Annotated in this window: 54 protein-coding genes, 1 tRNA gene and 1 rRNA gene (2 of these 56 cut by a window edge); 30 read left to right on the forward strand and 26 right to left on the reverse strand. The window is 40.3% G+C overall.

Annotation, left to right across the window (positions count from 1 at the left end; translation table 11 throughout):
* The 3 genes from HMPREF1528_RS11355 to HMPREF1528_RS11365 form a co-directional block, all read right to left on the reverse strand.
* Positions 1 to 225, reverse strand: a 16S ribosomal RNA gene (locus HMPREF1528_RS11355) (it extends 1,293 nt beyond the left edge of the window).
* Positions 226 to 534: 309 nt separating this feature from the next.
* Complete coding sequence (locus tag HMPREF1528_RS11360; protein ID WP_016479862.1) at positions 535 to 1,281, reverse strand: hypothetical protein; 747 nt, start codon at positions 1,279 to 1,281, stop codon at positions 535 to 537.
* 11 nt (positions 1,282 to 1,292) lie between these two features.
* Positions 1,293 to 2,015, reverse strand: a complete 723-nt coding sequence (locus HMPREF1528_RS11365) for a metallophosphoesterase (protein WP_016479863.1) — start codon at positions 2,013 to 2,015, stop codon at positions 1,293 to 1,295.
* Positions 2,016 to 2,597: 582 nt separating this feature from the next.
* Between HMPREF1528_RS11365 and HMPREF1528_RS11370 the strand changes: the two genes are divergently transcribed.
* The 4 genes from HMPREF1528_RS11370 to dusB all read left to right on the forward strand — a co-directional run bounded on the left by HMPREF1528_RS11370 (position 2,598) and on the right by dusB (position 6,010).
* On the forward strand, positions 2,598 to 3,002 hold the full coding sequence (locus tag HMPREF1528_RS11370) for a DoxX family protein (protein ID WP_009410544.1): 405 nt from the start codon (positions 2,598 to 2,600) through the stop codon (positions 3,000 to 3,002).
* 3 nt (positions 3,003 to 3,005) lie between these two features.
* Positions 3,006 to 4,211 carry a GTPase HflX gene (gene hflX, locus HMPREF1528_RS11375; RefSeq protein ID WP_016479864.1) on the forward strand — a complete coding sequence of 402 codons (1,206 nt, stop codon included), beginning with the start codon at positions 3,006 to 3,008 and terminating at the stop codon, positions 4,209 to 4,211.
* On the forward strand, positions 4,204 to 4,899 hold the full coding sequence (locus HMPREF1528_RS11380) for a transporter (RefSeq protein WP_016479865.1): 696 nt from the start codon (positions 4,204 to 4,206) through the stop codon (positions 4,897 to 4,899). The genes hflX and HMPREF1528_RS11380 overlap by 8 nt, the downstream gene beginning before the upstream one ends.
* 127 nt (positions 4,900 to 5,026) lie before the next feature.
* Positions 5,027 to 6,010 carry a tRNA dihydrouridine synthase DusB gene (dusB, locus tag HMPREF1528_RS11385; protein WP_016479866.1) on the forward strand — a complete coding sequence of 328 codons (984 nt, stop codon included), beginning with the start codon at positions 5,027 to 5,029 and terminating at the stop codon, positions 6,008 to 6,010.
* Between the two features lie 4 nt (positions 6,011 to 6,014).
* On the opposite strand, the gene HMPREF1528_RS11390 is transcribed toward dusB, so the two are convergent.
* The 6 genes from HMPREF1528_RS11390 to HMPREF1528_RS11415 form a co-directional block, all read right to left on the reverse strand.
* The gene (locus HMPREF1528_RS11390; RefSeq protein WP_016479867.1) at positions 6,015 to 7,148 is read right to left on the reverse strand and encodes a DUF2062 domain-containing protein; all 1,134 of its coding nucleotides are present in this window, start codon (positions 7,146 to 7,148) and stop codon (positions 6,015 to 6,017) included.
* The gene (locus HMPREF1528_RS11395) at positions 7,145 to 7,627 is read right to left on the reverse strand and encodes a hypothetical protein (protein WP_016479868.1); all 483 of its coding nucleotides are present in this window, start codon (positions 7,625 to 7,627) and stop codon (positions 7,145 to 7,147) included. Before HMPREF1528_RS11395 ends, HMPREF1528_RS11390 begins: the two co-directional genes overlap by 4 nt.
* A 71-nt stretch (positions 7,628 to 7,698) precedes the next feature.
* On the reverse strand, positions 7,699 to 9,027 hold the full coding sequence (rseP, locus tag HMPREF1528_RS11400; RefSeq protein WP_016479869.1) for an RIP metalloprotease RseP: 1,329 nt from the start codon (positions 9,025 to 9,027) through the stop codon (positions 7,699 to 7,701).
* Between the two features lie 60 nt (positions 9,028 to 9,087).
* The gene (gene rlmN, locus HMPREF1528_RS11405; protein WP_016479870.1) at positions 9,088 to 10,140 is read right to left on the reverse strand and encodes a 23S rRNA (adenine(2503)-C(2))-methyltransferase RlmN; all 1,053 of its coding nucleotides are present in this window, start codon (positions 10,138 to 10,140) and stop codon (positions 9,088 to 9,090) included.
* Between the two features lie 122 nt (positions 10,141 to 10,262).
* On the reverse strand, positions 10,263 to 10,865 hold the full coding sequence (locus tag HMPREF1528_RS11410; protein WP_016479871.1) for a nitroreductase family protein: 603 nt from the start codon (positions 10,863 to 10,865) through the stop codon (positions 10,263 to 10,265).
* Positions 10,866 to 11,118: 253 nt separating this feature from the next.
* The gene (locus tag HMPREF1528_RS11415; RefSeq protein WP_002673787.1) at positions 11,119 to 12,576 is read right to left on the reverse strand and encodes an MFS transporter; all 1,458 of its coding nucleotides are present in this window, start codon (positions 12,574 to 12,576) and stop codon (positions 11,119 to 11,121) included.
* A gap of 1,107 nt (positions 12,577 to 13,683) precedes the next feature.
* Here HMPREF1528_RS11415 and HMPREF1528_RS11425 point away from each other — a divergent pair.
* From HMPREF1528_RS11425 to HMPREF1528_RS11435, 3 genes are all read left to right on the forward strand, one after another.
* Positions 13,684 to 14,115, forward strand: a complete 432-nt coding sequence (locus tag HMPREF1528_RS11425) for a 2TM domain-containing protein (protein ID WP_016479873.1) — start codon at positions 13,684 to 13,686, stop codon at positions 14,113 to 14,115.
* A 27-nt stretch (positions 14,116 to 14,142) separates the two neighbouring features.
* Positions 14,143 to 14,637 (forward strand): dihydrofolate reductase, encoded by a 495-nt coding sequence (locus HMPREF1528_RS11430; RefSeq protein ID WP_016479874.1) that lies wholly within the window; start codon positions 14,143 to 14,145, stop codon positions 14,635 to 14,637.
* 130 nt (positions 14,638 to 14,767) lie between these two features.
* Positions 14,768 to 15,334 carry a 1-acyl-sn-glycerol-3-phosphate acyltransferase gene (locus HMPREF1528_RS11435; protein WP_016479875.1) on the forward strand — a complete coding sequence of 189 codons (567 nt, stop codon included), beginning with the start codon at positions 14,768 to 14,770 and terminating at the stop codon, positions 15,332 to 15,334.
* Positions 15,335 to 15,401: 67 nt separating this feature from the next.
* On the opposite strand, the gene obgE is transcribed toward HMPREF1528_RS11435, so the two are convergent.
* The 6 genes from obgE to HMPREF1528_RS11470 all read right to left on the reverse strand — a co-directional run bounded on the left by obgE (position 15,402) and on the right by HMPREF1528_RS11470 (position 22,654).
* A complete protein-coding gene (gene obgE / locus HMPREF1528_RS11440) occupies positions 15,402 to 16,400 on the reverse strand; it encodes a GTPase ObgE (RefSeq protein WP_016479876.1) in 999 nt (332 codons plus the stop codon).
* A gap of 6 nt (positions 16,401 to 16,406) precedes the next feature.
* Positions 16,407 to 17,531 (reverse strand): adenylate kinase, encoded by a 1,125-nt coding sequence (locus HMPREF1528_RS12520; RefSeq protein WP_016479877.1) that lies wholly within the window; start codon positions 17,529 to 17,531, stop codon positions 16,407 to 16,409.
* A gap of 244 nt (positions 17,532 to 17,775) precedes the next feature.
* Positions 17,776 to 18,630, reverse strand: a complete 855-nt coding sequence (locus HMPREF1528_RS11450; protein ID WP_016479878.1) for a ChaN family lipoprotein — start codon at positions 18,628 to 18,630, stop codon at positions 17,776 to 17,778.
* Positions 18,631 to 18,633: 3 nt separating this feature from the next.
* Positions 18,634 to 19,317 (reverse strand): metal-dependent hydrolase, encoded by a 684-nt coding sequence (locus HMPREF1528_RS11455; RefSeq protein ID WP_002673809.1) that lies wholly within the window; start codon positions 19,315 to 19,317, stop codon positions 18,634 to 18,636.
* Positions 19,318 to 19,392: 75 nt separating this feature from the next.
* A complete protein-coding gene (gene menA / locus HMPREF1528_RS11460) occupies positions 19,393 to 20,307 on the reverse strand; it encodes a 1,4-dihydroxy-2-naphthoate octaprenyltransferase (protein WP_016479879.1) in 915 nt (304 codons plus the stop codon).
* A gap of 550 nt (positions 20,308 to 20,857) precedes the next feature.
* On the reverse strand, positions 20,858 to 22,654 hold the full coding sequence (locus HMPREF1528_RS11470; RefSeq protein ID WP_016479880.1) for a chloride channel protein: 1,797 nt from the start codon (positions 22,652 to 22,654) through the stop codon (positions 20,858 to 20,860).
* A gap of 400 nt (positions 22,655 to 23,054) precedes the next feature.
* Here HMPREF1528_RS11470 and accD point away from each other — a divergent pair, with 400 nt between their 5' ends.
* The 9 genes from accD to cls all read left to right on the forward strand — a co-directional run bounded on the left by accD (position 23,055) and on the right by cls (position 30,662).
* Positions 23,055 to 23,912: an acetyl-CoA carboxylase, carboxyltransferase subunit beta gene (gene accD / locus HMPREF1528_RS11475; RefSeq protein WP_009410329.1), complete on the forward strand. Its 858-nt coding sequence runs from the start codon at positions 23,055 to 23,057 to the stop codon at positions 23,910 to 23,912.
* Between the two features lie 52 nt (positions 23,913 to 23,964).
* On the forward strand, positions 23,965 to 24,204 hold the full coding sequence (locus HMPREF1528_RS11480) for a hypothetical protein (RefSeq protein ID WP_009417173.1): 240 nt from the start codon (positions 23,965 to 23,967) through the stop codon (positions 24,202 to 24,204).
* Positions 24,205 to 24,444: 240 nt separating this feature from the next.
* Positions 24,445 to 25,473 carry a diphosphomevalonate/mevalonate 3,5-bisphosphate decarboxylase family protein gene (locus tag HMPREF1528_RS11485; RefSeq protein ID WP_016479882.1) on the forward strand — a complete coding sequence of 343 codons (1,029 nt, stop codon included), beginning with the start codon at positions 24,445 to 24,447 and terminating at the stop codon, positions 25,471 to 25,473.
* A gap of 99 nt (positions 25,474 to 25,572) precedes the next feature.
* Positions 25,573 to 26,373 (forward strand): SDR family oxidoreductase, encoded by an 801-nt coding sequence (locus tag HMPREF1528_RS11490; RefSeq protein ID WP_002673828.1) that lies wholly within the window; start codon positions 25,573 to 25,575, stop codon positions 26,371 to 26,373.
* Between the two features lie 10 nt (positions 26,374 to 26,383).
* Positions 26,384 to 27,037 carry a fructose-6-phosphate aldolase gene (gene fsa / locus HMPREF1528_RS11495; RefSeq protein WP_002673830.1) on the forward strand — a complete coding sequence of 218 codons (654 nt, stop codon included), beginning with the start codon at positions 26,384 to 26,386 and terminating at the stop codon, positions 27,035 to 27,037.
* 31 nt (positions 27,038 to 27,068) lie between these two features.
* Positions 27,069 to 27,899: a 1,4-dihydroxy-2-naphthoyl-CoA synthase gene (locus HMPREF1528_RS11500; RefSeq protein WP_016479883.1), complete on the forward strand. Its 831-nt coding sequence runs from the start codon at positions 27,069 to 27,071 to the stop codon at positions 27,897 to 27,899.
* 20 nt (positions 27,900 to 27,919) lie between these two features.
* The gene (locus HMPREF1528_RS11505; protein WP_016479884.1) at positions 27,920 to 28,339 is read left to right on the forward strand and encodes a hypothetical protein; all 420 of its coding nucleotides are present in this window, start codon (positions 27,920 to 27,922) and stop codon (positions 28,337 to 28,339) included.
* Positions 28,340 to 28,440: 101 nt separating this feature from the next.
* The gene (locus HMPREF1528_RS11510) at positions 28,441 to 29,214 is read left to right on the forward strand and encodes a (Fe-S)-binding protein (RefSeq protein ID WP_034568082.1); all 774 of its coding nucleotides are present in this window, start codon (positions 28,441 to 28,443) and stop codon (positions 29,212 to 29,214) included.
* On the forward strand, positions 29,211 to 30,662 hold the full coding sequence (gene cls, locus HMPREF1528_RS11515) for a cardiolipin synthase (protein ID WP_016479886.1): 1,452 nt from the start codon (positions 29,211 to 29,213) through the stop codon (positions 30,660 to 30,662). The genes HMPREF1528_RS11510 and cls overlap by 4 nt, the downstream gene beginning before the upstream one ends.
* Before the next feature lie 33 nt (positions 30,663 to 30,695).
* Here cls and HMPREF1528_RS11520 read toward each other — a convergent pair.
* From HMPREF1528_RS11520 to HMPREF1528_RS12790, 8 genes are all read right to left on the reverse strand, one after another.
* A tRNA-Gln gene (locus HMPREF1528_RS11520) sits at positions 30,696 to 30,766 on the reverse strand.
* Between the two features lie 270 nt (positions 30,767 to 31,036).
* Entirely contained in the window at positions 31,037 to 31,558 is a 522-nt protein-coding gene (locus HMPREF1528_RS11525) for a coiled-coil domain-containing protein (protein ID WP_016479887.1), read from the reverse strand.
* A 57-nt stretch (positions 31,559 to 31,615) separates the two neighbouring features.
* The gene (locus tag HMPREF1528_RS11530; RefSeq protein WP_016479888.1) at positions 31,616 to 33,259 is read right to left on the reverse strand and encodes an Ig-like domain-containing protein; all 1,644 of its coding nucleotides are present in this window, start codon (positions 33,257 to 33,259) and stop codon (positions 31,616 to 31,618) included.
* 403 nt (positions 33,260 to 33,662) lie between these two features.
* Positions 33,663 to 34,091, reverse strand: a complete 429-nt coding sequence (locus HMPREF1528_RS11535; protein ID WP_016479889.1) for a hypothetical protein — start codon at positions 34,089 to 34,091, stop codon at positions 33,663 to 33,665.
* 4 nt (positions 34,092 to 34,095) lie between these two features.
* Entirely contained in the window at positions 34,096 to 35,235 is a 1,140-nt protein-coding gene (locus tag HMPREF1528_RS11540) for a carboxypeptidase-like regulatory domain-containing protein (protein WP_034568083.1), read from the reverse strand.
* A gap of 385 nt (positions 35,236 to 35,620) precedes the next feature.
* Positions 35,621 to 36,535 carry a hypothetical protein gene (locus HMPREF1528_RS11545; RefSeq protein ID WP_016479891.1) on the reverse strand — a complete coding sequence of 305 codons (915 nt, stop codon included), beginning with the start codon at positions 36,533 to 36,535 and terminating at the stop codon, positions 35,621 to 35,623.
* A 391-nt stretch (positions 36,536 to 36,926) separates the two neighbouring features.
* On the reverse strand, positions 36,927 to 37,922 hold the full coding sequence (gene ribD / locus HMPREF1528_RS11550; protein WP_016479892.1) for a bifunctional diaminohydroxyphosphoribosylaminopyrimidine deaminase/5-amino-6-(5-phosphoribosylamino)uracil reductase RibD: 996 nt from the start codon (positions 37,920 to 37,922) through the stop codon (positions 36,927 to 36,929).
* A gap of 168 nt (positions 37,923 to 38,090) precedes the next feature.
* Positions 38,091 to 38,267: a hypothetical protein gene (locus HMPREF1528_RS12790; protein ID WP_198010008.1), complete on the reverse strand. Its 177-nt coding sequence runs from the start codon at positions 38,265 to 38,267 to the stop codon at positions 38,091 to 38,093.
* Between the two features lie 70 nt (positions 38,268 to 38,337).
* Here HMPREF1528_RS12790 and HMPREF1528_RS11560 point away from each other — a divergent pair, with 70 nt between their 5' ends.
* The 5 genes from HMPREF1528_RS11560 (at position 38,338) to HMPREF1528_RS11580 (ending at position 42,763) form a co-directional block, all read left to right on the forward strand.
* On the forward strand, positions 38,338 to 39,492 hold the full coding sequence (locus tag HMPREF1528_RS11560) for a 5-(carboxyamino)imidazole ribonucleotide synthase (protein WP_016479894.1): 1,155 nt from the start codon (positions 38,338 to 38,340) through the stop codon (positions 39,490 to 39,492).
* Between the two features lie 22 nt (positions 39,493 to 39,514).
* Entirely contained in the window at positions 39,515 to 40,201 is a 687-nt protein-coding gene (gene trmB, locus HMPREF1528_RS11565; RefSeq protein WP_016479895.1) for a tRNA (guanosine(46)-N7)-methyltransferase TrmB, read from the forward strand.
* Between the two features lie 339 nt (positions 40,202 to 40,540).
* Positions 40,541 to 41,641 (forward strand): glycoside hydrolase family 6 protein, encoded by a 1,101-nt coding sequence (locus HMPREF1528_RS11570; protein ID WP_016479896.1) that lies wholly within the window; start codon positions 40,541 to 40,543, stop codon positions 41,639 to 41,641.
* A 19-nt stretch (positions 41,642 to 41,660) separates the two neighbouring features.
* Positions 41,661 to 42,431 carry an alpha/beta fold hydrolase gene (locus tag HMPREF1528_RS11575; RefSeq protein ID WP_016479897.1) on the forward strand — a complete coding sequence of 257 codons (771 nt, stop codon included), beginning with the start codon at positions 41,661 to 41,663 and terminating at the stop codon, positions 42,429 to 42,431.
* Complete coding sequence (locus HMPREF1528_RS11580) at positions 42,416 to 42,763, forward strand: phage holin family protein (RefSeq protein ID WP_009420813.1); 348 nt, start codon at positions 42,416 to 42,418, stop codon at positions 42,761 to 42,763. Before HMPREF1528_RS11575 ends, HMPREF1528_RS11580 begins: the two co-directional genes overlap by 16 nt.
* A gap of 55 nt (positions 42,764 to 42,818) precedes the next feature.
* Here HMPREF1528_RS11580 and HMPREF1528_RS11585 read toward each other — a convergent pair whose 3' ends face one another.
* Positions 42,819 to 44,240 (reverse strand): ATP-dependent RecD-like DNA helicase, encoded by a 1,422-nt coding sequence (locus tag HMPREF1528_RS11585; RefSeq protein WP_016479898.1) that lies wholly within the window; start codon positions 44,238 to 44,240, stop codon positions 42,819 to 42,821.
* 126 nt (positions 44,241 to 44,366) lie between these two features.
* Between HMPREF1528_RS11585 and HMPREF1528_RS11590 the strand changes: the two genes are divergently transcribed.
* The 5 genes from HMPREF1528_RS11590 (at position 44,367) to HMPREF1528_RS11610 (ending at position 49,063) form a co-directional block, all read left to right on the forward strand.
* On the forward strand, positions 44,367 to 45,029 hold the full coding sequence (locus tag HMPREF1528_RS11590) for a hypothetical protein (RefSeq protein WP_002673865.1): 663 nt from the start codon (positions 44,367 to 44,369) through the stop codon (positions 45,027 to 45,029).
* Positions 45,004 to 45,846, forward strand: a complete 843-nt coding sequence (locus HMPREF1528_RS11595) for a DUF3822 family protein (protein WP_009410305.1) — start codon at positions 45,004 to 45,006, stop codon at positions 45,844 to 45,846. Before HMPREF1528_RS11590 ends, HMPREF1528_RS11595 begins: the two co-directional genes overlap by 26 nt.
* A 9-nt stretch (positions 45,847 to 45,855) precedes the next feature.
* A complete protein-coding gene (locus HMPREF1528_RS11600; RefSeq protein ID WP_016479899.1) occupies positions 45,856 to 46,563 on the forward strand; it encodes a hypothetical protein in 708 nt (235 codons plus the stop codon).
* A gap of 82 nt (positions 46,564 to 46,645) precedes the next feature.
* Positions 46,646 to 47,359, forward strand: a complete 714-nt coding sequence (locus HMPREF1528_RS11605) for a DUF4197 domain-containing protein (RefSeq protein ID WP_016479900.1) — start codon at positions 46,646 to 46,648, stop codon at positions 47,357 to 47,359.
* A 387-nt stretch (positions 47,360 to 47,746) separates the two neighbouring features.
* Positions 47,747 to 49,063, forward strand: a complete 1,317-nt coding sequence (locus tag HMPREF1528_RS11610; protein WP_016479901.1) for a DUF389 domain-containing protein — start codon at positions 47,747 to 47,749, stop codon at positions 49,061 to 49,063.
* 533 nt (positions 49,064 to 49,596) lie between these two features.
* On the opposite strand, the gene HMPREF1528_RS11615 is transcribed toward HMPREF1528_RS11610, so the two are convergent.
* Both HMPREF1528_RS11615 and HMPREF1528_RS11620 read right to left on the reverse strand, forming a co-directional pair.
* A complete protein-coding gene (locus HMPREF1528_RS11615; RefSeq protein ID WP_002673872.1) occupies positions 49,597 to 51,051 on the reverse strand; it encodes a RagB/SusD family nutrient uptake outer membrane protein in 1,455 nt (484 codons plus the stop codon).
* 13 nt (positions 51,052 to 51,064) lie between these two features.
* Positions 51,065 to 54,346 (reverse strand): SusC/RagA family TonB-linked outer membrane protein, encoded by a 3,282-nt coding sequence (locus tag HMPREF1528_RS11620; protein ID WP_016479902.1) that lies wholly within the window; start codon positions 54,344 to 54,346, stop codon positions 51,065 to 51,067.
* Positions 54,347 to 55,361: 1,015 nt separating this feature from the next.
* On the opposite strand from HMPREF1528_RS11620, the gene HMPREF1528_RS11625 reads away from it, so the two are divergent.
* The 4 genes from HMPREF1528_RS11625 to HMPREF1528_RS11640 all read left to right on the forward strand — a co-directional run.
* The gene (locus HMPREF1528_RS11625; RefSeq protein ID WP_009419675.1) at positions 55,362 to 55,610 is read left to right on the forward strand and encodes a phosphopantetheine-binding protein; all 249 of its coding nucleotides are present in this window, start codon (positions 55,362 to 55,364) and stop codon (positions 55,608 to 55,610) included.
* A complete protein-coding gene (locus HMPREF1528_RS11630; RefSeq protein WP_016479903.1) occupies positions 55,600 to 56,499 on the forward strand; it encodes a hypothetical protein in 900 nt (299 codons plus the stop codon). The genes HMPREF1528_RS11625 and HMPREF1528_RS11630 overlap by 11 nt, the downstream gene beginning before the upstream one ends.
* Positions 56,496 to 57,386: a hypothetical protein gene (locus HMPREF1528_RS11635; protein ID WP_016479904.1), complete on the forward strand. Its 891-nt coding sequence runs from the start codon at positions 56,496 to 56,498 to the stop codon at positions 57,384 to 57,386. Before HMPREF1528_RS11630 ends, HMPREF1528_RS11635 begins: the two co-directional genes overlap by 4 nt.
* A gap of 169 nt (positions 57,387 to 57,555) precedes the next feature.
* A protein-coding gene (locus HMPREF1528_RS11640) for a beta-ketoacyl-ACP synthase III (RefSeq protein ID WP_016479905.1) crosses the window boundary here: on the forward strand, positions 57,556 to 57,671 show its 5' end (the start). Its footprint extends 1,012 nt past the window's final position; the window shows 116 of its 1,128 coding nt (coding positions 1-116); it begins with the start codon at positions 57,556 to 57,558; its stop codon lies beyond the right edge, outside the window.

Genomic DNA, 57,671 nt, shown 5'->3' on the forward strand with positions numbered 1-57,671 from the left:
CATCTTTCACCACCGTAGCTTTAATATAAAAACGATGCCGTCCCTATATACTATGGGGTATTAATCCAAATTTCTTCGGGCTATCCCCCAGTGAAAGGCAGATTGTATACGCGTTACGCACCCGTACGCCGGTCTCAGTTACCCGAAAGTAACTTCCCCCTCGACTTGCATGTGTTAGGCCTGCCGCTAGCGTTCATCCTGAGCCAGGATCAAACTCTTCATCGTTAAATTCTTTTATATCTTCTAACCGATCTTCAAGTTATTGACTTCAGGTTTCACTCAATCCTTTAAATCTTCTTTGTGCTGTACAACATTATGTCAAGGTACGTGTTGTTTCTTCTACTCCAGAGGCACTACTCTCCTCTTTTGCGGGTGCAAAGGTACACCTTTTATCTTTACCTCCAAAATTTTTATACATTTTTTTTGAAGAAAATTTTTAATAATTTGATAAGTGATTGATTACTAACTTTATAAATTTTCAATATTTCTTTATTTGCCCTATAAAATTCACCGTTTTTTTCATCGTTATAGCAATTATTGTGGTTGATATTTTCCTTTTTTGTATTGCATCTGTATTACTTCTTCTTTACTATCAACCACCCTTTCAGCGCAAAATCCTTCCGCATCACGCTCTATTTTTATATGCTTAGTAACACGTGCCTCCTCTATGGTATAGAAACCTCGCACCTTATGCTCTGAAATATGCAATTTGCTACTCACCTCTTTTTTTTCTCCCTCACAAGGAGTTTTTGCAGTTCCTCCCCCCGAAATATCAGCCGTATAAGAAAATATATCAGTGCTTAAAACTTTTTGCAACTTCTTCCCTTTACTAATAAAATAGGTGAGCACCTCCGAGCCCATAGGCTTATTTCTATCAGCATTCGAGAAAAACACCCTCACCTGATAGGCAATCGCTTTCTTCCCCAACAGCGGCGTCTGAGAAGCCACTTCCAAACCCTGTAAGCGCCCTCTATCACTGTCTTCCCATTCACCTTCACCTACGTAGTAGTTATCTATCATCTGTTTCTGAAGATTGTACAAAACAACATAAGCATCATAAAGCATCTTGTCCTTACTTCTTTTCTTTAAAGGAAAAACCACGAGCTTATGTATCGTATCTTCTTTTAGCCCTCGCTCCGTATAAAGTGCCCAATACACCTGACGTCTGTCTAGCTTAAATTTCGCCTCAATAGCTTTAAAAATAGCACTTTCATTTTGCAATTGTTCTTGTGCTACACCACACATCGGCAGTAATAACAGTAGGTATATAAACTTCTTCATTTTTTAATATTTTATTGATTGCGTCCTTGTTCTTCTGGATACAGTTTATAAACAGGCTCACTCTGCCAATATTCCTTCGTTTCAATATCCATAACCGTAAGGCGTCCTTTGAAGCCCGCCCCTGTATCTACATTTGCTACTCCGTTTATAATAAGAGGTTTATCAGTTCCCAAGCGTGTGGTAGGTGTATGTCCTATATAAATTTCATTATAGAGTTTCAAACGGTTAGGATAGTACTTATCCGTTTTAGGAAGACTAACGCTACAAGCAAGTTCCCAAAGCGTTCTATCCCAATAGTACATCTGTTCGAAATGCTCGTGAGCAATCCCCCGCAAATTAGTAAATCCCGCGTGAAGAAAAAGCCTATTTTTGCTATCCAAGTAGTAATTTTCAAGCGAGTTTATAAAATCAATATGAGCCTTTTTGCGCTCTGCCGAAACATTCCGATAAGCCTTTTCAGTAGCTTTTCCTCCGTGCAAACGCCAAAGAGTATCCATCTCTTTTCCTAAAAGAAACTCACGGCAAAGCGCATCGTGATTCCCTCTGAGGAACAAACAACACTGTTTCTTTTGGTATCCGATGAGAAAATCCATCACCTCGGGAGTCTCACTCCAACCATCAGCGTAATCACCAAGGAAAATAAGGTAGTCATCAGCTTGTATATCAGCCCTTTCAAGCACCTGCACCAAAGCGCGTAAAGCACCGTGTATATCGCCTATAACAAGAGTTCGCATAGTGTTTAATTTTGCTATTATTCGTCTGTGAAAAGTTCGGCAAAAGTAGTAATTTTTTTTCAATTATCAGACAATCTCTAATTTTCCACCTGCCCATCGCGCTATAACCTCACATCACCTCCGTCATTCGTCACCACATTCCCCCTCATTGAGGTAGCCAGCGACAGCTGGGTATGTGAGAAGGGGGAGGTTATCCCCTAGTGCCTATGGCCTAAGGCCTATCACCTCTTCCTCTTTCTTTCGCCTCGAAACCCCGTTTTTACCACTTTTTATGTCGCTGTATTATACTATGAGTCAACCACTTATATACCTTTCCTATACCAATCGTCCAAGATTCGTATAAGCTTCCTATAAGCTCTCTATAAGCTACCACCACCCTCCTTACAGCCTTTTCTCACCAAAATTCCTCTCAACTATCTTCTGAAATCTTCCGTTTCCTTCCGAACCTCTCAATCTTCCTCTATTTTCTAATTCTCTCATTTTCTAATTTGATAATTTTCTCTGCCTGTCGTACTACGAACTTGCTAATTTGCTAATTATTCCCTATCTTTGCCCCCGTAAACTTAAAAACCCTTTTATAAAATGAAAAACAAAGATTTTGGACTCCTAGTCCTCCGCCTCACCATAGGCTTGCTTATGCTTCCTCACGGCATCAACAAATTATTACACGCCGATGCCTTTGGATATGTTCAAAGTACCTTAGTAGCCAAAGGTCTTCCCACCTTCATTGCCTATGGGGTATATCTTAGCGAAATCATCGCTCCTATAATGATTGTATTAGGCTTCCGAACCCGTTTAGCCGCTCTTATAATGGTACTCGGCGGAATTAGTACGCTCTTTTTGGCGTATGGAGGTCAAATTACCGCAGTTACGGCTCACGGTGGTTGGGCTCCTGAACTCCCTGGACTATTCCTTTTCGGTGCTTTAGCTTTGTTCTTTACCGGAAGTGGCAAACACGCTATTTCCTCTCGCCACAAATGGGATTAACGAATGTTAGAACAAGTCAATCTTACCTACGAGAAAGTAGTACTTGTAGGAATTATCAATCAAACACAAACCGAAGAAAAATCTAAGGAATATTTAGACGAACTCGAATTTCTTACTTACACAGCTGGGGGTGAAGTGCTCAAACGCTTCACCCAAAAGCTTGATGTGCCTAACCCTAAGACCTTCATCGGCACCGGTAAGATGGAGGAAGTACAGCAATTTGTTGAAGAAAATGAGGTAGGTACTGTCATCTTCGACGATGAACTCACCCCTGCTCAACAGAAGAATATCGAGCGTATTCTCAAAGCAAAGATATTAGACCGCACAGGGCTTATTCTCGATATCTTTGCTCAGCGTGCACAAACCAGCTATTCGCGCACACAAGTCGAATTGGCACAATACGAATACCTCTTACCGCGCCTTACGGGATTATGGACGCACCTCGAACGTCAGCGAGGCGGTATCGGTATGCGTGGTCCTGGTGAAACCGAAATCGAAACCGACCGCCGTATCGTGCGCGACCGTATTGCCCTGCTCAAAAAGAAACTCACCGCTATCGATAAGCAAATGGCAACTCAACGCAGTAATCGCGGAGCATTAGTGCGTGTGGCGCTCATCGGCTATACCAATGTAGGCAAATCAACCCTAATGAATGTGATTAGCAAAAGCGAAGTATTTGCCGAAAACAAGCTATTTGCCACCCTCGATACCACCGTGCGCAAGGTTGTGATTGAGAACCTACCGTTCTTGCTCAGCGATACCGTAGGGTTCATTCGCAAACTGCCTACCCAGCTCATCGAGTCGTTTAAAAGTACCCTCGACGAGGTACGTGAAGCCGATTTGCTCTTGCACGTAGTCGATATTTCACACCCTAACTTCGAGGAGCATATCCAATCAGTAAACCAAATATTAGCCGAAATTCACAGCGCCGATAAGCCCACCATTATGGTATTCAACAAGATTGATGCGTATACCAATGAAGAAATAGCCGAAGACGATTTGGCTACCCAGCGCACTAAAAAACACTTCACTCTTGATGAATGGAAACAAACTTGGATGCAACGAATGGGGCGCGATGTACTCTTCATTTCGGCACTCAATAAAAACAATCTCGAAGAATTCCGTGAGGTGGTTTACGAAAAGGTAAAGGAGATACACATCACTCGCTTTCCTTTTAATAATTTTTTATACGAAAAGATAGATGAATAAACTCAATTTACTATTGGCTACGATAGCCTTATGCTGCACCTCATTAGCAGTTGCTCAAAACGATGAAAACCTCAACACCGATCGCCCCGACCAAAGTGAAGGGGTATACACCCTGCCCAAAGGTCAGTTTCAAATAGAAAATGGTTTAGTTTTCAGCAAAGAAGAAAGCAGTGATAACCTAATGTTACGCTACGGACTCATCACAAACACCGAACTCCGCTTAGAAGCCGATTTCGACCTCCGTACCCCCGATTTTAGCAGTACTACCTTCAGCATAAAACAGCGTTTATACGAATCGGAACAGCGTTATATCCCCTCAGTGGGACTCATCGGTTATGGGCAATACAGCAAAACAGACGCTAAGACTTATACTTTCGACGCTTGTTTAGCTTTCGAAAGCTCTCTTACCGACCAGCTTTCATTAGCTTATAGTGCTCGTAGCTCTGAACAATTTAAGAATTTAGATGTTACTGCTCAGGTCAATTATGCTCCCAACAACAAGCTATGGAGCTTTGTTGAGTATTACGCTTCCTATAATGGAATGCGTGCTCCTGAGCACAATATCAATGCAGGATTTGCCTACCTCCTAAAACCTAATTTTCAAATAGACCTCAGCGGAGGGCGTACCCTTTGGCAACCAGCACCTCAATATTTTGTAGGGGTGGGAATAGGATATTTATTCATTTAACAATATGCAAAATTTCGCCCGAAGTATCGCTTTTGCATCTCTAATTCCCCTCACAGAGAGGGCAAGAAGAGGTTTCTTCATTATCAATCACTAACCATTAATCATTAACAATTAATCATTAAAAAAATTGCCTAAAATAGGAAACATAGATTTAGGAGATTTCCCTTTATTGCTTGCACCTATGGAAGATGTAAGCGATCCTCCCTTTCGTCGCCTCTGCAAAATGCACGGAGCTGATATGCTTTACAGTGAGTTTATCTCCTCCGAAGGACTCATACGCGACGCCATTAAAAGCCGTCAAAAGTTAGATATTTTCGATTACGAACGCCCCGTAGGCATACAAATTTTTGGAGGTGATGAAGAAGCAATGGCGCTCTCAGCTAAAATCGTTGCCACTGTAAACCCCGATTTAGTAGACATCAACTTTGGTTGTCCTGTAAAGAAGGTTGTAAGCAAAGGCGCAGGAGCGGGGGTATTGAAAGATATCGATTTGATGGTGCGCCTTACCAAAGCAGTCGTAAACAGTACCCATTTACCTGTAACCGTAAAAACGCGTTTAGGCTGGGACGAGCAAAGTATCAATATAGAAGAAGTAGCTGAACGTCTGCAAGATGTAGGTATCAGCGCGCTTACCATTCACGCCCGTACCCGTAGCCAGATGTACAAAGGTCACTCCGATTGGAGCTATATTGCCAAAGTGAAGAACAATCCTCGTATCCATATTCCTATTTTCGGTAACGGCGATATCGATAGTCCTGAAAAAGCCTTAAAATACCGCAATACTTACGGGGTAGACGGTATAATGATAGGTCGTGCAGCCATTGGTTATCCGTGGATATTTAATGAAATAAAGCATTATTTTGCAACGGGAAAGCTTCTCCCCTCCCCTACTATATCCGATCGTGTAGAAGCTGCTAAAAACCATCTGTTATGGTCGGTAGAATGGAAAGGTGAACGACAAGGAGTGTTGGAAATGCGCAGGCATTATGCTAATTATTTTAAGGGGATTCCTAATTTTAAAGAACATCGCCAGCGATTAGTAACGTTAGATTCTTCAGAAGAAATAATAAGAGAACTCGAAGTAGTGAGAGAATTAAAAAGCGAAGTCTAATAATCTAAGCTTTTTTACTTTTTATTTTTAGTAAACCATAGGTGAGCATTCCTAAAACAAATGAAGCAGTAATCGCCAAAGTAAAACTCCCTACTAAGTATTGCAACAAATTGTTTTTGATGTATTCCATTGTGGTGAGGTCGCCTTGCGGAAGAATCGTTCCCCCCACAAAAAAAGTACCTATTTTAAGAGAAGTGAAAATAAGCACCGGTATCATTGGGGGAATACTCACATTCGAGCAAATAAAAGCTAAAGTTTTATTCAAATTGAAGAATACCGCCAAAGTAATAGTAAGTATGGTTTGAAATCCCCAAAAAGGCGCAATGCCAAAGAATACACCTAATGCTACCGAACCTGCCTTCACACTATCGCTACTGTCGCTCTCTAATATATCTTCTTTAATAAAACGTTTGAGACTCTTCTTCTTAGCATCTCTAAAGAAATTACGCGGTTTGATATAGAAAAGCGCAATGAGCACCAGCACACTGTTCAGCACACTGATGCGCATAAAATCCCTAAACGGACGAAAATGCGAAACTCGTTCTTCGGGGTCGTACAACACTTGTATAGGTACATTCTTCAGTTGTACCCCATTCCAACTACTGCGGACTAATATCTCTATCTCAAACTCAAACTTTTCGGTGTAATATTTCTTAGGAATGTACTGCAAAGGATATAACCTATATCCTGATTGCGTATCAGGGAGATTGACGTCCGTTTCGAGGTGAAACCAGAAGTTAGAAAATTTATGTCCGAAACTACTTTTCTTAGGCACCCCGTCTTGGGTCATATTCCTACTACCTACCAATAGAGTAGGTTCGCTTTCCGCTTCGATAGTAGCTATAAATACAGGTATATCTTCAGGGTAATGTTGTCCGTCAGAGTCGATGGTAAGGGCGTAGTCGTAGCCTAAAGAGCGAGCTTTGTCAAACCCTATACGTAGGGCATTGCCTTTACCTTTGTTTTTAGAAAGATGAATAATAGTGAGCTGGGGGTAACGAGCGAGTATATCGGGAGTAGCATCAGTTGCACCATCATTCACTACAATAATGTGAGAGGTATAGTGCAACACCCCATCAATCACACGAGCGAGGGTTTTAGCATTGTTATAAGTAGGAATTAAAACGCAATAGTTCATAGCCCCATTTTCTTTTTCTCTTCATCGTTAAACACTTTCGACTTCTTTACAAACCCAGCTATATACTTTTGTAGTTCACGGGTTTGCTGAGCGTAGTGTGCGAGTATAAAATCCTTATCGGCAGTGATATTGTTGCGATAAGGCACTACTTTGGGCAAGTGTTCTTGCACACTGAGGCGTATAAGGTGGAGTTCAGCGTTTTGAGGGTGCTGTTTGAGGGCGTTTTCTAACAGCGGTTTGCCCTCTTTGAGCAGAGCAATACGGTTACCTCCATATTTTGCTAATATCATCTTACTTGCGCCTTTATAAGCACTTAGCACCACATCGGTAGTAGGAGCATTAGCCATTAACTCTACAAAAGCTACAGCGTTCTCTTTGCTATCGGAAGCCGTAGTATAGGCAGCGCGTACTTTCTCAAGGCTCTGTGCTTGCAGTGCCCCAAAACTCAAGAATAATATGATGAAGTAAATGTGTTTCATTTAGTCTATAAGTTTTCCAACTTTGCCAAAGTTTGAACTTTGGCAAAGTCTTATCTGTTTTCTCTTATCTGTTACTTGAAAATTGCTCTATACAGGTCGCTACCATTGGCATATAGCAAAAGGGCTATTAAAATAGCAAAACCTACCATTTGGGCGTGTTCTAATACTTTTTCACTCGGTTTTCTACCCGTTACCATTTCGTATAGGAGGAATACCACGTGTCCGCCGTCTAAGGCTGGGATAGGCAAAATATTCATAAAGGCTAAGGCAATAGATAGAAAAGCAGTGATATGCCAAAAAGCGAGCCAATTCCAAGACGATGGGAAGAGCTTCCCTATAGAACCAAAGCCTCCTACTTCACTGGCTCCCTTCTTGGTAAAGATAAATTTAAACTGGACTACATAGTCGTGTAGCACATTGTAACCGTATGCAATTCCGTGACTAAGGGCTTCTCCTAAACTGTAAGTCTTATGAGTAAATTGTACCTCACCTTCGGTTTGCATACCACTGATACCTATTTTTTTATTACTGTCGGGCAGAACGCTGAGAGTCATTGGCTTTCCGTTGCGCTCAATAGCAAAAGTGAGAGGAGTGTTTTCAGGAGCCATTGCTAGGGCAGGCGTTACATCGGAGAAATAGTAAATAGGTTCTCCATTGATGCTTAACAGCTTATCGCCCTTTTGTAAACCTGCTTTCTGAGCAGGCATTCCCACTATTACTGTATCGATAATGGGTTTTACTTTTACACTAAAAGGAGTCGTTTCTCCTCGTAAATAGAGCATCTTCCCAATAGAATCGGGGAGAGATAGAGTACGCACAGTTCCGTCTTGTCCTTTTACGGTAAGCTCACTGGTATTGCGCAACAAGATATATTTACTTACATCGGCTACGCTTTCTAAGGGTTTGCCATTAATAGCGGTTACAATATCGCCGTTCTGGAACCCATAAGCGCGCATTGTGCGGGTTACTGCAAAACCTTCCTTAATACCTTCGGGTTTGAGCTGGTCTTGCCCCCAAGTGAAGAGTATCATCGCGTAAATAATGAAACCTAAGAGCAGGTTTACCGTTACACCACCTACCATAATGATAAGGCGTTGCCACGCAGGTTTAGAACGGAACTCCCACGGCTGTGGAGGTTGCGCCATTTGCTCCTTGTCCATACTCTCATCAATCATACCGGCAATCTTCACGTAGCCACCCAACGGTAGCCACCCGATGCCGTATACTGTTTCGCCTATCTTCTTCTTAAAAAGGGCAAACTTCACATCGAAGAAAAGAAAAAACTTTTCTACTCTTGTTTTGAAGAGTTTAGCAGGTATAAAATGTCCTAACTCGTGTAGGACTACTAAAATTGAAAGACTCAGAATCAGCTGAGCCGCTTTTATTAAAAATACTTCCATTCTTTTTTAGGTAAAAGGTAAAAGGTAACAGGTAATGTGACGCAAATGTTATGCCACCATTCACTTTTCACTATTCACTTTCTTATTTGCTAATTGTCCGCAGGCGGCATCGATGTCTTTACCACGGGAGTGGCGAACGGTAACAGTGATGCCTGCCTCTTCAAGCATTGTTTGGTAAAGTTCAAGAGCTTTAGGGTCGGCTTGTTGAAATGCTCCATCGTCAATAGGGTTGTACTCAATGAGGTTTACCTTAGAAGGGGCAAACTTACAAAACTTTATCAGTGCTTCTACGTCCTTCTTCTGGTCGTTGATACCCTTCCACACTACGTACTCATAAGTAATACGGTTTTTGGTTTTTTGATACCAATATGCCAAAGCCTCGCGTAGTTCTTCCAGTGGAAATTGCTCATTGAAAGGCATAATGCCCGTGCGTACACTGCCAATAGCCGAGTGCAAAGATACAGCTAATTTGAATTTTACCTCATCATCAGCCATTTTTTTTATCAATTTGGGGATACCCGAAGTGGATAGCGTAATGCGTTTAGGCGACATTCCTAAGCCTTCAGGCGAAGTAATCTTGTCGATTGCCTTCAATACATTATTATAGTTCATCAGTGGTTCGCCCATTCCCATAAATACTATGTTAGAGAGCGGACGACCAAAGAAAGCGCGACTTTGCTCATCGATTACCTTTACTTGGTCGAATATCTCATCGGGGAGGAGATTGCGCATACGTTTTAAGCGAGCAGTGGCACAAAACGAACAGTTGAGACTACACCCCACCTGACTGGATACGCAAGCGGTGGTGCGAGTATCGGTAGGAATTAACACCGACTCTACTAATAACCCGTCGTGCAAACGCACAGCGTTTTTAATCGTACCATCGTTACTGCGCTGCATCACATCTACTTTGATATGGTTGATGCTAAAATGTTCGCTGAGCATCTCGCGTGTAGCTTTGGGCAGTGAGGTCATCTCCTCGAAAGTATGCACGCCTTTCTGCCACAACCATTCGTATACTTGGTTGCCACGGAAAGGTTTATCGCCATTGCTCTCGAAGAAAGCGCGAAGTTCGTCTTTGGTCAGTGCGCGTATGTCGCGTTTTTGTTGCATATAATTTTGTTAAGAATGAGGCTTTGCCTCAGAAATCTTACAAATCAATTCAAATCAAACAAAGAAGTATAGCTTTTCAACTTTGCCAAAGTTTGAAACTTTGGCAAAGTTTACGACCCTAATTATAATTTAAAATCCTTTACTACTTCTTCTAACGGCAAGCGCGATTTTGGGCGCAAGTGCAATTGATTGCTGTCCTCAGGGTCGCGGTAGCCTATCGCTACAGCAAAGAGCGTAGTGTATTGAGGTTCATTCAGAAGCTTGTCGTACTCAGTATTGACAATGCCTTCCATAGGGGTACTATCGATACCCATAGAAGCACACGCACTGAGAAAAAATCCTAATGCAATATACACTTGGTTGTTTATCCACGCATAAAGTCCTACATCACCTTTGGGTTTTTGTACTTTATGATAGAAGTTAAGTCCCATTTCAGTAGCTGCTTTAGTGAGCTTTTCTTCAAATGATGGCAAAGCGCTATTCGCCATAAATACCACTAAATGACTTGCTTTTCTAACGCGTTCTTCGTTGGTAAGCGATACTTTAGCGAATGCTTCCTTAGTAGCCTCATCGCTTATGAACACAAATTGCCAAGGCTGTGAATTGATAGACGAAGGAGCGAGGCGTAATATCTCTTTGAGCTTAGCGATATCCTCATCGCTTACGCGCTGAGAGCTGTAATGTTTAGTAGTATAGCGAGTTTGTGCTAATTTTAAAAAATCCATAGTGTTTTGTTTTTAAGTTTAACTTTTAATTTCAAGGTGCAAAGGTACGGCGTAATTAGCAATTTAACAAATAAGGAAAAAGGTAAAAGGTATGGCAGGTGAAATATGGCTAAAAATCAAGAGGTTATTCGAAGGTCATTCGAATCTAAGGCTACGGTAAGACGAAAAAAAGTCCGCTCTCGATGGCTTTCTCAGAGAGGTAAAGGCAACGAGAGCGGAGTTTAAGGTAAGAGTAAGAAAAAAGTTAGATTTATTAAATTGATTCTTTTCTTACCATTATTTTGTTATAGGCATATAGTGATAGGGCAGCAAAGACCCCTATTCCACAAATAAGATACCACATTTTGTTGGGGTTATAAGTATTCCAAAGCAAATCGGTGATTTGAGACTGACTGAGACCTAACTTCTGACTTGCCAAATCGAAATATTCCTTTTTAGTGAGGTTTTCGGGCATTGCAATGGCTTTATTTGTGAGTTCGGTTTTTAGTAAAGTATATTTATCAGACCATTTTTCGTATAAATCACCAGAAATAAGTCCTGCAATATAATTACCTACCGCCACAGGCAAGAAATAAGTACCTTGATAGAGGGCTTCCTTCCCCTTAGGGGTGATTTGAGCGATAAAAGCTGAAAGCGTAGGGCTAGCAGCCATTTCGCCTATGGAGAAAATCATAGTGCCTATAATGGTAAACCACACATTATTGAACATAAAAGTGAGGGTTACCCCTATGGTTCCGATAATCGTACCGCGAATCATTGCGCTTACGTGAGTCATTTTGGTTACGAAATAGGATACAACTACCTGAAAGAAGATAATCATAAACGAATCGATATTGATGAACCATTCGGCTTTTACTTGTCCTTTCTCGGTGAGAATAGTGCCTAAGAAAGGCAAATGATGGTTAATCCACGCACTTACTTTGGAGGAATCTACCCAATCTTCGATAAAATTAGGCAGGGTGTAGAACAGCTGGTTAAACATCGTCCAAAAGCCGACCATCAGTATGAGCAGTATGGTAAGGCGACGGTCTTTGAGTGCCTCTATAATATGCATTATGGATTCTTTGATTTCGGTGAGGATAGGTTTGCTGTCGCGTTGTGCCATTTTAGGTTCTTTGAAAAAGAATAAAACTACCAGGAGGTTGATAACCATTACCACCGCAGCTTGCAGGAAGATAATGCGCCAACCGAGGGTAGTGCGTAGATAAGACGACATTGCAGGGCCTAAGAAGCCTCCGACGTTCACCATCATATAGAAGATACCGAAGCCCATTGTACTGGTGCTTTCATCGGTATTGCGGGCAACGGTACCGTTGATAACGGGTTTGAAGAAGCCCCCTCCAACGGCGGCAAAGAGGAACATCATATACATCGACCAATAGGTGTTTACTTCACCCATTAAGTAATAGCCTATCGCCATTATAGTACAAGAAATGACCAAAGAGAGTTTGTAGCCTATACGGTCGGCTATCACGCCAAAAACGAGTGGCAAAAAGTACTGTATAGCGGTTACGTTGCCTATAATACTTCCTTTTTCGGTATGCGAAAGACCCAATCCGCCTTGGTCAGTTGAAGCTACTAAATACAAGGGGAGAAGGGTAAAGATACCGTAGAAGCCCCAACGTTCCATCAGTTGGAGGAAACTTGCTACCCAGAAGTTGGGTGAGAAAGTTTTGAGTGTTTGACCGAAGGATTTTTTATTTTCTGACATAGTTCATTTATTTTTGATATCTGTTTGAAAAGGCTCTGAGAATTTTATTGCAAAAGGAGGTGATGCATATTTAGGTTTGTTTTTAGGAAAAATTGTAATTAACCTCTATAACATATGACAAAACAATTGATTATTAAGGCAATCAACTTAGCCAAAGTTTGAAACTTTGGCTAAGAGCAGGGTGCATCACATTTTACTTTTTGATTCATAGTATACGCTGAATTAAAGTGCAAAAATAAGAGCATTTTTGCTTCTATAAAAATAAAAAAGGGGTTTTATACAAAGGGGGTTGGAGATGTTATAAATATAACAATGCTCATAATTAATACTGGAAATGCCAATAATACCATTATTCAACTTTGGCAAAGTTTTAAACTTTGCCAAAGGTGCGAGCCGCACAGGCAGTGTGAGCCACACGGGCAAAATTTTTGACAAAGTGTGTGTCGCAAAAAGTGATACATTTGAGCTATCGGAAGGAAACGGAGAAATTCGGAGGAAGGTTGAGAGGAATTTTGGTGAAAAAAGAGTGTAAGGAGGGTGGGGGTAGCTTATAGAGAGCTTATAGGAAGCTTATACGAATCTTGGACGATTGGTATAGAAAGGGTGTATAAATAGTTGAATCATAATGTGATATAACAACACAAAAAATGTTAAAAACAGGGGTTCGAGGCGAAAGAAAGAGAATCCTCACCCCGTCCCTCTCCCAAGGAGAGGGGGAGTGTAGCGACGGAAAGGAGAATAGGCGGGTTGGGAAATTAGAGAATTAGAAAATTTGGAAATTAGCAAATGGAGTGGGAGGTGATAGGCCTTAGGCCATAGGCACTAGGGGATAACCTCCCCCTTCTCACATACCCAGCTGTCGCTGGCTACCTCAATGAGGGGGAATGTGGTGACGAATGACGGAGGTGATGTGAGGTTATAGCGGCGACGGGCAGTCGTAGCACGGCTGGTAAATTAATTAGCAAATTTATGTGAGGTACACAGGCGTTTTATTAATAGCAGATGAACAGAAGAGAAGTGACAAAAATAATATAAATAGTGTATAATTCTTTCGTGAATAGCATATTTTTCTTACTTTTGCACCAAAATCTTAAAAACAGATATAGAATGACAGACACTCAACTCACTCCCGAACAATATGAACTTTTCAAAAATGCTGAAAATCGTCTCAAGCAGAAACGATTGTTATATCTTCACTTCTTTGTCTTTGTGTTAGGCTCTATCTTTTTTGTAGTAGCCAATAAGGTATTAGACTACGGAGCGACCTATAATTGGTATTTATGGGCGATACTCTTGTGGCTTTTCATCTGGCTGTGGCACGCTATGAATGTATTTGTTTTGCATCGCTTCTTAGGAAAGGAATGGCAAGAAAAGCAACGCGAACAACTGATAGCTGCCCAACAGAAGAAACTTATAAAGATGGAAGCCGCAGTAGAAAAAGAGTTTGCCACACAAAAGGAACAAGCAAAACGGGAATTGGTAGCTGAACAGGCTGAGAAAGATAACGAGCAAACCAATACGCCGCCTACAAACTTTTAACTGTTCACTTTTCACTTTTCACTAAATATGATAACTCTTATAGCTGCTGTTGCCGAGAATAATGCTATTGGCAAAGGAGACCAACTGTTATGGCATTTGCCTGAAGATTTTAAGCATTTCAAACGCCTCACGACGGGACACTGCATTATAATGGGACGGAAGACTTTCGAGACTTTCCCGAAGCCTTTGCCTAACCGTATACATATTGTCATTACGCGCCAGAAAGGGTATACAAAAGAGGGAGCTGTGGTGGTTTCTTCAGTTGAAGAGGCGATAGAAAAGGCTTTGGTAATAGACCCTAACCCTTACGTGATAGGCGGTGGAGAAATCTATGCGCAAGCTCTCCCCTTTGCCGATGCGATAGAACTCACACGGGTACATCACACTTTTGCCGAAGCTGATGTATTCTTTCCTGAGTTTAACCGTGAAGAATGGGAGTTAGTAGCCTCTGAGCGTTTTGAAAAAGACGAACGGCACGCTTATGGGTTTACTTTTGAAAGATACATTGTAACACGGTCGTAGCACGACGGGTAGCCGTAACACGGCGGGCAGTCGTAGCACGACAGGCAATTTTGTAGTGATTATAATATACCAATACTGGTTGTGAAATAGAAAATATTACGCGTAGAAGCGAGTTATAAATAGAATAAAGATGAAAAAATGGATTGGCTCCTTTGTCTTATGGATAATGGGGTGGAAGATAGAATTACAAGGTGATTTGAAAACCTTAAACCGCTGTGTGTTAGTAGTAGCACCACACACTACTAATTGGGAGTTTGTTTTGGGTATCTTGGCTTATTGGAAGATGGAAAAACCGATTAAACTCATTATAAAAGATGCGCATACTAAAGCGTGGTACGGCTGGTTAGTGCGCAAGTTAGGAGGGATTGGCATCAATCGTTCACAGCGCAATCACTTGATAGAATTTGTTACTGAACTCTTTAAGAAAGAAGACTTTAGCTTGGTAGTAACCCCTGAGGGCACGCGTTCTAAGGTGAACAAGTGGCGTATGGGCTTCTACCATATAGCTCTCTCTGCCCAAGTACCCATAGTTTTAGGTGCTGGTGATTTTAAGAAGAAAATGATATACATCGGGAAGACCATTAGCTTAGAGGACTTACAAACGCTCCCACAAGAGCAAATAATGGAGGAAATACAGAACTTTTATAAGGATATTACTCCTAAATACCCCGAGCAGTGGAACCCTAAGATTTATTGATGTGAAAGCAGTCGTTATAAGGAATTGAATAATATAAAAAGTCAGCTATAATAGCTGACTTTTTATATTATTGTATCATTTCCCAAAGTTTGTCTTTCAGTTGCTGAATTCCTTTGCCCGACACCGACGAGATAAACAAGAAAGGCGTACCACCTAATCCTGTTGCTACTTCTTGACGAATGGCTTCGGTGAGCTCATCGTCTAACATATCCGATTTTGAAATGGCTATGAGGCGGTCTTTGTCTAATAGTTCAGGGTTGTATTCTTTTAGTTCATTTAACAAGATATGATATTCAGCTATGATATCCTTGCTGTCGGCAGGAATGAGGAATAGCAATACCGAGTTGCGCTCTATATGTCGCAAGAAGTAATGCCCCAAGCCTTTGCCTTCGGCAGCTCCCTCTATAATCCCAGGTATATCGGCTACTACAAACGATTGGTAATCGCGGTTTTGCACAATACCCAAGTTGGGTTTGAGAGTTGTGAATGGATAGTCGCCTATTTTTGGCTTAGCAGAAGTAATTACCGATAGCAGTGTAGATTTGCCCGCATTGGGGAACCCTACAAAACCTACATCGGCTAACACTTTTAACTCTAAAAGCAATTCGCGTTCTTCACCAGGGAGACCTGGTTGGGCGTAGCGCGGGGTTTGGTTGGTAGCGGTGCGGAAATGCCAGTTGCCTAGCCCTCCTTTGCCACCGCGCAAAGCGATGATTTCTTGTCCGTCTTCAGTAATTTCAAAGAGTACTTCTCCAGTTTCAGCATCTTTAACAATGGTTCCTAAGGGGACTTCCAAAGTGATATCTTTACCGTCGGCACCAAAACTACGGTTGGCTCCTCCGGCTTCACCGTGTTCGGCACGAAAGTGCTGTTGGAACTTGAAGTGTATGAGTGTCCAAAGGTGCTTATTGCCACGCAAGATGATATGCCCTCCACGACCGCCATCGCCTCCATCAGGACCTCCTTTGGGTACGAACTTCTCGCGGTGTAGGTGCATAGAACCTGCGCCTCCTTTGCCAGAGGCGGCGTATATCTTTACGTAGTCGGTGAAATTGCCTTCGGTCATTGGGGATTATTCAGCTTTAATTTTGTCGATAGTCTCAGAAAGGCGGGTGGTAATTTCTTCGATAGTACCTATACCATTAATCGTGTGATATTTACCTTGCGTTTGATAGAAAGTGATAAGAGGGGCTGTTTTTTCGTTATATTCAGTGAAACGGTTGCGTATTTTCTCTTCGTCTTGGTCATCAGTGCGACCGCTCACTTTACCGCGCTCTACTAATCGTTTGATGAGTACCTCGTCATCAGCTTCCAAAGCAAGAGTACCGTGAATTCGCATTCCTTTGCTGTCTAAGAAAGCATCGAGAGCTTCGGCTTGTGTGATGGTACGAGGGAAGCCGTCGAAGATAAATCCTTCGGCATTAGGGTTCTTTTCAACTTCCTCTTGTAGCATTTGTATAGTAACTTCATCGGGTACGAGGTCACCTTTATCCATATACGATTGAGCAAGTTTGCCGAGTTTAGTTTCGTTCTTGATATTATGACGGAAAATATCACCGGTCGAGATGTGCACTAAGTTGTATTTGTCTTTCAAGAATGCAGCTTGGGTGCCTTTGCCAGCCCCTGGTTTGCCGAAAAGTACTAAATTTGTCATAGTTAATGAGGTGTTTAATTGATATACTTGGGGTAGGTTGCGCGCTATCTCATCGAAATCTAAGCCGTAGCCCACGATAAAGCGGTTAGGGATAGGTTTGCCTACATAGTCTATTTTGAGGTCTTTTTTGTAGGCATCGGGTTTGAAGAAGAGGGTTGCCACGCGGAAAGAGTTCACCTTTTTATCTTCAAAAATGCGGTAAATTTCTTCTAAAGTGTTGCCGGTGTCGATAATATCTTCCAAGATTACCACATCGCGTCCTTCCACTGGGGCAGAAAGCCCAATAAGTTGATGTATTTTTCCAGTAGATTGGGTACCCTGATAAGACGCTATTTTTACGAATGATATTTCACATTCGCCTTTGTAGTGCCTTAGGAAGTCGGCTGCAAACATAAAAGAGCCATTCAGTATGGCGATGAAAATAGGGCGTGATTCTTGCAAATCTTGATATACCTCACTTGCCATTCGTTCGGTAATTTGGTTGAGTTCCTCGGCAGATACGTAAGGCTCAAAAGTCTTATCGTGTAATTTTATCAGTTCCATTGTTTAGGTGTTATGTTTAGTCATTAGCTGTTAGAAATGTTTTAGAACTATATTCCAAGTTCATTTTTCATTTCTTTTTTTTCTCTTTTTACTTTTTCAAATGATTTCACATCTTCTAATAGGTGTGTTTTAGGAATGGGGCTTCCCCAATTTGATTGATGTTATCCATTACAGTTGTTGGTTTGTCACTTAAAATAAAGTGCAAAAATAATCAATTTTAATGAATGAGCAAAATCTACTTCCCCTAAAGGGTCTTCGTCATATCTTCATCTACTACCAATATAAAATCAGCTTGACCATAAGCCTCTTTTGCTAATTTCGATAAGTCTACTTGTTCTGTCGTAGCAATAGTAATAACTTTTAGTTTTGGCTCTTCTCGCTTCAAAAACCAGTAAATTCCCTCATAAAAATCGCTGTGATATGTCCCGTTAAAATGCACAAAAACACTATTAGGCTTTCTGTTCTTTACAATAGCATCTGCCATCGTAGCATCTTTTACGGCTTGTGCTTTTATTATATTCTCCTTCCCTTTGTGATTGGGGAGCGACTCTGTCATCTTTTTATACTGTGATAAGTTCTCATCAAACACAATAGGTAGCGGGGCTATCCATCGCTTCTCAGCCTCTGGCAAGGTATCCAATGCTTTTAATCCTTTTTTGTTCACCAATCTCGCATACTTCCTCGGCACATTAGTAGCAATAAAAGGCAACTGGTGTTCCTTCGCAAAATCCACCAAAGGCTTATAGTCGGTTTTGTAGTTCGTCCATAATCGTGCCAAAGTATCCAAAGCCTTTTCTGTAACTCCGCCTTTTAGATATTGGTTTACTACCTCTTGGTCATTGCGTTCTAACATCTCAGCTCCCAATATCAAGTTAATCTGAGGCTGTAATTCTTTCACCAATGCCAACTGCAACCAATGCGCAATCGGATTGTCGTGAAACTCTCCAAAAAGCACCACATCGCTCTCTTTGGCTTTTTTTACAACCTTCTCAAAACTGACTTTCTTTCCATTCTTATCAAATAACTGATATGCCTTCTTGTGTTGTGCACACAAAGATATTGTAAAAAACAAGACTATAATAAACGTCGCTTTCCTCATAATTTATACAAAAATAGATTGTCCTATATCTGTTAATATCAGCTCTTTGCCTTTTGCCTTAAAACTCCTCTTTGCTAAATCCTTATCATCTAACTTAATGAGGTTAAAAGTGTCGTAATGATACCCCAACACCTTGTTGCATTTCACAAAGTCCGAAGCCATAATAGCGTCTTCCACGTCCATTGTAAAGTTACCTCCAATGGGCAATATAGCTAAGTCCAACTTATAACGCACCGGTATGAGTTGCATATCAAAATACAAAGCCGTAGCCCCCGATACGTATACCGTCTTTTCCAAAGTTTTAATCACAAACCCACAAGCACACCCGCCGGCAGTGCCATTTTCGAAGGTAGAAGAATGCAACGCTGGTACCATCTTCACCGACCCAAATGGGAAACTGTACAGTCCTCCTAAGTCCATAGGGTGCGAATTTTCTATTCCCAAATTAAAAAAGTAATTAGAGATTTCAAAATTCGAAATGATTTGCGCTTTCGTGCGCTTTGCTATCTGCTCCACGTCCGATATATGGTCTTGTTGCGCCGAGGTTATCAAGATGTAGTCAGCAGGAATCGTATTGATATCTATATGGCTTGCCAAAGGATTATTAGCAATAAACGGGTCTACAAGCAAATGTGTATCGCCTATTTTGATGCTCACACACGAGTGTCCGTAATAAGTTACCTCCATAGTTATTATGTTTTTTAGTGTATTTTTTAATATATATAACGTCCGTTACTATCTCCTTCTTTCGTTTAACTCTCCTTAAAATATATGTATCAAAATCCCCACAAAAAAGAGTACCGAAAGCAAAAAAGTACTCAGGGCTACTATCTTTAATTCTTTATCAAGCTGTTTGAGTTCCGTATTTCGTTTTACGGTGAGCAAATGTCCTATTAAAGGCAGAAAAGCTACTAAGTACAGAAGCTCCCAGCGCATTTGCAAACGCATCACCGAAAAGCCTAACATTGCCACCATCGCCAATATAACTAAATAATAATGATAATATTTAGCCATCGGAATTCCCATTTTCACTACCAATGTATGCTTGCCCGAACGCTTATCGTTCTCATAATCGCGCATATTATTTAGGTTCAGCACTGCTACACTCAGCAAGCCAATAGCAATAGCGGGCAACCATATAACCTTATTCAAGCTCTCTGTGTATAAGAAATAACTGCCTACCACACTCACTAACCCAAAGAACACAAACACAAATAGGTCACCCCAACCCCGATATCCATAAGCCGATTGCCCCACAGTGTACTTGATAGCCGCTACCACACATAGCACTCCTAAAACAAAAAACACCGAGATATATAACAAATTTTCTCTTTCAAAAGCCGTATAAATAAGCACCGTAGCCGAAAATAACGACAGCAAAGCAGTGATAAGTACAATCCTCTTCATCTGCCTACGCGTAACTCTCCCACTCTGCAAAGCTCTTGTAGGACCTATGCGGTGCTCATTGTCCGTGCCCTTTACCCCATCGCCATAATCATTGGCAAAGTTCGAAAGTACCTGAAACAAAATAGTGGTAAGCAGTGCCCAACCAAAAATCTCCCACCTAAAAGCATAAGGGTCTTCGCGAAATGCCAAAGCACTCCCCGTGATAATCCCCGCAACCGATAAGGGTAAGGTGCGCAACCTCGCAGCTTTCAAAAGAGTTATGATATCCATAGAGCCTGCAAAATTACAAATACTAATGACAAATACAATAATATATTCTAATAATTCTTTTTGCTTTATACTTTTCTCTAAAAACGATTTCAATACCCCTGCTCCAACTTTCGAAGCTCATAGAGATTACTAAAAAAGATATTTATTTCGTTATGAAGATGATTTTTGGAATGTTTTTCTATAAAAATAGTATTTGTGTAGAAATGTATAGATATAGCTATCGTCCAAGATTCGTCCAAGGTTCGTATAAGGTTTGTATAAGATACCTATAACAAGAACTTTTTTCTGTTTTTGTTTCTCTATATTATAGCCTATCCGAATTTATGCGCCACACTTTGGCAAAGTTTGAAATTTTGCCAAAGTTGATAGTACTGATAACCAACCACTTTTTCGGCATTCGTAGGGGTAAAGCTTGTAATAGCAGAGTATCTGAGGCTATTCGCCCTTCCAAAAAACAAGCCTTTTTATTCGCAATCTATTTTTGTTTGACTATAAAACACTTGTATTAGCTTAATTCTATATCTTGATTTACCTTTTACCTTTTTAGCTCTTACTGCGTAAAATATATCAATTTCCTTCTATAAATGCTCAACAACTTCGATTTGGAGATAAACCCTACGTACTTACCGTCCTTCACTACGGGCAAGTTCCACGCACCAGTATGCTGAAACTTATTCATTACGGTGCTCATCTTGTCCTTGCCCATTTCTATAACAGCAGGTGGTTTTTGCATTAGTTCTACGGCAGGAATCTTGTCGTAATAGTTCGTTTCAAAAATCAAGTGCCGTATGTCGTCAAGCAGTATCACACCTTGTAGCGTACCTTTTTCGCGGTCGAGTACGGGGTAGATGTTGCGGTTCGACTCGCGCACAGCATTGTACACCACCTCACGAAGTTTCATATCGGTATATACGGGGGTGAAATTGTGTTCCACCACTTGGTCAAAATCCATTAGGGTGAGTATCGATTGGTCTTTGTTCTGCGAGATGAGCTCTCCTTTTCTGCCTAATTCCATCGTATAAACAGAATATTTATTAAAGTATTTCGCTACCGAAAACGATACCGCAGCAGTGAGCATCGCCGGTACTAACAGCGAATAGCCTCCCGTTACCTCGGCGATGAGAAAAACAGCCGTAAGGGGTGCGTGCAATACCCCCGTCATCAGGGCTGTCATTCCTACCAAAGTGAAGTTCGGTAACTCTGCTTTATAGCCCAAAATAGGAAACTCGTTGATGATGCGCGCCAAGCAGTTCCCCATCACTCCTCCCATAAACAGCATAGGCGAGAAGATACCTCCTACCCCTCCCGCACCAAAGGTGAGCGAGGTGGCAATAACCTTTGCAAAGGTAAGGGCTGCCAAAAGTAGGATAATCACCCACGCATTCGATAAGTCCCAACCAAAAATATTACTACTCAGTGATAGTTCGGGGCGACCTTCTTTCAGGTGATTGATAATCTCGTGTCCTTCACCGTAAAGCGGTGGCATTATGTAAATAAGCAACCCCAAAAGAGCTCCGCCTACTACTATTTTTAGCCAAGGTGAAGTGAGTTTCTTAAAAGTAGCATTTATTTTCTCATAAACATAGGTAAAGTAAGCCGACATCAATCCGCCTACTACTCCCAAGAGAATATAAAAAGGAATGCCTTGCAATGAAAAAGCTCGCGTGATGGTTATGGGTATCAATACTTCACTGCCAAAGAAGAAATAGGAAGTGAATACCCCACAAAGGGAAGCGATAAACAGCGGTATAAGTGACGAGAGCGTCAAATCCAACCCAAAAACCTCAATAGCAAACAGTATCGCCGCAATAGGCACTTTAAAAATAGCTGCTAAAGCCGCCGCACAAGCACACGCCAAAAGCAACATCCGGTTAGATTGATTAATGTGAAAAAACCTGCAAATATTGGAACTAATACCTGCTCCCGTTACTACCATCGGACCTTCTAACCCCACCGAACCTCCAAAACCAACGGTAATAGGTGCTGTGAGGATACTGCCATACGCCTGAAAGCGCTTCATTATCCCTTTTTGGTGGGCTACTGCATAAAGAATCGAAGGGATTCCGTGGTTCACATCGTGCCGTATCACGTATTTTTTTACCAAATACACAATGGCAAAGCCTAACATTGGGAGGATAAAGTAAAAACTATAAGTAATAGTTTGAGCGAGCTTGTCGTCTAGCAACCACTGAATAAGATGTGTAAACGAGCGCATTGCCAAGGCAGCCAATCCCGTAGCAATACCTATTATTCCACTGAGAATAAGGATAAAACGCCTATCCGAAATATGCTTTACACGCCATATCAAAAGGCGTTTGAGAAGATGTTGCTGGTGATGGGTCGTCATTATGCTTTTCTTAAAAACGGTGCAAAAATACAAAACAAATCTCAATACACCAATTATTCTTCACCTTACCTTCTCCATAGGTTCAATCATTCTCCGTTCATTTTTCATCTGCCTATGCGGCTCGCACCGTCTTTTGTTCCTCTTTCCTCCACTGATTATTAATCTATTAGTCAGCGTAGACCCACTGTAGACCCACTGTAGACCCACTGTAGACCCACTCATCGTTCGCCTTATCTTCGCCTTTCCGTCGCTATATACTTTGCCAAAGTTGAAAATCACTCAAAAAACCTATCTTATCTTCACCATTAATCATTAACCACTAACCACTAATCATTAATTCTCCTTTTTTGCTATTTCAAAAAAACTTTGTACTTTTGCACTTTACTAAAACAGAATAATTATGTCTTGGTTTAAAAGAACAGCAAAAGGAATACAAACCTCTACTGAGGAAAAGAAAGATATCCCCAAAGGATTATGGTTTAAATCACCCAGCGGTAACATCGTCGAACAGGACGAGTTAGCTTCCAACTTCTATGTAAGTCCCGACGATGGGTATCACGTGCGCATAGGTAGTAAAGAGTACTTCCAGATATTGTTTGATAACAATGAATTTCAAGAACTCGATGCCAATATGAGCTCTAAAGACCCTTTAGAATTTGTCGATACAAAACCCTATACCCAACGTTTGGAAGAAGCTACTCAAAAAACAAACTTAAAAGATGCCGTGCGCACTGCCGTAGGAAGCTCCAAAGGTAAGTCTATTGTAATAGGCTGTATGGATTTCGCTTTCATCGGTGGTTCTATGGGAAGTGTGGTAGGTGAGAAGATTTGTCGTGCGATTGATTATGCTATCAAACACCGATTGCCTTTCTTGATGATTTCTAAATCAGGGGGCGCACGTATGATGGAAGCCGCTCTTTCACTAATGCAAATGGCTAAAACGTCTATTAAACTTGCTCAGTTAGACGAAGCCAAACTACCTTACATCTCGCTTTGTACCGACCCTACAACGGGAGGTATCACTGCATCGTTTGCGATGCTGGGCGACATCAATATAGCCGAACCAGGGGCTCTTATTGGTTTTGCAGGGCCTCGTGTAGTGAAAGACACAACAGGGCAAGACCTCCCAGAAGATTTCCAAACAGCAGAGTTCTTACTCGAACACGGCTTTTTGGATTTTATCGTAAATCGCAAAGAGCTCAAAGACAAAGTGAATTTGTACATCGATTTGGTGATGAACCGCGCCGTGAGAGCTTAAAATATATACGGCTCGCACCTTTGGCAAAGTTGAATCCCTAAAACCTAACAATGTGAACACACTTATATTAAATAAAAATATCGACTTTGAGCAGTATCAACAAATAGTTGATTACTTTGCTACCATAGGAATTGAGGTAACCAATCCTTACGAATATCCTTCTCTAATAACAAATGAGGATAAACAAGCTATTGCCTTAGCCCGTGAAGACGTCGAAAAAGGTAATTGGATAGACGGAAAAGAATTATTCGATAACATCAGAAAAAGATATGCGAGTAAGGTGGTCGGGTAAAGCTAAGACAGAGCTAGAAAACACTTTAGATTTCTGGAGTGAGAACAATAAATCTGATTCATTGAGAGCTATATTCTTCGTACATAATGACCACCACTACTTCCCCCTTTGAAGGGGGTAGGGGGATGTTTATAATCAGTAAGTTAATCCAACCCTTGATTCGCATTTGTAATATGTAATAGTTAATAAACTTTAATAAAGTCTCAACCTTTGGCAAAGTTGAATCCCTAAAACCTAAATATGATTTCTTTCAAAGCACCGAGTAATATAGCCTTAGTAAAGTATTGGGGCAAAAAGGGAGAACAGCTCCCTGCGAACCCTTCTATCAGCTTTACACTCACGCATTGTTATACCGAAACTTCTATTGAATATGAACGTAGGAGTGAATCTTCTATTGCCTCAGGCGAACCCTTTTCATTCGATTTTAGCTTTGAAGGACAACCCAAACCTTCTTTTCACCCTAAAATCCATACTTTCTTCGAGCGGATTGTAGCTTACTTGCCTTTCTTAAAGGACTATCATTTTAGCATTGCCTCACATAATTCTTTCCCTCATAGCAGTGGTATTGCGTCTTCTGCAAGTGCAATGGCTGCTCTCTCGGTATGCTTAATGCAGATTTCTAAAGAGTTAGGAGAAACTTATGCAGAAGAAGCTTTTTGGCAAAAAGCCTCTTTCTTGGCGCGCTTGGGTTCGGGTAGTGCCTGCCGAAGTGTGCGAGGCAGTATAGTAGTATGGGGCGAACACCCTGCCATTATAGGGAGTTCCGATGAATATGGTATACCCTATCCCCTCCCCGTTCACGAAGTTTTTCAAAATTATCAAGATACTATTTTGCTCATCGATAGAGGTCAGAAGCAAGTCAGCAGTACCGTAGGTCATAACCTAATGCACGGTCACCCTTTTGCTGAGGCGCGTTTTGCACAAGCCAATGAGAATATCAATAAACTTGTCAGAAGTTTTGCTTCCGGTGATGTAGAGCGTTTCATAGAAGTAGTGGAAAGTGAAGCTCTCACTCTGCACGCAATGATGCAAACCAGTATTCCATATTTTATTTTGATGCGCCCCAATACGTTAGAAGTGATTCAGCGCATATGGCAATACCGTAAAGAAACGAATATCCCACTTTGCTTTACGCTCGATGCAGGGGCTAATGTACATCTGTTATACCCTAAAACTTCTACTACGGAAGTAAAATGGTTTATAGAAGAGGAATTAGCTCAATTTTGTGAAGGACGACAATATATTCACGACGAAGTAGCTACTTTTTAACCCAATTTCTTCTCCGTTGGTTCTAGCCTTTTTTTTTGATAATTCGCATATTTGCTAATTGGCAAATTATTCCTACCTTTGCACAAATTTCTTAAACGAATGAACAAAACTGTTCTCATCACTGGTGCTACATCGGGCATAGGTAAAGAAACCGCCTTGCTACTTGCCTCCAAAGGCTTTTTGGTCTACGGAACAGCGCGCAATGTAGAAGGCAAAAACTTGCCTTTTCGTCTCTTGCCAATGGACGTGCGAAACGAAGCTTCTATCAAAGAAGCGGTACAGCAAATCCTCACCGAAGTAGGTCGCATCGATATACTCATCAATAATGCAGGTGTAGGTGTTACGGGTGCCGTAGAAGAACTCCCCGCTGAGCAGTTGCACAACGTTTTCGCTACCAATCTCTATGGTGCTATAGCTGTGATACAACAAGTCCTCCCAGCAATGCGCTCTCAGGGAAGCGGACGTATCATCAACATTGCCTCTATTGCAGGTTATATGGGCTTGCCTTTTCGTGGGGCTTATTCAGCCAGCAAAGGCGCTCTCCTCCTGATGAGTGAAGCTCTACGTATGGAAGTTAAGTCTTTTGGTATAGAAGTCTGTACCATTTCCCCAGGCGATTATGCTACCGATATTGCTTCTCGTCGTTATCACACCCCTGTAAACGAAGGTTCTCCTTATGCTGAAGTCTATGAAAAACAACTCCGTCTAATGAACAAGCACGTCGATAGTGGTGGCGACCCCAAAGAAATGGCAGACAAAATACTGAAAGTTATCAATGCCAAACACCCAAAAGTGCATTACAAACAAGGTAGTTTCTTGCAGAAGTTCTCCATTGTCCTCAAACGACTCTTACCGAGCAAATCCTACGAGAAAATGCTAATGAAACACTATCAATTATAAATTATTAATAATGAAATTTTTTATCGATACAGCGAATTTATCGCAAATTCAAGAAGCCCAAGATTTGGGCGTGTTAGACGGCGTAACCACTAATCCGTCGTTAATGGCAAAAGAAGGTATCACCGGCAAAGCCGCGATACTAAAACATTATACTGATATCTGCACTATCGTGGAAGGCGATGTCTCTGCCGAAGTAATCGCCACCGATTTTGAAGGCATTGTGCGAGAAGGCGAAGAACTCGCCGCCCTTCACCCTCAAATCGTGGTAAAAGTACCGATGATAAAAGACGGTATCAAAGCCATTAAATATTTCACCGATAAGGGTATTCGTACCAACTGTACGCTGGTATTCTCAGCAGGTCAGGCGCTTTTGGCAGCCAAAGCAGGGGCTACTTACGTGTCGCCTTTCATCGGTAGACTCGACGATATCTCAACCGACGGTCTTTCGCTCATTGAGGACATACGTCTCATTTACGACAACTACAATTTCGAGACCCAAATCCTTGCTGCTTCTGTGCGTCACACAATGCACATCCTCGAATGTGCCAAAATAGGTGCCGATGTCATTACTGCACCTCTTTCGGCTATCACAGGGCTTCTCAAACACCCTCTTACCGACAGTGGTTTAGCTCAATTCTTAGCCGATGCAAAGAAATTGGGATAATTTAGTCATCAGCACTAACATCTAATAATAAATGAACTGGATAACTGTAAAAGAATACGAAGATATTACGTATAAAAAATGTGACGGGGTTGCGCGTATCGCTTTCAATCGCCCCGAAGTGCGCAACGCTTTTCGCCCTAAAACTACTTCCGAACTTCTCGACGCGTTTAAAGATGCTTATGAAGATATCAACATAGGTGCCGTATTGCTCTCTGCCGAAGGTCCCTCCCCAAAAGATGGAGTGTGGAGCTTTTGTAGTGGTGGCGACCAAAAAGCACGTGGTCATCAGGGGTATGTAGGCGACGATGGTTACCACCGCCTCAACATTCTCGAAGTGCAACGCCTCATTCGCTTTATGCCCAAAGTGGTAATTGCAGTAGTCCCTGGTTGGGCAGTGGGGGGCGGACACTCATTGCACGTAGTGTGTGACCTTACCCTTGCCAGCAAAGAACACGCTATTTTCAAACAAACCGATGCCGATGTAACGAGTTTTGATGCTGGTTATGGGTCGGCTTATCTCGCCAAAATGGTCGGACAGAAGAAAGCCCGCGAAATCTTCTTCTTGGGGCGCAACTATTCTGCTCAAGAGGCTTTCGAGATGGGAATGGTAAACGCCGTAGTCCCTCACGACGAGCTCGAAGCTACCGCTTTTGAGTGGGCGCAAGAGATAATGGCTAAATCGCCTACCTCTATCAAAATGCTGAAATTCGCTATGAACCTCACCGATGACGGTATGGTAGGGCAACAAGTATTCGCTGGTGAAGCCACCCGTTTAGCGTATATGACCGATGAAGCCAAAGAAGGACGCGATGCCTTCCTCGAAAAACGCAAACCTAACTTCGAAAAGAAATGGATTCCTTAACAATTTGCTAATTCAATATTATGACTGAAAAATTTACCTTAAAAGAAGATGCTCAAGGCAATAAAAATCCTATATTGCCAGAGGGAGTGAAAAACTACCTCATCGACATTGATGGTACGGTAGGCGAGGATATCCCCAATGAAGAACCCGAGCGAATGGCTACTGCCGAGGTATTTCCCGATGCCTTAGCACAAGTAAACAAATGGTATGATGAAGGTCACGTGATTTACTTTTTCACCTCACGCACCGAAGCACACCGTAAGGTTACTGAGCAATGGCTCAAAAAGTACGGCTTTAAATATCACGGCATCATCTTTGGCAAACCCCGCGGTGGCAACTATCATTGGATAGATAATCACATCGTAAAAGCTACCCGCTACAAGGGCAAATTCACCGATTTTGTTCTCAAAGAAGAAACCGTAGAAGTGTTTAACGATTAGTGCGAGCCACACAGGCAATTTTCTTTCGCTGGCGCGAGCTTGTAGCTCGTGCCTACCCCGTTTGATAACTCTGATAATATCACAAACTTTATTACTATAGTATGATCCCAACAATGGCAGAACTCTCGGCCCGTGGCGAAACCCCCGAGGTACTCTTCTGGGTAGGCTGTGCTGGTAGTTTTGACGACCGCGCCAAGCGCATTATCAAAGCCTTTGCTCACCTCTTGCAAAAAGCAGGGGTGCGCTTTGCCGTACTCGGCACCGAAGAGAGTTGTACCGGCGACCCTGCCAAGCGTGCAGGTAACGAATTTCTCTTCCAAATGCAGGCAATGACGAATATCAAAGTGCTGAACAGCTACCATATTACTAAGATAGTAACCGCTTGTCCGCACTGTTTCAACACTCTTAAAAACGAATATCCTGCCTTAGGCGGACACTATGAAGTCCTCCATCATACCGAATTACTCAAAGCTTTGGTGCAGGAAGGCCGACTTACCATTGAGGACGGTGCTTTTAAAGGTAAACACATCGTCTTTCACGACCCTTGTTATTTGGGCAGAGCCAACAAGGTGTACAATGCCCCTCGTGAACTCTTACAAAAACTCGATGCTGATTTGGTAGAGATGAAGAGTTGCAAGGCACGTGCTCTTTGTTGTGGAGCGGGAGGCGCTCAGATGTTCAAAGAAGCTGAAAAAGGCGATAAGGATATCAATGTTTTGCGCACTGAGCAAGCCCTTGAAGTGCACCCCAATATCATCGCTACCGCTTGTCCGTTTTGTAATACTATGATGACCGATGGTATAAAGACAAAAAACAAAGAAACACAAGTAAAAGTATACGACATCGCAGAATTACTTGAGAACAGTGAAAAATGAAGTTCCTTCTGCTCTATGAAATCCTCTACGTCCTACTGATAATCGCTATTTGTTTGCGCATCGTGTGGGACACCCGTTCGGTGAGTAAAGCCTTAGCATACTTGCTCTTGGTTATCTTTGTGCCTATATTGGGGGCTATCTTTTACTTCTCATTTGGTATCAACTATCGCAAGCATAAAATATACCACAAAAAGCTCACTATCGACCAATCCTTTCGTCAGCGATTAGAACATATCTATCCGCAGATACGTGCCCATCTAAACTCGCTTGATACTGCTATCATCGCCCCTTATGAAAAGAGTTTACGCTTCCTCTCGAACATAGAAGAACGCCTGTCTATTATCCCTAACGAAGAGGTGAAGGTGATATGCAACGGCGAAAACCTCTTCCCTGAACTACTCGACGCCCTACGCACAGCAAAGCACCATATTCATATAGAGTATTACATCTACGAGAATGACCACATAGGCAATGCCATTAAAAATATCCTTATTGAGAAAGTGCGGGCAGGGGTAGAAGTGCGCTTTATTTATGATGATTTCGGAAGTCAAGGCATTCGCAAGAATATAGTAAAAGAACTCTTAGCCAATGGTGTGCCTGCTTTCCCTTTTTACAAAATCAACTTTGTAAAACTCGCTAACCGTATGAACTACCGCAACCACCGCAAGATAGTGGTGGTGGACGGTTATACCGCTTTCGTAGGAGGCATCAACATCAGTGATAAGTACAACAACGATGAGCCTAATGCTCTCTATTGGCGGGATACTCACCTAAAAGTACGAGGTTACTCAGCTCACGTATTGCAAGCGGTATTCTTACAAGATTGGAATTTTTGCAGTGAGGAAAACGTAGCTATTGATGCACCTTACTTCCCCATAGGCATAGAGCCTTACCCTACCGATTATTTTACACAAATTGTCTCTAGCGGTGCTGATTCTGACCTATCTAACATTCTCTTCGCTACCGTACAACTCATCTACGCTGCCAAGCGTGAAATCCTAATTACCACTCCTTATTTTATTCCCGACACTTCGCTACAAGAAGCCCTCATCATTGCGGCACTTAGCGGGGTAGAGGTAAAATTACTTGTGCCAAAAGAAGGCGATTCGGTGTTTGTACATACTGCCAGCGAGTCGTTTTTTGAAGAACTACTAAAAGCAGGGGTAGAAATCTACCGATACGAAAAAGGTTTTGTACACGCCAAGACTTTTGTGATAGACGGCGAAGTAGCGTCAGTAGGGACAGCTAACCTCGATGCGCGGAGTTTCGACCTTAATTTTGAAGTGAATGCCTTAGTGTACAACAAAGAAGTTGCAGGTGATTTGCGCAGGATTTTCTATAAGGATTTGGAAGACGCAAGTTTGTTAAGATTAGAAGCGTGGGAAAAGCGGAATAAGTTCAAACAACTCATAGAACGTATCGTGCGGTTGTTTTCACCCTTCTTGTAAGACAAAAAAGGCTTCCTATAAGGAAGCCTTTTGTTGGTCTACTAGGACTCGAACCTAGAATAACAGAACCAAAATCTGCTGTGTTACCATTACACCATAGACCAATCACATTTCATTTTTGCGGTGCAAAGGTACTGCTATTTTTCTAATCTGCAAATTTTTTAATAGTTTTTTTACGAAAAATCTATTAGAAACAAATAAAATACTTTATAATTAGGCAGTTAATCTCAGTTCTCTTCTGATAGTATTCTATTTTTTAATAAGTAAAAACACTGATTTCTTCCCATTCTTCTTTCGTATTCCTTCATCTGAACTACACTCACTAAAAAGCCTCATTGCTGTGCAATGAGGCTTTTTTATAATATTTATTATTATTACCTATTAAAATAAAGTGTTAATATCAGAATTACTAATGAAGTAAAGAATCCTATAAGCCATTGTATAAAGATACGATTCATCTTAGCAAAACCGTCTTTCATTTCATTTTGTAAATCTGCTCTTAATGCTACAATTTCAGTACGCAATTCGGCGATATCTTGTTTGTATTCAGAGCGTAGCTCTGCAATATCTTGTTTAAGTTCTGAGCGTAGCTCTGCAATATCTTGTTTAAGTTCTGAGCGTAACTCTGCAATATCTTGCTTGAGTTCTGAGCGCAACTCTGTTATCTCAGTATGTAACTCTGCAACATCTTGCTTGAGCTCTGAACGCAATTCGGCTATATCCATTCTTATTTCTGCGATTTCTTTATGAAATTCTGTTTTAGTTACTAAGTTATCAATATTTGCCTTTACGCGTTCATCAGCAAATTTAGAAAGATAACTGGCTAATGCTGCAGCTCCTTCCTTACCTATTTTTTCACTTACGGTATCGTATAATTGTATGAGTTCAGTTGTCATAATTCTGTGTGTATTATTTTCGGGCAAAGATAATAAATTTTATCTACATAGCAAATGCTAATTATCAATTCGCCAAGTTTCTTCTACTTCCCAATTGGCGCGGAGTTCTATGAGTTGCGGGAAATACCAGACCCGCTCGGGCTGGCGTTGTTCAAGGAAACTACCTGTGTCCCACTCTCGATTAGCATTCTTGTCTTCTATCAGCCGTAAGCGGAACTTACTGGGGTTTACGTTCTCGAACACATATTGCTCTTGTGGTTTTTCAACATAAAGCTCTCGCACTACCTCGGTAGCTTTTTCGTTGGTGAGTTGCAAAATAACAGGGTATTGCAGGGTCTTCTCATCGGTGTTGAGGTGTAGCTTAAAAATGGCTACTTCTTCGAGTTTTTTGGTATGTAGGTTTACTTTTAGCGTATCGTTCGTATGTCCAAAAAAGTCGATGAGCGCATTAGGGAGTGCTTCTATGCGGTAGGTCTCGTCGTTCTTTTTATCGAATAGTACATAGTATTCTAAGCGATTAGGAGCTAATTGTGTTTTAAACGGAACAGCTACTGCCGTAGAATCTTTACCTGCAAACACTTTTAGCTTAGTGCTATCGGTCTTTACTATGGGGATATTACTCCTAAAACCAAAGTCTTTGTACATCGGCAAATCACCTGAAAAAAGGTTCTCTATCTGCAAACTGTCGTTCTTCATTTCCTTTATACGGACTTTAAATGTATCAATTTTTTTCTGTTTTGCTACTGTAAATACCAAAGAATCCTTCTGTTTAGGGCTATACCACAGGTTAAGCGTATCTTTCTTAGGATCTTTGGAGACGGTATACTTAAAATCTTTACTCACTGGTGATATCGGCTTGATGTTCACACTATCGGTTTTACCTTCGAAGCCAAACTGTATGTGGTTGCCCGCCACTTGTGTAGGGCGGTGTGCTTTATAAGGAGGCACTTCTTTAAACAAGCGCAATTTGGGGTAGAAACCCTGTGGATTCCCCTTCAAATCGGCGACGGTGATAGGTTCTTCCATAAAGGCAATTTTGTCGTCTTTGGGATTGAACAGATAGTTCGCACTCTTCTCTTTCAGCGCAATGAGCTTGTATTTGCCTTCTTTAAGGTATTCGAGCACAAAGCTATCGAGACTATCGAGCGTATTGGTGACGTAAGTAGGTTGCGTTTTGTACACGAGCGAATCGTTATACTGCTCGTTATAGGGGTAGAGCATCACCGTTACAAAGTTATCGGGTTTAGGGGCAATGGCATCGGCAATATCACCTTCATACCAAAGCGAGTCGAGCGCATCGCCAGTGGAAAACACATATTTAAAATCGGGCAAAGGATTGCCTTCGTTGTAATCCTGAATACTATTACCGAAGTTCAGCACGTAGGTAGTATTGGGTTTTAGGGTATCGATAATGTTTATTTCCAACCATTTCGAAGCTGAAGTAGGCGAAATAGTAGGGAAGGTTTTCATCGGGGGGGAGATAATAAGCTGTTTGCGCACATCTTTGGTAACCACAAACTCATCGAACTGTAAACGTATTTTCTTGCCGTGGAACTTCATTGCTCCCGACCTTGGCACCGACTGCAAAAGGACAGGTGCAGTAGTATCTTTGGGACCTCCTGTGGGCGAACCACGACGGGCGCACTGCCACAGCAGTAAGGCGATGAATATAGTGAGCAGTATGGGGAATCTATGTTTCATATAATGAGTTACAAGGTAATTTTTTGCAAAAGTAGTAAATAATTAGTGAATTGACAAATTCAGCAAATAGTGCATTGACAAATCTATCCATTAATAAAAATGTTAATACTTGTTAAATGCTTGCGTTTTTTTCAGATTTAAGAGCTGAGTATCTTAAAACTTTTTAAAAACTATAAATATATAATAGTCAATATATTGTCTTTATTTTTATATTTTACTTTTTAGCTACTTTAACCGAAGGTAAGACGAACCTAAGGCGAATCTAAACCGAAGCTAAGGCGAAGGAAAGGCGTTAGAAAACTGAATATCAAACGGGTAAAAAAGGCTGATTTTTTTTGAACAAAATGCAGGTAAAAGTGTTTTTTTAACAAAAAAACCGCAAAGTATTTCATCTGCAAATTGTCTATTCTGTTAAAGTGTTGCTTTGTATCCAAAGGCTATCTATAGCTATTTTGCCAAAAGCCGACTTATCATCTGCTAAGCTACTATATTGTTCAAACGATACCTCAGGGGTAGTAAGCAGGCGTTTTTCGGTTTGTATAGCCTTAAAGTACTCAGCTTTACGCTGTTGCCATAGTTCCCAAAAAGACGATTTATAACCGTAAATACTCGTGAGGATTTTAATTGTTTCCTCTTGCAAGGTTAGCATTTCTACCAATGCTTTTGTATCACCCTCATCTACTAAGGCGTCTAAACAAAGCACCGCATTGTAATAGGTATAACCCGCTTTGCAGAGCAAGCGCAAGGTTTCCGCACTTACAGTAGGAAAATAAGCGTGAAACAACGCAGGGTAATGCTTGTAAAACTCTGGAGATTTCTCAGTAGTGGGCATAAGACTATTGGTTTATAAAATCTTGCTCTTCTTTGGTAAGTAAAAACTTGGCTTCACCTTGTTTATGAGGGGTAACGTATTCAAAGAAAGGTTTTTCTACGTCTATTCTATTTTCTTTTTTGATATGCTTGTTTTGTGTACCTGTGCGTAAAAAAGATTGCTCAATATTAACATAATCTTGCTTGTTTTCATATTGAAACATACAACTCATTTTTGCAGTAAATGAACTGAATAATAATTTATTGTTGTAAGAGGTAAACGTAAGTTCCCAAGTACCTTTGTTATTAATTGTCTTGTAAGGTATCTTTTTCTTTTCTGACACTCCGCCTCCATTTATAGGTTTTTGAGTGAATGCAATTTGCTTGATAGCATTAGTAGTATTATCAAAATAAATTACGGAATTTGCAAACTGTATTATTTCTTTATTGGAAATAATGTCAAAATCAAAAGTTACAATAGTATGTTCTTTATCCTTTTCTACTTTTTCGATCTGTATATTCTTAGCATTATACAAAAACACTAAATATGGATTGAGATGAAGATACTGGAAGATAAAAGCAGGTTTAAAAAATGCTGAATTAGTTCCGTCTTCAAGATTAGAAATCTTGGAATAATCAGTATTTTTAAGGTGTATTCGTACATTTTTATTTAATGGCTCTTTAGGCTGATACACATAATTCTTACTCCACCAGTCTAATTGTATTTGGTAAAGTCTTCTTAGAGTATCATTTCTTATCATCTTTTCTCGATAGGTACACTCTAATATCTTAGCCTTAGTATCATACAATTTGAAGTAATTATCTAAAACATACTTCACTTTCTTCTTCAAATCAAAATTATACAGTACTACTTCGTCAAGTTGTATTTCCTGAGGATTGAGATAGAGGGTTGCTTTAGTAAAGGTTTTATCAGTAAAAATCTTTTTGGTAGCATAGCCTATATGGCTTAAGGTAAGCGTATCATTTTCTACGGTAATTTTTGCTTTGCCTTCCTCGTTAGTAATAGTGCCGTTAAGTGTGTTGTCGTAATATACTTCGGCATTAGCAATAGTTTGTTTAGTAGTGGCATCAAGTAGAGTAAGTTCAGCTACTTGGGCAGGTAAGGCAGTAGCTGTGAATAATAGGATAAGGAATAGTGTTTTCATTTTATTATATTTTTGCGCCAAAGATAGTAATAATTAGTAAATAATATACCCTTGCACGACAAGCTTTTGTTAAATATCCCTATACCTTAAAAACTATGGTCTATGTTTTATTGAACTTGTCCAATGCAAATCTCTTTCCCTTTACTACCGAAAAACAAATGGTATAAAGTTACGAACTCACCAAGCAGAAAGATTTTCCCGAGTTTCTCAAAACCCAAAGTCATAAACTGTTTACCGTACTACGGTTGCCCGTGCGGCTCGCACTTGCCCGTGCGGCTCGCACTGTCTACCGTACTACGATCTACGGCTTAAATAAGAAAAAAGCTCCTATAAAAGGAGCTTTTTCTGAAAGAACTTTCAAACACAAATACAATGTAAAATCTAACTAATATGTGAATTCTATTGTTTTTACTTCTTTACCGTTTTCCTTTACAGTAGCTTTAAGAGGGTATTCAGTTTTAAAGTAACTATAAGTGGTTTCTTGCTCGTAACTACGTCCTGTTGCACCAGAATCCTTTACCGTTTTCTTGGTAATGTTATTTCTGGCATATTGTTCATCTAAGAATACTTCGGGGTGAGTAGCTCTATAAGACAAATGCAAAAACCAAGGATTGGTTCTACCATCATACTGGTAGGTTGTTACCGAAGTCTTATTACCTGCCGTGTGAGTGTGTTCTCTTACTGTTCCGTTGTAGTTCAACACATAAGTATCTGTAGCAGTAGTGGTAGCGGTACTCTTCACTCCACTCGTTTCAGTGTATTCGCTTGTTACAGCCTTTATCTCATTGAGTACTTCACGATTGTAGACTACCACTGTATACTTAGTTACATTAGCCGATAACTTTTCACTTTTAGTATGTTTTTTTAACCTGCCACCATCATACTCATACTCATCTACGGTTGGCAAACTCTCTTTGCCTATCACAGTAGTTGTTTTCCTAAGCAAGCGTCCTCTTTCACTGCTATACTTTTCATACACAACTTCCTCTTTTTTCACATTGCCTTCTGTGTAAACCGTTTTGATAGGAAAAGTCCCGTTATACGAAGTCTCGTACACTTTTTCCACAGTTCTACCGGTGCCATCTATCACTTTTATTGTGTGTTTGCGTACCAATCCTAATACATTTTGTACATACTCAAAAAGATTTTCAGTAGTTTGTGTTTGGGTACCTTGTGCAGGTAGGGTCGTCTCCACTATCTTATCTGCAAAATAGATAGGATCTGAAGGTGGTAAATCGTCGCCTTTATCACAAGCTGTGAATAAGCCAACTGTCGAAAGTAATAAAATAACTCTTTTCATTGTATATAATTATTTTGAAGATTATCTATGTTTGTAATGCTCGTACTTTCTAGAATCCGTGCGAGTCTTTCCAAGCTAAAGACTTATACGCTACTTTTAATATGTGTGCCGTGTTACACTCCTTATAAAATAACTATTGTGCTAAAACACTGCAAGACACACTTGTTTACATCATATTTATACTAATTCTACTATCAAAAATCTTGCCATAAAGCACTTTTTCTCCTAAAAACAACCTCTTTTTAACATTTATTCGGTATACCCCAAGCCTTCTTTCACCGTTTTTTAGTAATTCCTGCAATTTCTACCTCTTTTTACCTTTTACTCACATACCCAACTGTGAGCCCTCGGTGACTTTACCTTTCCTTTTACGCCTGTCGGTTCGCACTTTTCACCTGAAAATAGGCGCTTTCACCCCTTCTCCAAAGCAAATATTCCCCGTAAATACAACCGCTTCGTCCCATAATCCTTGGTCGATAAACTGTTGTAATGTATAAGCCCCTCCTTCCACAATCATACTTTGTAAATTCATTTCATACAGTTTAGCACAAATTTGTTCCAAAGGTTTATGCTTAAAATCTATCGTGAAAAAATCAGTGTGTATCATCTCCGGAACAGACGTCTCTTCAGTAAAAAACAAAGTAGTTGTACGGTCGTTCCATACCGCAAATTCCTTCGGACTACGTAACTTCGGGTCAATTATTATCCTCACAGGGTTGCGCCCATACCAGCTACGGCTGTCCAACGAAGGATTATCCGCCAATACCGTTCCTACTCCCACCACAATACCCTGTTCCTCAGTGCGCATTTGGTGTGCTGTCTGGCGCGCATAAACGTCGCTAATCCAGCGCGGAGCAACCTCCTCTTTATGCAGGGGAGCTATAAACCCATCGTGCGTTTCAGCCCATTTCAGGATAATATAAGGGCGATGTTTTTCGTGAAAAGTAAAAAACCGCTTGTTCAGTTCCCTACATTCAGCCTCACACACCCCCACTGTCACCTCACACCCTGCATTGCGCAGTTTTTCAATCCCTTTGCCGTGCACTTTCGCAAAAGGGTCAGTAGTGCCAATCACCACCCGCCCTATCTTGTGAGCAATGATAAGGTCAGCACACGGAGGCGTTTTCCCAAAATGGCAACAGGGCTCTAAACTCACGTAAATCGTACTTTTCGGTAGCAGACTCTTATCCTTCACCGAGGTAATCGCCCGCACCTCAGCGTGTGCCTCACCCGCTTTCTGGTGCCACCCCTCCCCTATGATACGCCCTTCGTATACGATAACACTACCTACCATAGGGTTCGGATAGGTACTTCCTAAGCCATTATAAGCCAACTGAATGCACCTACGCATATACCACTCATCAATAGTTAATTCTGAGGTTGTCATAAGAAAAAAAATAACTTTTGGCGCAAAGATAATAAAATAACTCCTAAGTATAAAAACGACAAAATGTTTTATACAATTTTAACAATTTATAACCCATTGAAAATAAACAATCTATATAGCATTTCTATATCTATCTTCCAAGATTCGTATAAGCTTCCTATAAGCTTTCTATAAGCTAAGTACACTTTTTCCATAGTTTTCTTTCATCTCGGTATTTTCCGATATTATTCTAATTCCTTTTGATATCTTCCGAAAACCCCAATAAGTTACCCCTCTGGCATTATTTAGTTTTTGGGTACTTCTGGCATTATTGGCTTTATTGGCATTTCTGGCATTTTTTGGCATTAAAAAATAATTTCGTACCTTTGCCTTCTCATTAACCATTAACCTCTAACCACTAATCATTAAAAGCAATATGCCCCATTATTTCTCTTCCGATTTTACACTCGGAATCCTTGGCGGAGGTCAGTTAGGCAAGATGCTCCTTACCGAAACCCGCAAGTTCGATATCACCACCAAGGTGCTCGACCCCTCCCCCGATGCTCCTTGTCGCATTGCCTGCAACACCTTTGTGCAAGGCAACCTTACCGACTTTAATACCGTGTATAACTTTGGTAAAGACGTAGATGTACTCACCATTGAAATCGAAAACGTAAACGTAGAAGCCTTAGAGAAACTACAAACCGAAGGGGTAAAAGTATATCCCAGCCCTCAAACTATCAAGAATATCCAAAATAAAGCGACTCAAAAACAGTTTTATGCCACTCACGGTATCCCTACCGCTCCTTTTCAAGTCTTTCAAAATACCGAAAGTCTGAAAAAGGCAATCAATGAGCAACAGCTCTCTTTGCCTTTCGTGTGGAAGTCAGTACGCTTCGGGTACGACGGTAATGGAGTGAAAATCGTCCGCCTTCTCACCGACCTAAATCTTTTACCTAACGACCAGTGCATTGCCGAAAGCTTAGTGCCTTTCAAAAAGGAATTGGCAGTAATCGTAGCTCGTAATGCAAAGGGTCAGGTGCGCACCTACCCTGTGGTAGAAATGGAGTTCCACCCCGAAGCCAATCAGGTGGAGTATGTCCTCTGTCCTGCGCGTATTGAAGAGGCTGTCGCTCAAAAAGCACGTACTATTGCAATACAAGTAGCCCAAGCTTTTGAAGTAGTAGGACTCTTAGCCGTCGAACTCTTTCAAACAGAAAACGATGAGATTTTGGTAAACGAAGTCGCTCCTCGCCCACATAACTCAGGGCATTACAGTATCGAGGCAGCTTATACCAATCAGTTTGAGCAACACCTGCGCGCTATCTTAAACCTGCCCTTAGGAAGTACCGAAAGTAAGGTCGCAGGCGTAATGGTGAACCTTGTAGGAGCAGAAGGCTATCAAGGAAAGGTAGTGTATGAAAACATCGAACAGATAATGGAAATGGAAGGCGTAACCCCCCATATCTACGGCAAAAAAGAAACACGCCCTTTTAGGAAAATGGGACACGTAACCATTGTAAACCCTAATATCAAGAAAGCACGCCAAATAGCCGAACAAGTAAAGAACACCATACGCGTAATCGCCTAACTTTTCACTATTCACTCAATCTATGGGAAGCAAAAACAAACTCAAACGCTTTGAAGAAAATAAAACCTTTGCCAATGTAATCCAACCTTCACGCGAAGAGCTCCTTAACGGTGCTTTTGCCTATAAAGGTCGGTGGAACGAACTCTTTTTTAAGAACAATCACCCTATTGTCTTAGAATTGGGTTGTGGTAAAGGCGAATACTCAGTGGGATTAGCCAAACGCTACCCTCAGAAGAATTTTATAGGTATCGATATCAAAGGAGCACGCTTTTGGCGAGGAGCTAAAACTGCTACTGACGAAAATATTACCAATGTAGCCTTCTTACGCACCCAAATAGAACTCATCGAATGTTGTTTTGCCCCTGAGGAAGTAAGCGAAATATGGATTACCTTCCCCGACCCTCAAATCAAATACAAGCGCACCAAGCACCGCCTTACAAACGCCGATTTTCTAACGCGCTATCAGCATATTCTTGCACCTGAGGGTTATATCCACCTAAAAACCGATAGTGAGTTTATGCACGGCTATACGCTAGGATTGTTACACGGAGCAGGGCATAAAGTACTCTATGCCAATCACAACATCTATAACAGCGACGGTATACCCGAAGAAGTAACCGAAATTAAAACTTTTTATGAGCAGTTCTATTTGGAGCAAAACAAACCTATTACCTACATTCGCTTTCAGATAAAAAAAGATAATGATTAACAATTATCAATTGTCAATTGTCAATTGTCAATTGAAAAACTATCCGTGTAATTTGTGTGTAGTCTGAGAGCTGGCATAGCAGAGTATGTGTTTAAAGGCAACTTGTTGGCTATTTGTTTGATTTTTTTAAAGATTTATAAGATTTCTGTAGCGCAAGCTACACTTTTCTTACGTCGAACTCACGTTAATTAACATTGAAAACCCTAAAAAGTCTCTTTTGCATTCCACTTCCCCCTCAAGGAAGGCTATGGGCAGCTTACCTCTCTTTACGGGTTGTCCCCCTTCGGGGGAACGGGGGCTTATAGAAGAATAAACATTAATCATTGATTATATTATCAAATGAAAAAGAATATTATTTTAACGTACGTTTATCTCATCATTGCGATATGCTTCGCAATCATTTCTTGTGATAAGCATAATAATACTGAAGAGATTCTACAAAAAGAAAATCCTAAAAAGGAGGAGCCTAAAAAAGGAGACACTTCTTTATTAGCTTATTCCAAGCCTTTCTATCTCTTTACGGAAACTAAGGCTTATGAAATGACTAAGCAAGAAAAAGACCCTTACTTAAAGAAACTCTATTACCAAATAGCCGCTACTCCCACAGCTGAATGGTTCGAAGGCGTAAAAGCCTTCGACGATACTACCTTAAAACGCCTCATCGAAGGCGCAAAGGCACAACAAAAAACACCTATCATCACACTCTACGGCATTCCTTATAGAGATTGTGGTTCGTATTCAACCGGAGGTCATAAAACGGCTGCTTCTTATAAAGAGTGGATAAATCGCACTAGTGCTATTATTGGCAAAACCCCTATAATAGTGATTGTAGAACCCGATGCCCATAACTTTTGTTTAAAGAAAGGCTGGAAATACAACGATGCAAAATACAAAGAACGCGCTGAACTCCTCACTTATGTAGGAAAAACTTTTGCTGATAACAACCCGAATGCGTTGTTGTATTTGCATATTGGCGGAACAGAACTCAAACAAGAAGAAGCTGCCCAAGCGGTAATAGATGGCGGTATCCGGTATATGCGTGGCTTTGTTACCAACGTCGCCGACCGTAGAGGGACTCCTCGGGCTGAAAAGTGGAGCGAAGAGTTCGTACAAACGCTCCAAAAGAAAAACTTAGGCACAAAATACTACGTGATAGACACCTCCCGCAATGGTATCGATAGCCCTAAACAAACCAATAAAGCTTATTATTACAGTTGTAACAATTTTAACGCCGCTTTAGGAGTACGCCCTACCACCAAAACCTCTGCTCCTCACGCCGACGCTTATTTGTGGATTAAACATCCTGGCTTATCCGATGGTACTTGTGCCAATGGCGATCCTGAGGCAGGCTCTTGGTATCCCGCAGTAGCAAAATCATTAGTGCAAAAAGCTATTGAAAAAGGAATTATAGAAGAGTGGAAAGTCCCTAACAACTTTTAAATTATCTTACTAAATAACTATGTTACATTCTCAAATTATAGGCGAAGGCACTCCCTTCATTATCCTGCACGGCTTTTTGGGTATGTCAGATAACTGGCGTACTTTGGGGCTCAAATATGCCGAAGCGGGCTTTCAAGTGCATTTAGTAGACCAACGCAATCACGGTCGTAGTTTTCACAGCCCCGATTTCAGCTATCCTCTAATGGCACAAGATTTGCTTGCATATGCTGATGCTCACGGATTGAAAGTCTTTCACCTGATGGGGCATTCTATGGGAGGCAAAACAGCAATGCTTTTCGCTACCGAACACCCTGATAGAGTGCTTTCTCTCATCGTTGCTGATATGTCGCCTAAATACTTTCCTGAGCATCACGGAGCTTGTTTACAAGGTTTAGCGTCCTTAAATTTCGATGTGATACATTCACGTGCCGAAGCCGATGAAGCACTTTCGGCTTATGTAAGTGATATAGGGGTGCGACAGTTCTTACTGAAAAACCTTTATTGGGAAACCAAAGACCGATTAGGCTTGCGCCTGAATCTCCCTGCTTTAATTGAGAATGAAAGCGAGATAGGTGCTGAACTCCCCGATAGCAATGTGTTCGAAGGAAAAACGCTCTTCTTAAAAGGAGAGTATTCTGAGTATGTGATGCCCGAAGACGAAGCCCTTATTCACACTCACTTCCCGCACGCTATTATCGATACAGTGAGCAAGGCAGGACACTGGTTACACGCTCAAAACCCTACTGAATTTTACAATAAAACCATACATTTCTTATGCGATACTTTATAAGCTTATTCATCTCCGCAACCCTTGTTTTTGTATTGGGCTACCTAAATGTAGGTGCTCATATCGAGAACTTCTTTACAGCCCTCGTGGTAGCCTTTGTGCTCTCACTTCTCAATGGTATTGTACGCCCTATATTAGAGTTCATTGCCTTCCCTATTACCTTTATGACTTTTGGGCTCTTTTTATTTATCATCAACACTGTAATTGTGCTCCTGGCAAGCAAATTAGTAGGTGGCTTTGTAGTACACGGCTTCTGGGGCGGACTGATGTTCAGCACTTGCCTTTCGTTAGCTCAGGCATTAGCTCTTGCTCCTCTTGGGAAAGTAAGAAATTAATTATTGCCAAAGTTGAAGTCACTCAAAAAACTCATCTTTCTTCAACTCTTAATTCTTAACCAAAATCCTCGTCTTTAAACCCTACCAAGTACACCCTTTCTTTAGCACGAGTGATAGCCGTATAAAGCCATCGTAAGTAACCTTCATCTATGATATCATCAGGTAAGTAAGGTTTCTCCACAAACACGGCGTCCCATTGCCCCCCTTGACTCTTATGACAGGTAATCGCATACGAAAACTTCACCTGCAAAGCATTGAAATAAGGGTTTTCTTTCACTTTCTGATATCTTTTATAAGCCGTAGGTTCATCAGCGTAATCAGTGAGTACTTCTTCATAAAGCTGATTGCTTTGAGCCGGTGATAAGGCAGGAGCTTCACTGTTTAAGGTGTCTAATAATATAACCGTATCAAACGGAGGCACTTCGGGATAATCAATAAGCTGAGCCGATACCTCAGCAAAGCGGAAACCATAGGCTTCTGTAAAGTCATAAAGCTGTAATACCTCTATAGTATCACCATTGGCAATAAAACTCACTTGCGAATTATCCTTATACCAGAAGTAATTATTCTTAACCACCATTAGCAAGTCTCCGGCAGCTATTTCGTCTTCAATGTCTAAAATCACTCTGCGTATTTGGTTGTTCCAAGCCACCGCGCGCTTGTTGGAGCGCACTATCACCGTAGTTTCTTCTGAACCATAATCGTCATACGCCTCACTGATAGCGTCTTGTATTTCAGCCCCGTCAGTAAGTCGTATTATATCAGGGTGATGATTTATCTTAAAAGCGAACTGTTTTTCAGCAAGCGAAGAAAAGATATGTTTGCGCAAACGAGTAGCATTGCGCAATATCCCCGACTTCTGTCGCTGGCGTACCACCTCAGTAAGCGTAACCGTAAGCACTTCTTTTTGAAACTGATATTCTAAATAAGGGATATTCAGTGCAGGACTTTCGAGGGTATTAACAGGAGGCAATTGCGCAGTATCGCCTATAAGTAATAGTTTGCAGTTTTTTCCAGAATACACAAAGCGCATTAAGTCGTTTAATAATGAAGGGCGCTCAAAGAGTTGATAGTCGTTATCAGCAATCATCGAAGCCTCATCTACTATAAATAAAGTATTTTGGAGCTTATTGGCACGCAGTTTGAAGGATACATCAGTACCATCAGCTTTGGAGTAATAAATATATTTGTGAATAGTGAAAGCCTGCCTTTGGGTGAAATAGGTCATCACTTTGGCTGCCCTACCGGTAGGTGCTAATAACACCGATTGGTGGTTTATGAGCGGTAAAGTGCGGATAAGACAGTTGGTGATAGAGGTTTTTCCGGTTCCAGCAAAACCTTTTAGTAAAAAAAGTTTATCAGAAGCATCTGCTGAGAACAGATATTCTGTAATCTTTTGTAAAGCAATATTTTGCGAAGGAGTAGGCTCGTGTTTAAAGGCACTAATAAGGGCACTAAAAAAGGCTTTTTCGTTCATAATAAAAACAGTTCTGAGAGCAAAATTATAAAAAAAAGTTAAAATAATTTTTTTGTTTCAAAAAAAGATTGTAGTTTTGCGCAATACCAGTCAAGAAAGTTATTATTAATTTATAGAATTAAAACGATGAAAAAAATTGTAACTATTGCATTTTGGGCATTAGGTTTAGTATTTTGCTACCTAATTTACAGGTCTATCACAGGCCCTATTGAGTTCAAAAAAATTAAGGAGGAACGCTACACCGAGGTAATTAAGAAACTAAAAGATATCCGTGCAGCGCAAGATGCTTATTTGAGACTCAACGGCAAATATGCCGATAATTTTGATGAGCTTACTAAGTTTATCGAAACTGCACAATTTACTATTACTTCACAACGCGACACAAGCTGGAATGCTTTCGATGAGACTTTTAAAATTACGGTAATGCGCCAAGGTGTAGTTATTGATACTTTGGGGCACGTATCAGTAAAAGATTCATTGTTTAAAAACGATAATCGTTATTTGCATTTGCGCGATTTACCTCCTATCAAAGGTAAAATTCCTGGTCAGTTTATAATGAAAACAGGAGAAATTACCGACAAGAACAATGTAAAATCTTCCGTTTTTGAAGCGTATGTGCCTAAGAGAGTGGTGCTACAAGGTCTTGATGAAGACTTAGTAGAAAAAGAAATTGCAAAAACATCGGTAGAAGATGTAAGAGGTCCTAATATTAAAGTAGGTTCACTCGAAGAGCTTACTGTAAACGGTAACTGGCCAACTTCTTATGACGCAAAAATTGCAAAGCAATAATCAGTTTAAAACGTACTTTAAGGAATTGTCCATTCAAATAAACTTGGATGGACTTTCTTTTTGTGTGTTTAACCCTGTACTCCTGTGTGTAGAGGCTATTTATAATTTTCCTATCAACTTCAGCTATAAGAGCAAAGAAGATATCGATAGGCAAATCTATTTTGTGATACAAAGTGAAGACGACCTCCGCCAAGATTTCGATACTATTAAGGTTTTACACAATACCCCTTCCTTTGCTTTTATCCCACAGTCTCTTTACGGCGGAAAAGACGAAATGCTGGAATACCTCAAATACAGTATAGATGTATCGGAGGCGGAACCCTATACCGTGGAAATTGATAGAATCATATCTATTGAAACGGTGAATGCTTATTTGCCCAATACAATAGTAAATAATTCACTACTTTCTTATTACGGTAGGTTCGACTACCAACACTTTGCTACCTCACTACTACGTATGTTCCTCAAACACTACTCTTCGCACGCTTTCGAAGTGATGTATATCTATGCCGAAGTAGGCTCTTTTTACTTTGTAGTGTTCAGAGGTAAAAAACTGTATTACTTCAATAGGTTCAGTTATGAAACCATTGAAGACTTCTTGTATTACATTCTTTTCTCTATTGAACAATTGGATATCGATACTGAGCAAGTGCCTCTTTATATCACAGGGGAAGTAGAACCCACAGCACTGTTTTATAATAAGGTAAGGCGTTATGTGAGGTATATTTACCTCCTGAAATACCATAAGGAACATTTTGCTGCAGGAATGGACGAAGAGCTCATTCGTCGGAATTTTGTGCTCACCCAATCTTTTTAATCTATTGCTATGAAATTTTTGAATATATTGCGCAATACTTTTAAACTATACCAAAGTACTTTCGGAGTGCACCTTTTGGGCTCTCTTATTTTATTTACAGTAGTGTTTTTAGTTTACGCTTCTCTTATTACTACTATCTTAGGAATGCCTTTAGAGGATATCATTGCTCTACAAAGCAATCCCGAAAAGCTTGTAGCTTTAGCCCGTAGCCAGAGTTTTATTATTAAATTTTGGTTCTTCTCGTTGCTTATAGATGGCATCATTACCCCGTTTACAGCAGGTATTTATAAGAACTTCGTAGCGGTAATTCAAGGGGAACGCGCTACTTTGGGCAACCTTTTCACTTATTATCGCGCTCCTGAAACAAGTGCTATTTTAGGCCACGTTATTCTGCAAATGTGCCTTAAAACTTTTATATTAGTAGGTTTTTCTGCCATAGGAATGTACTCGTTAGGACTTGCCTTTAACACTATCATCTCGTTAGTATTTGTGCTCACTATCCCAATTATTATTTTGGAAAGCAAACCTCTTTTCAAGGCTATGGGAGAGAGTTATAGAAGAATAATGCTCGCTCCTTTCACTGCCCTTATCATTACCTTTTTGGGTTGTGTTTTTGTGTTAGCAGGCTTCTTTTCTTTTGGTATAGGCATTGTCATTACCTTCCCGATACTTTTTGCAAGTATTTTCAGTATATACCTTTCAATAAATAAAAGGTAAATAATAATTTTCTGCTACTATTTACGCTACTTATACAGATGAAATAAGAAAAAGACAGTTAAAAATTAATAAAAACAAATATATGAAAAAAGTAATGCTTTTGGGGCTCTTAACAATGGGCTCTTTTACTCTGAACAGTTGCGATGAATTGCAACAAGCTATGGGCAACACTACCCAAGGCGGTAGCGGATTTAATGTAGCCAGCGGACTCAAACAAGCCCTTGAAATGGGGGTAAGTAGTGGGGTGGATTTGCTGAGCAAAGACGGTGGTTATTTTAAAGACCAAGCAGTACGGATTCTCTTACCCGAAGAACTCCAGAAGGTAGATAAAACTTTGCGTTCGGTGGGGTTAGGTTCTTTGGCTGACCAAGGACTAAAAGTACTAAATGAAGCAGCTGAAAATGCTGTGAGCCAGGCGAAGCCTATCTTTTTATCGGCGATACGAAATATGACCTTTACCGATGCGATGAACATCTTAAAAGGTGACAATACCGCAGCGACTACCTACCTGAAAAACAGCACTTATAGTTCTTTGGAGACCGCTTTTGCTCCCAAAGTGCAAGCCTCGCTTAGTGAAGTAGGTGCCGATAAAGTATGGGAAAACATTATCAACAAGTATAACCAAATACCATTGGTAAAGCCCGTTGAACCGAACCTTACTAAATACGTTACCCAACAGGCTATCAATGGATTGTTTGTGAAGGTGGGCGATAAGGAGAAGGAAATACGCACGAACATAGCGGCGCGTACTACCCCCTTACTAAAATCGGTGTTTGCGATGCAGGATAATAAATAATAGCAAATCCCTTATAATAATCGCCGTGTGGTATGAATACCGCACGGCGATTTTGTATTCCTATATACACCGAACCTATACCGAGCATATAGTGGCTCTACAGTGGCTCTACAGTGGCTCTACAATAGCTCTACAATAGCTCTACAGTGGCTCTACAGTGGCTCTACAGTGGCTCTACAGTGGCTCTACACCGAACAATAATAGGTATTAAACTGAATAGCAGACGAATACATTTGCTACTTCATTTAATATCTTATAGTTTTGCGCCACTAATCGACAAATTGACATATTGGTTAATTGATAAATTATGCTTATCTTTGCACTTCACATAAAAAACATTAGTAGTTTGTACTAATGACTAAAAACTAACATCTAATATCTTACATTATGAGTTTTTTGAAAAAGCTTTTTAATTTACATCAGGGGGAAGAGAAAAAGGAAAAAGTAATTGAAGATATCCTTAGCAATATCTCTTTTCGTGGCGCTAATCTATGGATTTTGGCTTGTGCTATCCTGATTGCTTCTATTGGGTTAAACGTGAATTCTACTGCTGTAATCATTGGGGCGATGCTTATTTCTCCTTTGATGGGACCTATCGTGGGGGCAGGATTTGCATTGGCTACTTATGATTTCGACCTGTTGAAGAAAACCGGCAAGAGTTTGCTCATCGCTACTGTGGTGAGTCTTATAGTATCGTTTATCTACTTCTATATCAGTCCGTTTAAAGATGTACAGTCAGAGCTTTTGGCACGTACTTCTCCTACCATTTACGATGTGCTTATCGCCTTTGTAGGTGGGTTGGTAGGAGCTATCTCGCTAACGCGCGAGGATAAAGGTAACCCTATACCAGGGGTGGCAATTGCTACCGCTTTGATGCCACCGCTTTGTACAGCTGGATTTGGCTTGGCTACGGGCAATATTAGTTTTTTTTTAGGAGCTTTCTATCTATATAGCATCAACTGTTTCTTCATAGGTATTGCTACTTTCCTCATCATCAAATACCTGAAATACACTCCTAAAAACACCGGTAATGAGGCACTCAACAAGCGTTTACGCGTTGTTATCACCACATTGGTTATCCTTATTGTTACTCCTAGTTTGTATTTGGCATATAGCCTTTTGAAAGAGAAGGAGTTCCACGAGAATGTAGCTCATTATATCACTGCCGAGTTTGAAAACAGCGGTTATACCATTATTTACAAGAAAATACACTACAATGCCTCACCTAAAACCATTGAATTGGCTTTTTTAGACAAGAAATTTACCGATGAAGAAGTAAAAACACTACAAAGTAACCTCAAAAACTTCAAATTACATAATACCGAACTCATCATTAGGCAAAAAGAGTCGGATATTGACAAAGAGATATTATCGGAAATCAACAAAAACAAGGCGTCGCTTTCTAATAAAGACATAAAGATAAATCAGCTAAAAGAAGAGTTGGCGCAATACAAATATACCGACCCTACTTTTGCCAAAGAAATAAAAGTATTGTTCCCTAATATTGAGAGTTTTTATTTTGGAAAACTGACAGATTTTTCGGGAAAAGGCAACTCTTCTCTCACTACGGTAATGCTTTACACGTCTAAAAAAGAAACTGTGAAAGGCAAAGAGGTCGCCAAAGAAGTGGATCGCCAAAAGTTGCAACAATGGCTCGCTGAGAAGTTTGGCGATAAGAAAGTGATTTGCAGATTAGCAGATTAGGGAATTAGAAAATTAGCATATTAGAAAATGAGAAAATGAAATCCCCGTGGTGTGAGCTGTATGGACTGTTAAATTAACGTGAGTCCGATGTAAGAAAAGTGTAGCTTACGCTACAGAAATCTTATAAATCTTAAAAAAAATCAAACAAATAGGTAGCAAGCTACCTTTAGACACATACTCTGCTATGCCAGCTCGCAGACTACACACAGATTACACGGATAGTCTTTCAATTGACAATTGACAATTGACAATTGATAATTGATAATTGACAAATGTGATGGGTACGAATTGGTAGCTTTGCTACTGGATTTACACAGATTGTAATACAAACATAGGTGTGACTTTGGTAGTTTTAAAAACTTTTAGATGGTTTTTGGTGAAGCAGTGACTAACTAATTTCTTTAACGCAATAGACTGGGATAAAGTAATGATGCTTTATAGCCAACGCTAAATAAGTAGTATAAATTATAACAACATTTCCTGCAATGCCTTTGGCATTGCAGGAAACTGCTTTCTTTGTAGAAAAAGAAAAATTACTTTGTTATAAAAGGATTATTGTTTATCTCATTCTGAGGTATAGGGAATGTCAATTCTGGTGAGTCATAATTAAAAGTTTCATTAGCTCTTTCAAAATGATTTGCCCCTCTGGTTACACTTCTTTTATTGCGTTTAAGTGAAAGATAGGATTTTCCTTCCCCCCATAACTCAATACGAGTATTGAGATAGATATCATCTAACAATTGTGAATTTGTTAAGGTATCTACATAGGCAATATCAGTAGCTGCGGTAGCTTCAGGATAACGTAAAGTTAAAAGTTTTTTATAAATAGTTTTTGCTTCGCTATCGCGGTTTAGCTTTGTTAAGGCTTCAGCTGCCAATAAGTAAAACTCATCTACACGCATAAAGATATAATCAGTAAGAACGTCTCTTTGTCCTGCTACTTTTCTTTCAGGGGCAAAAAACTTACCTGTAGGACGATTCTTTTCATCAAATTGTTTTTTACGAATATCATTAGGTCTTATCTGTGACAATAGATTACTGTCTATTCCTTTGATACTTCCTACTGCCATATAGCTATAAGTAAACAAGTCCATATGCCCCCACCAAGAAATTAAGTCTAAGCCATTTTCAGCAATGATATCAAAGCCCCACAGCCAACTTGCTGTATTGAGATCATTAAAACCACCCCCTTTTTTAGTAGTTTCATCATAAACAGTTTGTTCACGAGTGGTAAGCGGGTAGCCACTATTATTTACAATATCTAAAGCTAAATCGGCTACTTTTTGAGTTTCACCCATTGCTCCATATACATAAGCTAATAATCCTTCGGCTACATACTTATCTACCATACCTTTGTTAGCACGGGTAAAACCTTCTAAGTTAGCAACCGCAAATTCTAAATCTTGTACCATCAGCGCATATATTTCTGATTGTTTAGCTTTCCCTTTGGCTACGATATCCGCTTTGGTATACAGAGGAATAGAATTGGTATTAGAATCGGGCTCATACTTAGTGGTAAAAAGTTGCATTAAGTAAAAATAAGCATAAGCTCGCATAGCACGTACTTGTGCTAAAATATATTTCTCTTCATCATTTTGAGGAGAAGAAAGTTGTGCTATACTTTTATTGGCTTCATATATCATTCTGTAATAATAACGCCAAGGCTCATACAAGAAGAGACTAGTGTAATCATTAGAATTTTTTAAATTAGCAGTTCTTTGATACCAGCCATATTTAGGCTGAATCATTGCCATATCACCTGAAAGCATATCCATACAGATATCATAACTTTTTTGACCATAGTCATCTTGTTGATCGGTTCCTCCTGTTCCCGTTTTTATCATCATCAAGTACATACCATTAAGCCTTGTTTGAGCAGGGGCATCAGGGAGTGTTTCGGTAGGACTGGTATTTAAAAAGTCCTTTTGGCAGGCAGTAAACATAAGTACTACCAAACATAATATACTGAGTGTTATATTTTTTTTCATAGTAAACTAAAATTTAAAAAGTTGCTCTTACGCCTAAAGTAAAAGTTGATAAAGGAGAATAACGATAGACACTTGAAGTTCCTGTTTCAGAAGTAGTGGGATTAAAGCCTTTACGAGTTGTTTTAATCCACAGATTATCTCCTGTGAGAGTAAAGGTTAATCCTTCAAAGCCTATCCCGTTACAAACATCTTTAGGTAAATCATATCCTAAAGTAACATTATTGAGCACTAAATAATCAGATTTAGTTAAAAAGCGTGTAGAACGGCTATTGAAATTAGAATCATTACCATATTGAGCAGAAAGACGCGGAACATCGGTTATATCTCCCGGTTTTTTCCAACGGTTTTCAATATCTTTATGCCAATTATTGGTTCCTATTTGTCCATTATGCATTAAATTAGCATAAGCAGCATCATAAGCATATCCTCCTAAGCTGTATAAAAACTGTGTACTTAGTGAAATCCCCTTGTAGCCAGCCCTTAGTGTAACAGCTCCCCGTACATCAGGGATAGCTGATTTTCCCACAAATTTTTGAGTAGCCTTAGTATAGTCTTCAGTAATTGTTTCGTACACTGGAGTATCAGGATTTGCCTGTTGGAACTCATATAAAGATAAAATTTGTTCACCATCATCATATTTTTTATTATTATTTTTATCTTGATAGTGCATAGTCCATTGTCCTGCTCCTGTTTGGCTATTAACTCCCCTCCATTCACGCAAATAGTAATCAAACAATGAGTGATCTTTGGCTCTGGCATAATTGGTAGATGTAAGGTCAATTACTTTGGGAGCATTAGTAGAATAATCAAAAGGCATACGAGTGAGTTTGTTTTTGAGTATTTCGCCATTTACTCCTACATCTAAACGGAAATCACCTTTGTTTACAAGATGAGCCATTACATTAAACTCAAAACCTTGATTGATAAGTAATCCATCATTTACTTTATTGATACCATTACCTGTAGAAGGAGCTAAACGACTATCGAAAATAAGGTCAGAAGTAGTTCGATGATAATAATCTACTTGTACATCAATTGCTCTTGATTTTAATAAAGTAAATTCTGTTCCTACTTGAAATATTTTTGTCTTTTCCCAAGTAAGGTCAGGATAGCCTATTTTGTTAAATACAGCTGCAGGCAACCCCATAAAGTTACCTAAGTCGTATACATCATAACCTGGATAATATCCTGTATTAAGTTCTTCTGCTCTTTCTCCAGAGACTACCGATTGGTCACCTACCGTACCGTAACTTGTTTTGAGCTTGAGATAAGGTAGCCATTGTTTATTTTTCAAAAAGTTTTCTTTACTGGCTACCCAGCCTAAACCAGCAGACAAGAAAGTACCCCATTTGTTATTTAAGAAACGTGAGGAACCATCACGACGGGCAGAGGTAGAAAGCAGGTATTTACCATCATAATCATACAAAAACTGACCAAAATAACTTTCTAACCGATAATTATAGACATAAGAACCCAACCCTGTCATTTTGGTAGCATTATTCAATTCTGAACCATTGGGGTCTATTAAGCCACTTTTAGACGCTTCTAATGTTTTATAGTCATATGTTGTGCTCTCGTGAGCTACAAAAGCTTGTACATTATGGTTTCCAAACTGTTCCGTATAACGTAACAATTGTAGAAAAGTGTAGTTTAAAAAGTCTCTTCTTTCTTTATATAAAGCTCCGTAAGTTGATTTAGCTGAACCATAATAAGGATTGGTATAGTTATCATAGCTATTATTGTAATATTGCCCTCCTAAGCGAGTTTCGAAGCTCAAGCCTTTTACAATATCTGCTCTTAGGAAAAAGTTTGCATTCAATTCATTACGAGTTCTATTTCTTTTATCATAAGTAGCTTGCCCGATAGCATTGGTAAGAGCTCCAAATCCTCTACCATTCTCACTATCACCGAAATCATACTGATAGCCTCCATAGTATGGATTTTTTATTTTATTGCCATTAGCATCACGCAAAAACAACGGATAAATAGGAGGAATATTATCAGTAAACCAAAAAATACTATTGGAGTCTTCTGTTTGACCATTCGCTTTGGTTTGTGTATGAGAATAACCTAAGTTAAAATCACCTTTTAACCAAGGTTTTGCTTGATAAGAAACGTTTAAACGTCCTGTATAACGTTCAAAACCGGAGTTTACTATATAACCATCGTCTTTAAGATAGCCAATACCCGCATAATAGGTAGTCTTACCGCTACCTCCACTCATATTTACATTGTATTCAGAACGAACAGAAGTTTGATAAGCATAATCTGTCCAATTTTCAGGGTCATAACGGCGTGTTACTCCCTCGCGTATCTTTCCTGTGTTAGGATCTATTAAGTTTGAACCTGTAGTATTCCATATGTTATAATCAGGGCTAATACCTATTCCTCCAAAAAGATTTTTATTGGCATAATCTTCAGGGCTGGCGTATTTAGCAGCGAATCCTGTAGGGTTTTTTGCTTGTGTAAGAGCACCTCTGTAGAGTAATGATTCCCAACTTATTTCCATATAGCGTTCAGGGCTATTGATAGTTTCATAACGAGGTAATAAACGCATATTGAAACCTATTTTTGATTCTATTTGGATTCGAGATTTTTCTACACGTCCTTTTTTAGTGGTGATAAGTACCACCCCATTAGCTCCACGTGAACCATATACCGAAGTGGAAGTAGCATCTTTGAGTATTACCATACTCTCAATATCATCAGGATTAATAGAGGATATATATCCATCAAAAGGCACCCCATCTAACACATATAGAGGGTCGCGGTTACCGTTTACCGAACCGAACCCACGAACACGAATAGTAGCCACAGTACCAGGTTGTCCTGAGGAGTTAATCACGCGTACACCTGCTGCCTCACCTGTCAAGGCTTGTGAAACGTTAGAAACGCTTTTTTTCTTTAAAGCTTCTTTATCAATAGATGAAGCAGAACCTACGTATTGGTCTTTCTTTACGGATACGTAGCCTACTACTTCTACCTCGTCAATCACTTGGGCTTCTTCTTGCATTACTACATCAATGCGACCTGAAGGGCCTACTTTGCGATTTTGAGTTTTCATTCCTAAGAATGAGAACTCTAAGGTCTTACCTGGAGCAACCTTGATGCTATAACGACCATTAAAGTCGGTTTGAACACCGTGTTGTTCTCCTTTTACTAGTACGGCAACGCCCATCATTTCGGTTCCACTAGCATCGCGTACTGTTCCTGTCACTTCTCGTTCCTGCGCCCACGAGAAGCCTTGCACTATTAGCATTAAAAATAGTGCGAAAGATACTTTGTTTAATCTCATCTTCTATAACATTATTTTATAAACTGGTGCAAAGGTAGAAAAGTTTTCTGTTAAGTTCCAAATTTATCCTTAACAAATTTACTCATTTTGTTTGTAAAAAATAGATGAGAAAAAAATCATAAAAACGTGATTTCTTTGCGTTTTTTGCAATAAAATAGGCATTTCTTTGATGAAAACGCAAAGAAATGCCTATTACGCACTGTTTTTATGCAAAATTATTTCAGTAGAAAAACAGTGTTTTTGTTACAAAATAACCAATAGAATGTTACAAATATCACAATGAAAAAATGAGGTGCGAGCCGCACAGGCAGGGAAAAAAATGAGAAAATGAGAAAATGAGAAAATGGGGGAATGGGGAGGTAACTTTTTAGAACATCAACTTTGCCAAAATTTCAAACTTTGGCAAAGTGCGTACCGCAAAAGTGATGTGTTAGGGCTGTTAGGAGTGCTCGAAAGAGAACGGAGAAGAACGGAAGGGAGTTGAGAAGAGTTTTGATGAAAAAAGGGTATTAGATGGGTGGGGTTAGCTTATAGAGAGCTTATAGGAAGCTTATACGAATCTTGGACGATTGGTATAGGAAGGGTGTATAAGTTGTTGATTCATAATATGGTATAATAGGGGTAAAAATGTTAAAATCGGGGTTTCGAGGCGAAAGAAAGAGAATCCTCACCCCGTCCCTCTCCCAAGGAGAGGGGGTGTAGTGACAAGGGGCGAGGGACGGAAAAGGGAAGAGAAATTAGAGAATTAGCAAATTGGGAAATTAGTAAATTGGGTTAAGTTAGTATGGGTTGATGGCAAAAAATGGAGAGGCTGGGGAGAAGCTCTAAAAGAGAGGGGGCTGGGAGTTTAAACTTTGGCAAAGTGTGTGACGCAAAAGTGACTTTTCAGAGGGTTGTTCGATTATAACTATGTAGTTTTGGGCTTTTTGCAAGATGATGTTTGTTAGGAAAATTGGTTATTGACAAAATATTCGTATCTTTGCCCCTTATAAAGTATTAGCTAATAAAAAGAAGAATGAACAGACAGGAGATTATAGACCTTACTACTCGTATTTTTGTTGAGGAATTTGAAGTAGAAGCCAGTGTGATTGCCCCTGAGGCAAACTTCCGCGAATCGTTAGGATTAGATAGCCTTGATTATGTGGATTTGGTGGTGCTGATTGAACAAGAATTTGGTGTGAAATTGGTAGAAGCCGATTTTAAGCCTATCGTAACCTTCAACGACTTTTATACTACCCTAGAAAATAAAGTGAATGCACGCTAACGAACAAGCCAAAACGAAATGGCAAGGCAAATCTAAGGGTACTGTATTAGGCTATAGTATCTTTGTGTGGCTGATGAAACACTTGGGTATTTATGCTGCTTATGCCTTGCTCATCTTTGTAGCGTTCTATTACTTTTTGTTTGAGTGGCGCTCCAATGGCTATATGTATTACTATTTCCGTCACCGCTTGGGCTATTCACCTCTCAAAGCGGTAGTGAACTTGTACTTAAATTATTTTACTTTCGGGCAAACTATTATTGATAAGATTGCTATCTTGGCGGGCTTGGAAGAGAAATTTACTTATGAGTTTGATGGAGTAGAAAGCTTACATAAACTATTAGACGAACAACAGAGCGGGGTACTTATTTCGGCACACATAGGCAATTTTGAAATTGCTGAACCTTTTTTTAGGAAAATAGATATTGATTTGAAAATAAGCACCGTAACTACCGATATGGAACACTCGGTAATCAAGGAGTATTTGGAGTCGATTTCTAAAAATAAACCCTCGAATCAGTTTATCTATGTGAAAGAAGATATGTCGCATATCTTTAAAATCAACGATGCTATTGGCGACAACAAGATAGTGTGTTTCACGGGAGACCGATATTTTGAGGGCGTGCGTTCGCTCAAAGGAACGTTGTTGGGCGCAGAAGCTACCTTCCCCGCAGGTCCTTTCTTTATAGCCTCGCGCTTGAAAGTGCCGGTGCTTTTCGTTTATGTGATGAAGGAAAGTAGGTTGCATTACCACTTGTATGCCCAAGTAGCTGAGGTGAAAAGTCGCGATGCCCAAGCGCTACTCGATGCTTATACCGAGAATATGGAGCAGATGCTACGAAAGTATCCGCTACAATGGTTTAATTATTTCAACTTTTGGGATGAACAATGAAACGCATATTGGTAGTATATTACACCCAATCGGGGCAACTCAAAGAGATTATCGATAGTGTACTATCCCCACTCACGGAGGTAACTATCGACTTTTTGCCTATTGATACGACAGAACCTTTTCTTTTTCCGTGGACAGACGAGGCGTTTTTTGGAGCTTTCCCAGAGTCGTATTTGCAAATACCCCAGCCCTTAAAGCCTTTTCAGCTGGCACATACTGATTACGATTTGGTGATATTAGGCTACCAAGTGTGGTATTTGTCGCCTTCTATTCCGTTTAATTCCTTTTTGCAGAGTGAAGCAGGTAAGCAACTGTTACAAGGCAAACCCGTCATTACCATTTCGGGCACTCGCAATATGTGGGTAATGGCGCACCAGAAAGTAAAAAAACTCTTAACCGACTGTGGGGCACACTTAGTGGGCAATATCGCCCTTACCGATAGGCACCACAATCATATCAGTGTGATTACCATTGTACAGTGGCTCTTTTCGGGCGACAAGAACAAACGCTATCTCGGTGTGTTTCCAAAAGCGGGCGTTGCCGATAAAGACATACAAGGCGCGAGCGTATATGGCACGCTCATTGCCCCTCACCTGCAAACCGGTGATTACACAGGACTGCAACAAGCAATAGTAGCTCACGGAGGCGTGCATTACAAGCGTTTTCTCGTTTCGGCAGAGAAGAAAGGCAATCGCCTTTTCGGCATTTGGGCAAAGATGATTTACGGCAGTAAGAAGCGTAAATTCCTGCTGAAATGCTTCCGCATCTATCTGTATATCGCTATTTGGGTGCTAATGCCCATCGTATGGTTGCTATACTGGATCACCTACCCATTATTCTTTTGGAAAGTAGAGAGAGACAAGAAAAAATTCACAATTGAGAATTGATAATTGATACTTAGGGTAGTATTGTAAACTCTGCCGAAGTTTCAACCTTTGCCAAAGTAAAATTATCGTCAGTAATCAAAAGGAATGATGGGTTGGGAGTAGATACACAAACTTAACACATTAAAAAAATAGAAATCACTAATATCAGTGAGTTACCTGTTACCTAAATATGAATGTCTATATAACAAAAGCAAGTAAATATTTACCTAACAATCCCATTGGCAATGAGCAAATGGAGACTTTCTTAGGTCTCATAAACCAAAATGCCTCTAAAGCACGACGCCT

The organism is Capnocytophaga sp. oral taxon 336 str. F0502 (genome assembly GCF_000411575.1).
Lineage (GTDB): Bacteria > Bacteroidota > Bacteroidia > Flavobacteriales > Flavobacteriaceae > Capnocytophaga > Capnocytophaga ochracea.

Bases quoted from the DNA above. Each gene is read 5' to 3' on its own strand.
- HMPREF1528_RS11360 (WP_016479862.1), bottom strand. From the start codon at position 1,281: ATGAAGAAGTTTATATACCTACTGTTATTACTGCCGATGTGTGGTGTA.
- HMPREF1528_RS11365 (WP_016479863.1), bottom strand. From the start codon at position 2,015: ATGCGAACTCTTGTTATAGGCGATATACACGGTGCTTTACGCGCTTTG.
- HMPREF1528_RS11370 (WP_009410544.1), top strand. From the start codon at position 2,598: ATGAAAAACAAAGATTTTGGACTCCTAGTCCTCCGCCTCACCATAGGC.
- hflX (WP_016479864.1), top strand. From the start codon at position 3,006: ATGTTAGAACAAGTCAATCTTACCTACGAGAAAGTAGTACTTGTAGGA.
- HMPREF1528_RS11380 (WP_016479865.1), top strand. From the start codon at position 4,204: ATGAATAAACTCAATTTACTATTGGCTACGATAGCCTTATGCTGCACC.
- HMPREF1528_RS11390 (WP_016479867.1), bottom strand. From the start codon at position 7,148: ATGAACTATTGCGTTTTAATTCCTACTTATAACAATGCTAAAACCCTC.
- HMPREF1528_RS11395 (WP_016479868.1), bottom strand. From the start codon at position 7,627: ATGAAACACATTTACTTCATCATATTATTCTTGAGTTTTGGGGCACTG.
- rseP (WP_016479869.1), bottom strand. From the start codon at position 9,027: ATGGAAGTATTTTTAATAAAAGCGGCTCAGCTGATTCTGAGTCTTTCA.
- rlmN (WP_016479870.1), bottom strand. From the start codon at position 10,140: ATGCAACAAAAACGCGACATACGCGCACTGACCAAAGACGAACTTCGC.
- HMPREF1528_RS11410 (WP_016479871.1), bottom strand. From the start codon at position 10,865: ATGGATTTTTTAAAATTAGCACAAACTCGCTATACTACTAAACATTAC.
- HMPREF1528_RS11415 (WP_002673787.1), bottom strand. From the start codon at position 12,576: ATGTCAGAAAATAAAAAATCCTTCGGTCAAACACTCAAAACTTTCTCA.
- HMPREF1528_RS11425 (WP_016479873.1), top strand. From the start codon at position 13,684: ATGACAGACACTCAACTCACTCCCGAACAATATGAACTTTTCAAAAAT.
- HMPREF1528_RS11430 (WP_016479874.1), top strand. From the start codon at position 14,143: ATGATAACTCTTATAGCTGCTGTTGCCGAGAATAATGCTATTGGCAAA.
- HMPREF1528_RS11435 (WP_016479875.1), top strand. From the start codon at position 14,768: ATGAAAAAATGGATTGGCTCCTTTGTCTTATGGATAATGGGGTGGAAG.
- obgE (WP_016479876.1), bottom strand. From the start codon at position 16,400: ATGACCGAAGGCAATTTCACCGACTACGTAAAGATATACGCCGCCTCT.
- HMPREF1528_RS12520 (WP_016479877.1), bottom strand. From the start codon at position 17,531: ATGGAACTGATAAAATTACACGATAAGACTTTTGAGCCTTACGTATCT.
- HMPREF1528_RS11450 (WP_016479878.1), bottom strand. From the start codon at position 18,630: ATGAGGAAAGCGACGTTTATTATAGTCTTGTTTTTTACAATATCTTTG.
- HMPREF1528_RS11455 (WP_002673809.1), bottom strand. From the start codon at position 19,317: ATGGAGGTAACTTATTACGGACACTCGTGTGTGAGCATCAAAATAGGC.
- menA (WP_016479879.1), bottom strand. From the start codon at position 20,307: ATGGATATCATAACTCTTTTGAAAGCTGCGAGGTTGCGCACCTTACCC.
- HMPREF1528_RS11470 (WP_016479880.1), bottom strand. From the start codon at position 22,654: ATGACGACCCATCACCAGCAACATCTTCTCAAACGCCTTTTGATATGG.
- accD (WP_009410329.1), top strand. From the start codon at position 23,055: ATGTCTTGGTTTAAAAGAACAGCAAAAGGAATACAAACCTCTACTGAG.
- HMPREF1528_RS11485 (WP_016479882.1), top strand. From the start codon at position 24,445: ATGATTTCTTTCAAAGCACCGAGTAATATAGCCTTAGTAAAGTATTGG.
- HMPREF1528_RS11490 (WP_002673828.1), top strand. From the start codon at position 25,573: ATGAACAAAACTGTTCTCATCACTGGTGCTACATCGGGCATAGGTAAA.
- fsa (WP_002673830.1), top strand. From the start codon at position 26,384: ATGAAATTTTTTATCGATACAGCGAATTTATCGCAAATTCAAGAAGCC.
- HMPREF1528_RS11500 (WP_016479883.1), top strand. From the start codon at position 27,069: ATGAACTGGATAACTGTAAAAGAATACGAAGATATTACGTATAAAAAA.
- HMPREF1528_RS11505 (WP_016479884.1), top strand. From the start codon at position 27,920: ATGACTGAAAAATTTACCTTAAAAGAAGATGCTCAAGGCAATAAAAAT.
- HMPREF1528_RS11510 (WP_034568082.1), top strand. From the start codon at position 28,441: ATGATCCCAACAATGGCAGAACTCTCGGCCCGTGGCGAAACCCCCGAG.
- cls (WP_016479886.1), top strand. From the start codon at position 29,211: ATGAAGTTCCTTCTGCTCTATGAAATCCTCTACGTCCTACTGATAATC.
- HMPREF1528_RS11525 (WP_016479887.1), bottom strand. From the start codon at position 31,558: ATGACAACTGAACTCATACAATTATACGATACCGTAAGTGAAAAAATA.
- HMPREF1528_RS11530 (WP_016479888.1), bottom strand. From the start codon at position 33,259: ATGAAACATAGATTCCCCATACTGCTCACTATATTCATCGCCTTACTG.
- HMPREF1528_RS11535 (WP_016479889.1), bottom strand. From the start codon at position 34,091: ATGCCCACTACTGAGAAATCTCCAGAGTTTTACAAGCATTACCCTGCG.
- HMPREF1528_RS11540 (WP_034568083.1), bottom strand. From the start codon at position 35,235: ATGAAAACACTATTCCTTATCCTATTATTCACAGCTACTGCCTTACCT.
- HMPREF1528_RS11545 (WP_016479891.1), bottom strand. From the start codon at position 36,535: ATGAAAAGAGTTATTTTATTACTTTCGACAGTTGGCTTATTCACAGCT.
- ribD (WP_016479892.1), bottom strand. From the start codon at position 37,922: ATGACAACCTCAGAATTAACTATTGATGAGTGGTATATGCGTAGGTGC.
- HMPREF1528_RS12790 (WP_198010008.1), bottom strand. From the start codon at position 38,267: ATGCCAAAAAATGCCAGAAATGCCAATAAAGCCAATAATGCCAGAAGT.
- HMPREF1528_RS11560 (WP_016479894.1), top strand. From the start codon at position 38,338: ATGCCCCATTATTTCTCTTCCGATTTTACACTCGGAATCCTTGGCGGA.
- trmB (WP_016479895.1), top strand. From the start codon at position 39,515: ATGGGAAGCAAAAACAAACTCAAACGCTTTGAAGAAAATAAAACCTTT.
- HMPREF1528_RS11570 (WP_016479896.1), top strand. From the start codon at position 40,541: ATGAAAAAGAATATTATTTTAACGTACGTTTATCTCATCATTGCGATA.
- HMPREF1528_RS11575 (WP_016479897.1), top strand. From the start codon at position 41,661: ATGTTACATTCTCAAATTATAGGCGAAGGCACTCCCTTCATTATCCTG.
- HMPREF1528_RS11580 (WP_009420813.1), top strand. From the start codon at position 42,416: ATGCGATACTTTATAAGCTTATTCATCTCCGCAACCCTTGTTTTTGTA.
- HMPREF1528_RS11585 (WP_016479898.1), bottom strand. From the start codon at position 44,240: ATGAACGAAAAAGCCTTTTTTAGTGCCCTTATTAGTGCCTTTAAACAC.
- HMPREF1528_RS11590 (WP_002673865.1), top strand. From the start codon at position 44,367: ATGAAAAAAATTGTAACTATTGCATTTTGGGCATTAGGTTTAGTATTT.
- HMPREF1528_RS11595 (WP_009410305.1), top strand. From the start codon at position 45,004: ATGACGCAAAAATTGCAAAGCAATAATCAGTTTAAAACGTACTTTAAG.
- HMPREF1528_RS11600 (WP_016479899.1), top strand. From the start codon at position 45,856: ATGAAATTTTTGAATATATTGCGCAATACTTTTAAACTATACCAAAGT.
- HMPREF1528_RS11605 (WP_016479900.1), top strand. From the start codon at position 46,646: ATGAAAAAAGTAATGCTTTTGGGGCTCTTAACAATGGGCTCTTTTACT.
- HMPREF1528_RS11610 (WP_016479901.1), top strand. From the start codon at position 47,747: ATGAGTTTTTTGAAAAAGCTTTTTAATTTACATCAGGGGGAAGAGAAA.
- HMPREF1528_RS11615 (WP_002673872.1), bottom strand. From the start codon at position 51,051: ATGAAAAAAAATATAACACTCAGTATATTATGTTTGGTAGTACTTATG.
- HMPREF1528_RS11620 (WP_016479902.1), bottom strand. From the start codon at position 54,346: ATGAGATTAAACAAAGTATCTTTCGCACTATTTTTAATGCTAATAGTG.
- HMPREF1528_RS11625 (WP_009419675.1), top strand. From the start codon at position 55,362: ATGAACAGACAGGAGATTATAGACCTTACTACTCGTATTTTTGTTGAG.
- HMPREF1528_RS11630 (WP_016479903.1), top strand. From the start codon at position 55,600: ATGCACGCTAACGAACAAGCCAAAACGAAATGGCAAGGCAAATCTAAG.
- HMPREF1528_RS11635 (WP_016479904.1), top strand. From the start codon at position 56,496: ATGAAACGCATATTGGTAGTATATTACACCCAATCGGGGCAACTCAAA.